56 protein-coding genes, 3 pseudogenes and 1 riboswitch are annotated in these 55149 nt (G+C 69.7%); of the genes and pseudogenes, 18 read left to right on the forward strand and 41 right to left on the reverse strand.

The annotated features are described in order from the left end of the window. Positions 1–171: 171 nt before the first annotated feature. Positions 172–1488, forward strand: a complete 1317-nt coding sequence (locus tag P7A99_RS22225) for a bifunctional folylpolyglutamate synthase/dihydrofolate synthase (protein ID WP_277795916.1) — start codon at positions 172–174, stop codon at positions 1486–1488. A gap of 353 nt (positions 1489–1841) precedes the next feature. Here P7A99_RS22225 and P7A99_RS22230 read toward each other — a convergent pair whose 3' ends face one another. Beyond that, entirely contained in the window at positions 1842–2864 is a 1023-nt protein-coding gene (locus tag P7A99_RS22230; RefSeq protein ID WP_277795917.1) for a WD40 repeat domain-containing protein, read from the reverse strand. Positions 2865–3086: 222 nt separating this feature from the next. On the opposite strand from P7A99_RS22230, the gene P7A99_RS22235 reads away from it, so the two are divergent. Together P7A99_RS22235 and P7A99_RS22240 are read left to right on the forward strand one after the other, a co-directional pair. Further along, positions 3087–3536: a biopolymer transporter ExbD gene (locus P7A99_RS22235; protein ID WP_058349874.1), complete on the forward strand. Its 450-nt coding sequence runs from the start codon at positions 3087–3089 to the stop codon at positions 3534–3536. A gap of 90 nt (positions 3537–3626) precedes the next feature. Further along, a complete protein-coding gene (locus tag P7A99_RS22240) occupies positions 3627–4259 on the forward strand; it encodes a LysE family translocator (RefSeq protein WP_277795918.1) in 633 nt (210 codons plus the stop codon). A 217-nt stretch (positions 4260–4476) separates the two neighbouring features. Here the strand turns inward: P7A99_RS22240 and P7A99_RS22245 are convergent, their stop codons facing one another. The 13 genes from P7A99_RS22245 to coxB all read right to left on the reverse strand — a co-directional run bounded on the left by P7A99_RS22245 (position 4477) and on the right by coxB (position 17720). Continuing rightward, positions 4477–5589, reverse strand: a complete 1113-nt coding sequence (locus P7A99_RS22245) for a hypothetical protein (RefSeq protein WP_277795919.1) — start codon at positions 5587–5589, stop codon at positions 4477–4479. Between the two features lie 107 nt (positions 5590–5696). After that, complete coding sequence (locus tag P7A99_RS22250; protein WP_277795920.1) at positions 5697–7364, reverse strand: putative bifunctional diguanylate cyclase/phosphodiesterase; 1668 nt, start codon at positions 7362–7364, stop codon at positions 5697–5699. 46 nt (positions 7365–7410) lie between these two features. Then, the gene (locus P7A99_RS22255; protein ID WP_277795921.1) at positions 7411–7989 is read right to left on the reverse strand and encodes a GNAT family N-acetyltransferase; all 579 of its coding nucleotides are present in this window, start codon (positions 7987–7989) and stop codon (positions 7411–7413) included. Positions 7990–8026: 37 nt separating this feature from the next. Then, the gene (locus P7A99_RS22260) at positions 8027–9301 is read right to left on the reverse strand and encodes a M16 family metallopeptidase (protein WP_277795922.1); all 1275 of its coding nucleotides are present in this window, start codon (positions 9299–9301) and stop codon (positions 8027–8029) included. A gap of 169 nt (positions 9302–9470) precedes the next feature. Next, entirely contained in the window at positions 9471–10868 is a 1398-nt protein-coding gene (gene thrC, locus P7A99_RS22265; RefSeq protein ID WP_277795923.1) for a threonine synthase, read from the reverse strand. Continuing rightward, the gene (locus P7A99_RS22270) at positions 10868–11554 is read right to left on the reverse strand and encodes an SURF1 family protein (protein WP_277795924.1); all 687 of its coding nucleotides are present in this window, start codon (positions 11552–11554) and stop codon (positions 10868–10870) included. The genes thrC and P7A99_RS22270 overlap by 1 nt, the downstream gene beginning before the upstream one ends. Next, positions 11547–11909 (reverse strand): DUF983 domain-containing protein, encoded by a 363-nt coding sequence (locus P7A99_RS22275; protein ID WP_277795925.1) that lies wholly within the window; start codon positions 11907–11909, stop codon positions 11547–11549. Before P7A99_RS22275 ends, P7A99_RS22270 begins: the two co-directional genes overlap by 8 nt. 254 nt (positions 11910–12163) lie before the next feature. Next, complete coding sequence (locus tag P7A99_RS22280; RefSeq protein WP_109101983.1) at positions 12164–13039, reverse strand: cytochrome c oxidase subunit 3; 876 nt, start codon at positions 13037–13039, stop codon at positions 12164–12166. Between the two features lie 76 nt (positions 13040–13115). Then, entirely contained in the window at positions 13116–13661 is a 546-nt protein-coding gene (locus P7A99_RS22285) for a cytochrome c oxidase assembly protein (RefSeq protein WP_431307701.1), read from the reverse strand. Positions 13662–13755: 94 nt separating this feature from the next. Beyond that, positions 13756–13923: a hypothetical protein gene (locus P7A99_RS22290; protein ID WP_277795927.1), complete on the reverse strand. Its 168-nt coding sequence runs from the start codon at positions 13921–13923 to the stop codon at positions 13756–13758. Next, a complete protein-coding gene (gene cyoE, locus P7A99_RS22295; RefSeq protein ID WP_277795928.1) occupies positions 13920–14966 on the reverse strand; it encodes a heme o synthase in 1047 nt (348 codons plus the stop codon). Before cyoE ends, P7A99_RS22290 begins: the two co-directional genes overlap by 4 nt. Before the next feature lie 109 nt (positions 14967–15075). Further along, positions 15076–16740, reverse strand: coding sequence for a cytochrome c oxidase subunit I (gene ctaD / locus P7A99_RS22300; protein ID WP_277795929.1), 1665 nt, complete (start codon positions 16738–16740; stop codon positions 15076–15078). Between the two features lie 23 nt (positions 16741–16763). Then, positions 16764–17720, reverse strand: coding sequence for a cytochrome c oxidase subunit II (gene coxB / locus P7A99_RS22305; protein WP_277795930.1), 957 nt, complete (start codon positions 17718–17720; stop codon positions 16764–16766). A gap of 371 nt (positions 17721–18091) precedes the next feature. Here coxB and P7A99_RS22310 point away from each other — a divergent pair, with 371 nt between their 5' ends. The 5 genes from P7A99_RS22310 to P7A99_RS22330 all read left to right on the forward strand — a co-directional run bounded on the left by P7A99_RS22310 (position 18092) and on the right by P7A99_RS22330 (position 23605). Beyond that, a complete protein-coding gene (locus tag P7A99_RS22310) occupies positions 18092–18418 on the forward strand; it encodes a PadR family transcriptional regulator (RefSeq protein ID WP_277795931.1) in 327 nt (108 codons plus the stop codon). Next, positions 18415–18981, forward strand: a complete 567-nt coding sequence (locus P7A99_RS22315) for a DUF1700 domain-containing protein (protein ID WP_277795932.1) — start codon at positions 18415–18417, stop codon at positions 18979–18981. The genes P7A99_RS22310 and P7A99_RS22315 overlap by 4 nt, the downstream gene beginning before the upstream one ends. Before the next feature lie 9 nt (positions 18982–18990). Then, on the forward strand, positions 18991–19791 hold the full coding sequence (locus tag P7A99_RS22320) for a GIN domain-containing protein (protein WP_277795933.1): 801 nt from the start codon (positions 18991–18993) through the stop codon (positions 19789–19791). Between the two features lie 56 nt (positions 19792–19847). Continuing rightward, complete coding sequence (gene tldD / locus P7A99_RS22325) at positions 19848–21278, forward strand: metalloprotease TldD (RefSeq protein WP_277795934.1); 1431 nt, start codon at positions 19848–19850, stop codon at positions 21276–21278. Positions 21279–21580: 302 nt separating this feature from the next. Further along, positions 21581–23605, forward strand: a complete 2025-nt coding sequence (locus P7A99_RS22330) for a TonB-dependent receptor plug domain-containing protein (RefSeq protein WP_277795935.1) — start codon at positions 21581–21583, stop codon at positions 23603–23605. Between the two features lie 122 nt (positions 23606–23727). On the opposite strand, the gene P7A99_RS22335 is transcribed toward P7A99_RS22330, so the two are convergent. The 4 genes from P7A99_RS22335 to P7A99_RS22350 form a co-directional block, all read right to left on the reverse strand. Further along, entirely contained in the window at positions 23728–26304 is a 2577-nt protein-coding gene (locus P7A99_RS22335) for an HWE histidine kinase domain-containing protein (protein ID WP_277795936.1), read from the reverse strand. A 95-nt stretch (positions 26305–26399) separates the two neighbouring features. Beyond that, positions 26400–27131 carry a DUF4908 domain-containing protein gene (locus P7A99_RS22340; protein WP_277795937.1) on the reverse strand — a complete coding sequence of 244 codons (732 nt, stop codon included), beginning with the start codon at positions 27129–27131 and terminating at the stop codon, positions 26400–26402. Between the two features lie 334 nt (positions 27132–27465). After that, positions 27466–28188: a beta-ketoacyl-ACP reductase gene (locus P7A99_RS22345; RefSeq protein ID WP_277795938.1), complete on the reverse strand. Its 723-nt coding sequence runs from the start codon at positions 28186–28188 to the stop codon at positions 27466–27468. 96 nt (positions 28189–28284) lie between these two features. Beyond that, entirely contained in the window at positions 28285–29460 is a 1176-nt protein-coding gene (locus tag P7A99_RS22350) for an acetyl-CoA C-acetyltransferase (protein WP_277795939.1), read from the reverse strand. 219 nt (positions 29461–29679) lie between these two features. Here P7A99_RS22350 and phaR point away from each other — a divergent pair, with 219 nt between their 5' ends. Both phaR and P7A99_RS22360 read left to right on the forward strand, forming a co-directional pair. Next, positions 29680–30378: a polyhydroxyalkanoate synthesis repressor PhaR gene (phaR, locus tag P7A99_RS22355; protein WP_277795940.1), complete on the forward strand. Its 699-nt coding sequence runs from the start codon at positions 29680–29682 to the stop codon at positions 30376–30378. Between the two features lie 59 nt (positions 30379–30437). Beyond that, a complete protein-coding gene (locus P7A99_RS22360) occupies positions 30438–30773 on the forward strand; it encodes a hypothetical protein (protein ID WP_277795941.1) in 336 nt (111 codons plus the stop codon). Here the strand turns inward: P7A99_RS22360 and P7A99_RS22365 are convergent. From P7A99_RS22365 to P7A99_RS22390, 5 genes are all read right to left on the reverse strand, one after another. Next, positions 30754–31083: a DNA-binding protein gene (locus P7A99_RS22365; protein WP_277795942.1), complete on the reverse strand. Its 330-nt coding sequence runs from the start codon at positions 31081–31083 to the stop codon at positions 30754–30756. The two genes, P7A99_RS22360 and P7A99_RS22365, sit on opposite strands and share 20 nt — an antisense overlap. A gap of 620 nt (positions 31084–31703) precedes the next feature. After that, positions 31704–32972 (reverse strand): acetyl-CoA C-acyltransferase, encoded by a 1269-nt coding sequence (locus P7A99_RS22370; RefSeq protein ID WP_277795943.1) that lies wholly within the window; start codon positions 32970–32972, stop codon positions 31704–31706. 77 nt (positions 32973–33049) lie between these two features. Continuing rightward, the gene (locus P7A99_RS22375) at positions 33050–33706 is read right to left on the reverse strand and encodes a sulfite oxidase-like oxidoreductase (protein WP_277795944.1); all 657 of its coding nucleotides are present in this window, start codon (positions 33704–33706) and stop codon (positions 33050–33052) included. A gap of 79 nt (positions 33707–33785) precedes the next feature. After that, positions 33786–34211: a hypothetical protein gene (locus P7A99_RS22380; RefSeq protein WP_101711304.1), complete on the reverse strand. Its 426-nt coding sequence runs from the start codon at positions 34209–34211 to the stop codon at positions 33786–33788. Between the two features lie 246 nt (positions 34212–34457). Further along, on the reverse strand, positions 34458–35198 hold the full coding sequence (locus tag P7A99_RS22390; RefSeq protein WP_277795945.1) for a glycosyltransferase family 2 protein: 741 nt from the start codon (positions 35196–35198) through the stop codon (positions 34458–34460). A 55-nt stretch (positions 35199–35253) separates the two neighbouring features. Here P7A99_RS22390 and P7A99_RS22395 point away from each other — a divergent pair, with 55 nt between their 5' ends. Beyond that, complete coding sequence (locus tag P7A99_RS22395; RefSeq protein WP_277795946.1) at positions 35254–37014, forward strand: ArnT family glycosyltransferase; 1761 nt, start codon at positions 35254–35256, stop codon at positions 37012–37014. Continuing rightward, a complete protein-coding gene (locus tag P7A99_RS22400; protein WP_277795947.1) occupies positions 37011–37916 on the forward strand; it encodes a hydroxymethylglutaryl-CoA lyase in 906 nt (301 codons plus the stop codon). Before P7A99_RS22395 ends, P7A99_RS22400 begins: the two co-directional genes overlap by 4 nt. Positions 37917–38083: 167 nt before the next feature. Here P7A99_RS22400 and P7A99_RS22405 read toward each other — a convergent pair whose 3' ends face one another. Next, positions 38084–38788, reverse strand: coding sequence for a glycosyltransferase family protein (locus P7A99_RS22405; protein ID WP_277795948.1), 705 nt, complete (start codon positions 38786–38788; stop codon positions 38084–38086). A 69-nt stretch (positions 38789–38857) separates the two neighbouring features. Beyond that, the gene (locus tag P7A99_RS22410; RefSeq protein ID WP_277795949.1) at positions 38858–39733 is read right to left on the reverse strand and encodes a bifunctional regulator KidO; all 876 of its coding nucleotides are present in this window, start codon (positions 39731–39733) and stop codon (positions 38858–38860) included. A 100-nt stretch (positions 39734–39833) separates the two neighbouring features. Here P7A99_RS22410 and P7A99_RS22415 point away from each other — a divergent pair, with 100 nt between their 5' ends. Then, positions 39834–40829 carry an XdhC family protein gene (locus P7A99_RS22415; RefSeq protein ID WP_277795950.1) on the forward strand — a complete coding sequence of 332 codons (996 nt, stop codon included), beginning with the start codon at positions 39834–39836 and terminating at the stop codon, positions 40827–40829. A 167-nt stretch (positions 40830–40996) separates the two neighbouring features. Here P7A99_RS22415 and moaC read toward each other — a convergent pair whose 3' ends face one another. Both moaC and moaB read right to left on the reverse strand, forming a co-directional pair. Continuing rightward, entirely contained in the window at positions 40997–41464 is a 468-nt protein-coding gene (gene moaC / locus P7A99_RS22420) for a cyclic pyranopterin monophosphate synthase MoaC (protein WP_277795951.1), read from the reverse strand. Beyond that, positions 41461–42009, reverse strand: a complete 549-nt coding sequence (gene moaB, locus P7A99_RS22425) for a molybdenum cofactor biosynthesis protein B (RefSeq protein WP_277795967.1) — start codon at positions 42007–42009, stop codon at positions 41461–41463. Before moaB ends, moaC begins: the two co-directional genes overlap by 4 nt. Before the next feature lie 3 nt (positions 42010–42012). Here moaB and P7A99_RS25280 point away from each other — a divergent pair. Next, positions 42013–42121 (forward strand): annotated as a pseudogene (locus tag P7A99_RS25280) (hypothetical protein); the annotation flags it as partial. Positions 42122–42135: 14 nt separating this feature from the next. On the opposite strand, the gene P7A99_RS22430 reads toward P7A99_RS25280, so the two are convergent. The 3 genes from P7A99_RS22430 to moaA are packed head-to-tail and all read right to left on the reverse strand — an operon-like array spanning position 42136 to position 43835. Further along, positions 42136–42576 carry a molybdenum cofactor biosynthesis protein MoaE gene (locus P7A99_RS22430; RefSeq protein ID WP_277795952.1) on the reverse strand — a complete coding sequence of 147 codons (441 nt, stop codon included), beginning with the start codon at positions 42574–42576 and terminating at the stop codon, positions 42136–42138. Beyond that, complete coding sequence (locus P7A99_RS22435) at positions 42573–42812, reverse strand: MoaD/ThiS family protein (RefSeq protein WP_277795953.1); 240 nt, start codon at positions 42810–42812, stop codon at positions 42573–42575. Before P7A99_RS22435 ends, P7A99_RS22430 begins: the two co-directional genes overlap by 4 nt. 3 nt (positions 42813–42815) lie before the next feature. Further along, positions 42816–43835: a GTP 3',8-cyclase MoaA gene (moaA, locus tag P7A99_RS22440; RefSeq protein WP_277795954.1), complete on the reverse strand. Its 1020-nt coding sequence runs from the start codon at positions 43833–43835 to the stop codon at positions 42816–42818. A gap of 37 nt (positions 43836–43872) precedes the next feature. Between moaA and P7A99_RS22445 the strand changes: the two genes are divergently transcribed. Then, positions 43873–44451 carry a nucleotidyltransferase family protein gene (locus tag P7A99_RS22445; RefSeq protein ID WP_277795955.1) on the forward strand — a complete coding sequence of 193 codons (579 nt, stop codon included), beginning with the start codon at positions 43873–43875 and terminating at the stop codon, positions 44449–44451. Here the strand turns inward: P7A99_RS22445 and P7A99_RS22450 are convergent. The 8 genes and pseudogenes from P7A99_RS22450 to P7A99_RS22485 all read right to left on the reverse strand — a co-directional run bounded on the left by P7A99_RS22450 (position 44448) and on the right by P7A99_RS22485 (position 49192). Beyond that, positions 44448–44870 carry a hypothetical protein gene (locus P7A99_RS22450; RefSeq protein WP_277795956.1) on the reverse strand — a complete coding sequence of 141 codons (423 nt, stop codon included), beginning with the start codon at positions 44868–44870 and terminating at the stop codon, positions 44448–44450. The two genes, P7A99_RS22445 and P7A99_RS22450, sit on opposite strands and share 4 nt — an antisense overlap. Positions 44871–44953: 83 nt before the next feature. Continuing rightward, complete coding sequence (locus tag P7A99_RS22455) at positions 44954–45169, reverse strand: hypothetical protein (protein WP_101711290.1); 216 nt, start codon at positions 45167–45169, stop codon at positions 44954–44956. Between the two features lie 41 nt (positions 45170–45210). Continuing rightward, positions 45211–45564, reverse strand: coding sequence for a hypothetical protein (locus P7A99_RS22460; RefSeq protein ID WP_277795957.1), 354 nt, complete (start codon positions 45562–45564; stop codon positions 45211–45213). 75 nt (positions 45565–45639) lie between these two features. Beyond that, positions 45640–45768 carry a hypothetical protein gene (locus P7A99_RS22465; RefSeq protein WP_277795958.1) on the reverse strand — a complete coding sequence of 43 codons (129 nt, stop codon included), beginning with the start codon at positions 45766–45768 and terminating at the stop codon, positions 45640–45642. A 14-nt stretch (positions 45769–45782) separates the two neighbouring features. Beyond that, entirely contained in the window at positions 45783–46058 is a 276-nt protein-coding gene (locus tag P7A99_RS22470; protein ID WP_101716124.1) for a hypothetical protein, read from the reverse strand. 196 nt (positions 46059–46254) lie between these two features. Beyond that, a pseudogene (locus tag P7A99_RS25285) lies at positions 46255–46383 on the reverse strand (LuxR C-terminal-related transcriptional regulator); the annotation flags it as partial. A gap of 74 nt (positions 46384–46457) precedes the next feature. Then, positions 46458–48626 (reverse strand): xanthine dehydrogenase family protein molybdopterin-binding subunit, encoded by a 2169-nt coding sequence (locus tag P7A99_RS22480; protein WP_277795960.1) that lies wholly within the window; start codon positions 48624–48626, stop codon positions 46458–46460. Beyond that, on the reverse strand, positions 48623–49192 hold the full coding sequence (locus tag P7A99_RS22485) for a (2Fe-2S)-binding protein (RefSeq protein WP_277795961.1): 570 nt from the start codon (positions 49190–49192) through the stop codon (positions 48623–48625). Before P7A99_RS22485 ends, P7A99_RS22480 begins: the two co-directional genes overlap by 4 nt. 190 nt (positions 49193–49382) lie before the next feature. Here P7A99_RS22485 and P7A99_RS22490 point away from each other — a divergent pair, with 190 nt between their 5' ends. Next, on the forward strand, positions 49383–50279 hold the full coding sequence (locus P7A99_RS22490) for an NAD(P)-dependent oxidoreductase (RefSeq protein WP_277795962.1): 897 nt from the start codon (positions 49383–49385) through the stop codon (positions 50277–50279). Here P7A99_RS22490 and P7A99_RS22495 read toward each other — a convergent pair. Continuing rightward, a pseudogene (locus P7A99_RS22495) lies at positions 50280–50448 on the reverse strand (hypothetical protein); the annotation flags it as partial. Between the two features lie 40 nt (positions 50449–50488). Continuing rightward, positions 50489–50569, forward strand: a riboswitch (ZMP/ZTP riboswitch). A gap of 28 nt (positions 50570–50597) precedes the next feature. On the opposite strand from P7A99_RS22495, the gene purH reads away from it, so the two are divergent. Both purH and P7A99_RS22505 read left to right on the forward strand, forming a co-directional pair. After that, on the forward strand, positions 50598–52190 hold the full coding sequence (gene purH, locus P7A99_RS22500; protein WP_277795963.1) for a bifunctional phosphoribosylaminoimidazolecarboxamide formyltransferase/IMP cyclohydrolase: 1593 nt from the start codon (positions 50598–50600) through the stop codon (positions 52188–52190). Positions 52191–52279: 89 nt separating this feature from the next. After that, the gene (locus tag P7A99_RS22505) at positions 52280–53053 is read left to right on the forward strand and encodes a dienelactone hydrolase family protein (RefSeq protein WP_277795964.1); all 774 of its coding nucleotides are present in this window, start codon (positions 52280–52282) and stop codon (positions 53051–53053) included. A gap of 6 nt (positions 53054–53059) precedes the next feature. Here P7A99_RS22505 and P7A99_RS22510 read toward each other — a convergent pair whose 3' ends face one another. Further along, positions 53060–53770, reverse strand: coding sequence for a CPBP family intramembrane glutamic endopeptidase, BDIM_20840 family (locus tag P7A99_RS22510; protein WP_277795965.1), 711 nt, complete (start codon positions 53768–53770; stop codon positions 53060–53062). Between the two features lie 58 nt (positions 53771–53828). Next, complete coding sequence (locus tag P7A99_RS22515) at positions 53829–54905, reverse strand: AraC family transcriptional regulator (RefSeq protein WP_277795966.1); 1077 nt, start codon at positions 54903–54905, stop codon at positions 53829–53831. Positions 54906–55149 lie beyond the last annotated feature (244 nt).

The following is a 55149-nucleotide window of genomic DNA, read 5'->3' on the forward strand; positions in this document are numbered from 1 at the left end:
TGTGTTATGTGTCGCCCCCCCCCCTGCGCTCCCCCTGTCGCGCCCCCCGTGCCCCCCCCCCCCCCCCCCCCCCCCCCCCACGCCGCACTCCGTCCCTCGCCCCCTCCGTCACGGCGCTGATAGCGCCGCGCCACCTCCCCCGCTCGCGGGGGAGGCGCTTTCGGGGCTCCCATGACCGACCACCTCCGCGCCCACGACGCCGCGCTCGAGCGCCTGCGGGCGCTGCATCCGCTGAAGATCGACCTGTCGCTGGGCCGCATGCGCCGGCTGTGCGCCGCCCTGGGCGACCCGCAGGACCGCCTGCCGCCCGTGATCCACGTGGCCGGCACCAACGGCAAGGGCTCGACGGTGGCCTATCTGCGCCACATGGCCGAGGCCGCGGGGCTCAAGGTCCACGTCTTCACCTCGCCCCACCTTGTGCGCTTCGTCGAGCGCATCCGCCTGGCCGGAACCCTGATCACCGAGGACCACCTGGCCGACGTGCTGGAGCGGGTCGAGGCGGCCAATAACGGCCAGGCCATCACCTTTTTCGAGATCACCACGGCCGCGGCCTTCGTCGCCTTCGCCGAGGTCCCCGCCGACCTGTGCATCGTCGAGGTGGGCTTAGGGGGCGTGCTCGACGCCACCAACGTCATCTCCAGCCCCGCCGTCAGCGTCATCGCGCCGATCGACCTGGATCACCGCGAGTTCCTGGGCGACACCATCGAGAAGATCGCCGTCGAGAAGGCGGGCATCATCAAGCCGGACGCCCCCGCCGTCAGCGCCCGCCAGCAGGACACGGTCGACGAGGTGCTCGACACCGCCGCCGCCATGGCCGGGGTGGAGCTCACGCTCATGGGCCGCGAGTTCGACGCCTGGGAAGAGCGCGGCCGCCTGCTGGTGCAGATGCAGGACCGCCTGCTCGACCTGCCCGCCCCCGCCCTGCCCGGCGAGCACCAGTTCGCCAATGCGGGCCTGGCCGTCGCCGCCCTGCTGGCGCTGGACGACCCGCGCATCGACGAAGAGGCCATGGGCCGGGGGATCGCCGGCACGGTCTGGCCGGCCCGCTTCCAGCGACTGACGGCCGGCCCCTACGCGCAGACCGCCCAGGCCGCCGGCGCCGACCTCTGGCTCGACGGCGGCCACAATCCGCACGCCGGCCGCGCCGTGGCCCGCGCCGTGGCCGATCTGGCGGCCCGCGACGGCCGCCCGGTGGCGCTGATCTCGGGGCTCCTGGCCAACAAGGACGCCGCCGGCTTCTTCGAGGCCTTCCGGGGCGTGGCGACCAAGGTCTTCACCGTCACCTTCGAAGGTCACGCCGCCGCCAGCGCCGCCGAAACCGCCGCCGCCGCCGAACTGGCCGGCCTGCGCGCCGCCGCCTGCGACAGCCTCGACGACGCCCTTAGCCGGGCGCTCGCGCTCGACCCTGTACCGCACGTGCTGATCTGCGGCTCTCTGTACCTGGCGGGCGAAGTTCTGGGGGCGAGCGAGGAGACCTGGCCGGTCTGACCTGACCCTCTCTCTTTGAGAGAGGGAGGGGCCCATGGCGAAGCCATGGGAGGGTGAGAGGTTAAAAGCTTTCCGAATGGGCGCAGGCTTAACCAACCCCGCCTCCCTAGGCCTTGTGCCTAGGGCCCAGGCTTCAGCCGCTCAGACTGTGTGGGGGTGGGCGCCTGCACCGGCGGCGTCCCGTTCGAAAAGCCGAGCCTGGCCCAACCATGGGTCCTCGCCACAAGGGCGAGGAAGGCGGAAGCTTTCATGGCTGAAAGCAATCGCCCTTCACCGGCCAAAGGTGAAACCTCTCACCCTCCCACCGCTTCGCGGCGGGCCCCTCCCTCTCTCTCAGAGAGAGGGATCTAGGATCAGAAATTCCGCACCGAAATGTCCGGCACGGCCAGCACGCCGGCTTCGCCGGTTTCGTCGCCCCAGGCCAGGCGCGTGCCGTCGGCGTTGACCGACAGGCTGCTGATCGGGGCGCCCTTCTCGGCCTTCAGGGTCTCGATGCGGCCCGAGCGCAGGTGGCAGGCCCAGATGCGGCCGTTGTCCTGGCCGGCGATGGCCACCGGCAGGGCGTCGACGCCGGCGACCTGCACGACCAGCGAGTCGCGCGAGAAGCCGATCTCGGCGGCTTCCTTGCCCATCGGTCCGTTGGCCCCGGCGAACGGCCAGACGACCGCGCCGTTGGCGCCGGCGGTGACCATGAGGTTGCCCTTGTCGAGGAAGGCCATGCTCTTGATCTTGGCCGGATAGCCGCCCATCCGCATGTCCTTGCCGTCCGACAGGCGCCAGCCGTGCAGCTGGTTTTCCTGCATGGCCGAGACCAGGAACTTGCCGTCGGGGCTGTAGGCCAGGGCGACGTGGCTGCCGGCCCACTTCATCACCGTCGGCTTCTGGTCGGCGATGCGGCCCCACCACAGCGACACGCCGCCGTAGCCGGCCGCGGCCAGGCGCTTGCCCTTCGGGTCGAAGGCCACGCCCGACACCGTCTTCTCGTGCGCATAGACGCGGCGGAACGCGGGGTCGGCCGAGTCCAGCACATGGACCTCCTTGCCGGCCGTGAAGGCGATCAGGCCCGAGGCCGGGCTTGCGGCCACGTGCTCAATCCACTTGCCCTTGACCTCGGCCAGCAGGGTGGCGACCAGCTCGTCGCCCTCCAGGCGGCTCCAGACCACGCGGCCGTCGTCGCCGCCGGTCACCAGGCCGCGGCCCGAGGGGTGGACGCAGGCGGCCAGCGCCGCGCCGCCCATCGCCCCGCCATGGGCCTCGACGGTGACGAAGCCGCCCTCGGCTTCGAATCGGACAGTGCCGTCGCCCAGGGCGAATCCGGCGCGTCCAGCGCGATCGAACAGGGCGGCGGTGACGTAGGCGTCGAACGAAAAGATCATGCGCGGGGGCTTAGCGCGGCCAGTTTGCCAGCGCTAGTCGCGTCTTGCGCGACGGCCTGACCCGGAATCCGCCTCCTGAACGCCGTTAGGCCAAAAAGACTCACAAAAGGGGTTGCCATCGCGGCGTCTCGTCGGGCTTTACTTCCGCGCTCGTCTGCGCCAGACGTGGCATCTAACAATTTCTGGACCGCCTGGGGGCGGTCCCCGGGAGACAGTCAGGCTATGGCGGCTAAACTTGCTGGCGGCGGCGGCGGTCGCTACTCGCTGAACCAGAATTCCGAAATCAACGTCACGCCCTTCGTCGACATTCTGCTCGTTCTGCTGATCATCTTCATGGTCGCCGTGCCGATGGCCGTGACCTCGATCAAGATCGACCTGCCGCCGGCCGTCCCGCCGCCGCCGAACGCGCCGAAGCCGAAGGAACCGGTGTTCATCTCGATCCAGAAGTCGGGCGCTCTGTTCATCGCGGACAAGCAAACCAGCCTCGACAACCTGCCGATCGACCTGGACGCTTCGTTCACCTCGAAGGGCCAAGCCGGTCCGAAGGACGATCAGCGCGTCATGATCCGCGCCGACGCCGACGTGCTGTACTCGGACTTCATGGGCGTCCTGAACCAGCTGCAGACCGCTGGCTGGTACAAGGTCGGCCTGATCAACGAAGACATCCACTAGGGATCGTTTTCGGATCATCCGAAAAGTATCGAGGGGCCGGCGGCGAAAGCTTCCGGCCCCTTTTTCGTGCCCGCTTCCACGGAGCTCCCGATGCCCGACGCCAAGACCTGGATCGCCTTCTGCCTCGTCTGCCTGGGGATGGCCCTGACGCCGGGCCCCAACATGCTCTACCTGGTCAGCCGATCGATCTGCCAGGGCAAGTGGGCCGGCATCGTCTCCTTGGCCGGCACGGCGGCGGGCTTTGTCGTCTACCTGGTCTGCGCGGCGCTGGGCATCACCGCCCTCTTGATGGCCGCGCCGATCACCTACGACATCCTGCGCTTCGGCGGCGCCCTCTATCTCGGCTGGCTGGCCTGGCAGGCGATCAAGCCCGGCGGCCGCTCGCCCTTCCAGGTGCGCGAGCTGCCCAAGGACCCGCCGGCCAAGCTGATGGCCATGGGCTTCCTGACCAACCTGCTCAATCCCAAGGCGGCGATGCTCTATCTGTCACTGTTGCCGCAGTTCATCGATCCCGGGCACGGGAACGTCCTGTCCCAGTCGCTGCTGCTGGGCGGCAGCCAGATCGCCATCAGCCTGTCGGTCAACGCCACGATCTGCTTCGCCGCAGGGACCATCGCCGGCTTCCTGGCTGCGCGCCCCAGCTTCGCGCTGGTGCAGCGCTGGCTGATGGCCAGCGTGCTCGGGGGCCTGGCTGTCCGCATGGCCACCGAAGCCCGCCGCTAGGCCTTCACAGGACTGCTCAGGATCGCTCAGCAGGCCATGGAAGGGGTCGTGGCTAATCCCGCCCCTCCGACGGCGTTATAACGCCGTCCTGAGCAAGGAGAGGCTTCTCGCCGGCGCGCCCGACGAGGTCGGCGGCTTCATCACCGGCGGCGACGTCCTGATGGACGGCGGGGTCACCGCCGCCTGGTGGTACGGCGACCTGGCGAACCGATAGCCATCAGAAGCGCGCCGGATAGGCCCGCGTGGTCGGGCTGTTGTTGTAGCGGGCGGCCGGGCAGTCGACGGCGTAGGCGTCGGCCGTCTCGATCATGTGGGCGCCGCGATAGCCGTAGGGGTTCAGCGCGCGGCACGACACCGCCCGCTTGTAGACCACCGAGCCGTCGCGGCTGAGCTCGCGCATGAACTGGTCGAAGGCCAGGTCGACAAGGCCGCGGGTGGCTGCGAAACGCCTCGCCGTGCCGCTGAATTCGCCCGAGATGACGTCGCCGGCCGCCACGGCCCGCGTGGCCGGCGCCGGCCCCGCCGCACCGCTGACGCCCAGGATCGCCCCGCCGGCCAGCATGGCCTCCAGGTCGGTGAACCGCCCGCTGGCCCTGCCGATGTTCACGGCCGTGGTGAAGGCCGAAGCCGCACCCGGGTCGAAGCGGCCCGGACCGTCGATCGCAGCCGCCTGCACGCCGCCGATCAGGCCGGCATAGGGCGCCGCCGCGATCGACACCGTCAGCTCCTCGTTGACGTAATAGCCCAGCAGCATGCCGCCCAGCACGCCGCCGACCGGCGCGATGGCCGAGTCCCGCGCCACGCCGATCGGGCCGGCGATCCCCGCCCGGACCATCTCGGGCGTGATGCCCACCCATTGGGTGCGATAGCTGGTCTCGACGGTCTTCTCGACCACCAGTTGGTTGGTGCGCCAGCGCACCAGGCGGAAGGTGATGCTGGCCGAGGCCAGCTTGTCGCTGCCCAGCCAGACGTCTGGCCCGCGCAATTCGTCGAACTGAACGTAGAGCATGTATTCGGCGTCCAGCCGGGGGGCCAGCATGTCGGCGCGGTCCAGATGCAGGGACAGCTGGTCGAAGACCTGCTTGCGCGTCGGCCGAGTGGTCATCACCGCGCCGCCGTCGAACCAGCGGAACTCCGGCGCGCCCTGGATCTCCTGGACGGCGATGTTGCGGTAGAACGGCCGCGCGGGCGAGGCCTTGGCCACCGCCACCGGCGGCATGGCCGGCTGGCGCAGCGCCCGCATGTCCTCGGAGCTGGCGCAGCCCGCCAGCACCAGCGCCGCGCCGCAGAGGGCCAGCGCCGACTTCATGAGCTTGGACGACGTCGCCATGAGAGGTTCCCCGATAAGTCGAGCGACCATCGCGGAATAGTCTTAATGGTTGATTTCCACTATGGCGGAACAGCGTCAGGGCGAGTGAAAATCCGCCGGCTGTGGCTTCAGCCGCGCGCCTTCACCGGCGCGGCGCCGTCGACATAGGCCTCGTTGAGATAGACCTCGGCCTCCTGCGGCGACAGGGCCGGCGCATAGCCGAAGCCCTGGCCGTAGTCGCAGCCGAGCTTCTGCAGCGCGCTGGCCATCTCGGCGTTCTCCACGCCCTCGGCCACGACCTCCAGGTCGAGGTCCTGGCCAAGCTTGACCACCGAGCGCACGATCTTGGCCGAGCCGGCGTTGCCGCCCATGGTCCGCACGAAGTAGCGGTCGATCTTCAGCGTGTCGAAGGGCAGGCGCGTCAGGTAGGACAGCGACGAGAAGCCGGTGCCGAAGTCGTCGAGCGCCAGGCCCGCGCCCGCTTCGCGCAGGGCCTTCAGGATCACCGCGGCCCGCTCGGGATCGCGCATGATGTCGCTTTCGGTGACTTCCAGCTTCAGCGCGCCGCGCGGCAGGCCGTTCTCGGCCAGCACCTGGGCCACGTCGTGCACCAGGCCCGGACGGTCGATCTCGCCGGTCGACAGGTTGACGCTGACGGTCAGGGCGCCGACAGCCGGGTGGCTGCTGCGCCAGGCGGCCAGCTGCTTGCCGGCGCTGCGCATCATGTGCTCGCCGAGCTCCGCCATCAGGCCCATCTCTTCGATCAGCGGCAGGAATTCGTCGGGCGGCAGCAGGCCGCGGCGCGGGTGGATCCAGCGCGCCAGGGCCTCGAAGCCCGACAGGGCGCCGGTCGACAGGCGCACGACCGGCTGGAAATAGGGAACGATCTCGCCACGGCCGATGGCGCCGCGCAGGTCGGCTTCCAGGGCCAGGCGCGACAGGCCGTCGGTCTCCATCGAGCGGCCGTAGGCGGCGGCCGAGCCGCGCCCGTTGGCGGCGGCGGCCTCGACGGCCAGCTCCGCCCGGCGGACCAGCTCGGCGGCCTCCGGCGCGTCCTCGCCGCCCTCGGCCGAGACGGCGCCGATGGTCAGGGTCGGGTGGATGTCGAAGCCGGCGATCCGCAAGGGCTGCTCGAGCGCCGAGCGCAGCAGCTCGGCGGGCTCGTAGCCCTTCGGCTCGCACAGCACGGCGAACTCGTCCTCGCCGATGCGGCCCAGGATCGAGCCCTCGGGGAAGGCGGCGGCCAGGCGCGAGCCCAGGGCGGCTAGGACGAGGTCGGCGCGCTCGTGGCCCAGGGCCTCGTTCAGGCGGCGCAGGCGGTCGAGATCGGCCACGACCAGCTCGTGCACGCCGTCATGGGTCAGGCGCTCGCGGGCGCGGGCGATGAAGCTGCGACGGTCCAGCAGACCCGTCAGCTCGTCCTTGCCCGAAGCGGCGAATTTCACTTCCGGGGCGATCACGCCGGCGGCGCGCAGGCCCTCTTCCAGCCACACGCCTCGCCAGATGCAGACGCCGCCGCTGCGCATGCGCAGGCGCACGACGATCTCGGCACCGGCTTCACGCACCCGCAGCAGCTCTTCGGCCTGGGCGCGGTCTTGCGGCAGCGCAAGGGCGCGGAAGGCGGCGGAGGAGCATTCGGGGGCGAGCGGAGACAGGCCCAGGGCCCGGGCCGCGCCGTTGATGCGCAGGCGGTCGGCCTCGGGCTCCCAGTGCCACAGCGCGACCTCGGCGGCGCCCAGCGCTTCCAGCGTGGTCGTCGCGTCCCAGATGCGTCGCTCGGCAACCTTGAATGACATGCCCGTTCCCGCGCCGAAAAAGCCGGCGTCACAGCCCGGGCGGTCGCTATGACTGAGCGATCAACCCGAACAGACGATGATCTCGCCACTCGCCGTTAATTTTGAGATAAGCGCGGGCGTATCCTTCCTCGGAAAACCCGCAGCGCGACAACAGGTCCGCCGAACGCGCGTTGTGCGGCATGCACGCGGCCTCGAGCCGATGGAGCCCCAGGGGTCCGAATGCGAAGTCGATCACCGCCTTCACCGCCTCGGTGGTGTAGCCCTGGCCGGCGAACGACTCGCCCGCCCAGTAGCCCAGCACGCCGGTCTGCGAGACGCCCCGGCGGATGTTGAAGAGACGCACGCCTCCGACGATGGCGTCGTCGTCCTTGCGGAATACGAAGAACGGAAAGGCCTCGCCCAGTTCCAGTTCGCGGGCGTAAGCGGCCAGGCGCTGGCGGAAGGCCGCCCGGGTCAGGTCGTCGGCCGGCCAGCTGGGCTCCCACGGCGTCAGATAGCCCCGCGAGGCCGCCCGTAGCTCGGACCACGGCTTGTGGTCGGCAAGGCGCGGCAGGCGCAGATAGACCCGCTCGGCGTCGATGCGCGGACCATGGTCGATGCGGAACAGGCGGAGGATGGCGGACAAGAAACGGCTCTTAGCGATACCCGCGCACCATCGCGGCTTATCGGCCGTCGAACAACGTCCGTCGGAAGATTTCCCCGGCCGACAGCGCGGTCTTGGCGCCCAACACGGCGGTGGCCGCCCGCGCCGGGTCCAGCATGCGCTTTCCGAGGCGCGTGATGTCGTCGGCGCTGACCGCGTCGACCCCCGCGGCCAGCTCGGCGGGCGGGAACAGCTTGCCGAAGGTCAGGGCCTGGCCGGCGTTCTGTTCGGCGCGGGCCAGCGGCTGCTCGCGGGCCATGAACATGTGCGCCTTCAGCTGGGCCTTGCAGCGGGCCAGTTCGGCGGGCTCGATGCGCGCGGCCAGGGCCAGCAGCTGCTCGGCGCAGACCTTGGCGGTCTCGGCCGCGTCCTTGGCCGCGCAGCCGACATAGATCCCCAGGGCCCCGATGTCGGCATAGGTGTCGGCATAGGCGTCGATATTGTAGGCCAGACCGCGCTTTTCGCGGGCCTCCTGGAACAGCCGCGACGACATGCCCCCGCCCAGGGCCTCGGCGAAAACGCGCAGGGCGAAGTAGTCATCGTCGCGCGAGCCGAACGCCGGCAGCATCAGAACGAGATGGGCCTGCTCCAGCTTGCGGGCCTCGGCGAAGCTCGTCCCGACGAAGGCCGCGGGTTCGGGCGCAGCGACGCCCGGCGTCGCCGGCAGGTCGCCGAACGCCTTTTCCGCCAGCGCGAGGATCTCGGCCTCCTCGACCGCGCCGGTGGCGCTGATCACCAGCCGGTCGGCGGCATAGAGCGCTGCGCGCCACTGCGCCAGGGCCTCGGGGGTGGCGGCCTCGACGCTCTCGACCGTGCCCAGGATCGGCCGGCCGACCGGATGGTCGCCCCAGGCGCCCTTCTGCAGCAGGTCGAAGACGTAGTCGTCGGGCGCGTCGGCGGCCTCGGCGATCTCCTGGGCGACCACCTGCTTCTCGCGCGCCAGATCGCCGGCGTCCAGCGTGGGCCGGCGCACCAGGTCGGCGATCACCGCCATGGCCAGCGGGGCGCCACCCTTGAGCGCCCGCACCTGGAAGCTGGTGCGCTCATAGCCGGTGGCGGCGTTGATCGAGCCGCCCTCGGTCTCGATCACCTCGACGATGTCGCGCGCGCTGCGGCCGCCCGCGCCCTTGAACACCATGTGCTCGAGCAGGTGCGACCAGCCCGACCGCGCCGGATCCTCATAGCCCGCGCCGCGCCCGGCGACGACGGTGAGGGCCAGGGTCTCGAGCCCCGGCATCGGATCGCAGACGACGCGGACGCCATTGGGGAGGGTATGGAGGGTCGGAAGGCTCATTTCCCTCCGTGTAGCCGCCTAAGCGTCCGAAAGCGACCCTCCCCCTGAAGGGGGAGGTGTCGGCAAAGCCGACGGAGGGGGATGTGAGCTCACATCACCCCCGACATCCGCAGGGACTTCCCCCACCGGCCCTACGGGCCACCTCCCCCTTCAGGGGGAGGGCCTTTTCCTACTTCCCCGCGAACGCCCGCACGTGGGCCTTCACGGCGGCCGCATCGGCCGGCAGGCGGTCGAAGCGTTCGGGCTTGGCCGACAGGTCGGGCGCGCCGCGCGGCACGCCCTGGACGACGCCGGTGGCGGCCAGCACGGCCTCGGGGAACTTGGCCGGGTGGGCGGTCGACAGCACCACGACCGGGATCGTGGGGTCCTCCAGGCGCAGACCATGGGCGGCGGCCAGGCCGACGGCGGTGTGCGGGTCGACCACCTCGCCGGTCTCGTTCAGCGTCGACAGCATGGTCTTGGCGGTGTCGGCCTCGCTGACCGAGGCGCCGGCGAACAGCTCGCGCATCATCGCATGGGCGCTGGGCGGGATGTCGAGCGAACCGGTGGTGTTGAAGCCCCGGAAGGCGCGGCCGGTCTCGACGCCGTCGCGGCGCACGGCCTCAAAATAGAGACGCTCGAAGTTGGAGGCGACCTGGATGTCCATGGCCGGGCTCTGGGTGGCGGCCACCGCGCCGCGCGCATAGCGGCCGTCCTCGAAGGCGCGGGCCAGGATGTCGTTGCTGTTGGTGGCGGCCACGACCTTGGCGATCGGCAGGCCCATCTGCCTGGCGACGAAGGCGGCGTAGGCGTCGCCGAAATTGCCGGTCGGCACGACGAAGGCCACTTCGCGGGCCGGCGCGCCCAGGCTGACGGCGGCGGTGAAGTAATAGACGCTCTGGGCCGCGATCCGCGCCCAGTTGATCGAGTTGACGCCCGACAGGTCGACCGCGTGGCGGAACTGGTCGTCCTGGAAGGCCTGCTTGACGATGGCCTGGCAGTCGTCGAACGAGCCCTGCACCGAAACGCACGACACATTGGCGTCCTGCGCCGTCGTCATGAACCGGCGCTGGACCTCGCTGATCCGGCCTTCGGGGAAGAGCGCGACGATGCGGGCGTTGCTGCGGCCGCGGAAGGCCTCGACGGCGGCGCCGCCGGTGTCGCCCGAGGTGGCGCAGATGATGGTCATGGTCCGCGACTGGCGCGACAGCACGTAGTCGTAGAGCCGGCCCAGGAGCTGCATCGCAACGTCCTTGAAGGCCAGGGTCGGGCCGTGGAACAACTCCAGCAGGTAGCGGTTGGCGGCCAGCTGCTTCAGCGGCGTCACCGCCGCGTGGGTGAAGCTGGCATAGGCCTCGTCGCACATCTGGGCCAGATCGTCGGCCGGGATGTCGTCGCCGACGAACTTGCCGAGCACGGCGGCGGCCACCTGGGCGTAGGTCTTGCCGGCGAAGGCGGCGATCTCTTGAGGCGTGAAGGCCGGCCAGGCCTCAGGCACGTACAGGCCGCCGTCGGGGGCGAGGCCCGCGAGCACCGCGTCCAGGAAACCGATCGAAGGGGACTCGCCCCGGGTCGAGACGTAGCGCATCAGGATCTCATCTTCCGCCAGAGCATGGCGGCATAGATAAACAGCAGGGTCACGGCAAGACCAAACCACGTAAGCGCGTATTCCAGGTGCCGATTGGAAATTTCTGCCGGCAGCGGCGCGGGGGTCACGCCGGAAACGGCGGGCGTGGCGGTCTCGACCATCAGGATGTGCGAGGCGGGCCTGTCGGCGGCGAAGGCGGCCAGGGCCTTCTCGCGGTCGCCGCCCAGGGCCTTGGGAGCCATCAGCACGCCCACGGCCCGGGCCGGGGCGGCGAAGGATCGGGGGCTGGGCTCGATCTGACCGGTCAGGGCGTCGACGACGCCGAGGTCCAGCAGCACCACGCCGTGCGCCTGTCCAGACAGGCGGCAGGCGGCCATGGCCCGCCAGACCATGTCGCCGTCGCGTACGCCATAAACGAGCGGCAGGGCGACGGTCGGCCCCGACGCACAGTCGGCGGCCACGCGAACAAAGTCGACGTCCTCGCCCCTGTCGGCGCGGGCCAGCACCGTGGCCAGCGGCCGGGCCGGCGCGGTCTTCAGCGTCTCGATCCGCGCCAGCAGGTCCTCTTTCCAGGCCAGGCGCTGCATCTGCCAGGCCCCGAGGCCGCAGAGGATGGAAAAGGCGATCAGGGTCGCGATCGTCAGGACGATCGGAAAGCGGGCCTTCTTCCGAGCGATCTCAGACATCGCCGCGCCCCGCTTCCGACGCCTTGTTGGCGATCTGGGCGGCGACCATCAGGCCCTTGGCCGGGCGCATCAAAACGAGGCACGCGATGAGGGTCAGCGGCAGCCAGACCAGCAGCAGCAGCCATACCGGCCAGCCCCAGGCGAACATCGAGAACAGCGCCCCGAACGCACACAGCGCGCCGGCGATCAGGATGACGAAGGTCGCCGCCCCGTCGCCGCTCTCGAGCCTGGAGAGATCATAGCCGCAGGCCTCGCAGCGCTGGGCCACCTTGAGGAAGCCCTCGAACAGGAAGCCCTCGCCGCAGACGGGACAGCGCCCGGCGGCGCCGGCGGCGTAGGGGTTGGTCTTGGGCATGGGTGCTGCACCGTCCGACATTTGCGCCGCCCCTTCCCTACCGCCTTCCTCGCCCTTGTGGCGAGGATCCATGCGTCGGCCGGCAAGGCGGAGATCGGCTTGCACGGTCTGAGCGATGGAACGATGGGCCCTGGGCACGAGGCCCAGGGAAGCGGCTATGAGGCGGAGCGAGATGAGATCTCGACCCAGCTCCGCTGAAACGAGAAAGGCCCGGAGCGCGGTCGGCGCTCCGGGCCTTTCGGAACTCCGTGACCCTAGTGCGCCGAGGCGCCGAAGATCACGTAGATGAAGGCGAACAGGAACAGCCAGACCACGTCGACGAAGTGCCAGTACCAGGCGGCCGCTTCGAAGCCGAAGTGCTGCTTGGGCGTGAAGGCGCCGTTCATCAGGCGGATCAGGCAGACGATCAGGAACAGCGTACCCACGAAGACGTGGAAGCCGTGGAAGCCGGTGGCCAGGAAGAAGGTCGAACCGTAGAGGCCCGAATTGGCGGCCGCTTCGCTGTAGAACAGGTTCTCGTGGTTGATGTGGGCGTATTCGTAGACCTGGATGCAGGTGAACAGCGCGCCCAGCAGGATGGTCAGGATCAGGCCCCACTTGGCGCCCTTGCGATCGCCCTGCTGCAGGGCGTGGTGCGACCAGGTGATGGTGGTGCCCGACAGAAGCAGGGTGAGCGTGTTGACCAGCGGCAGGTGCCAGGGCGAGACGGTCTCGACGCCGGCCGGCGGCCAGGCGGCCCAGGCGGTGCGGACTTCCTCGATGCTGGAGAGCGTGCGGTGGCCGTGGAACAGGGCCATCTCGAAGAAGATCCAGAACCACGCGACGAAGAACATCACTTCCGAAGCGATGAACAGCACCATGCCGTAGCGGAGGCCGATCGAGACGACGGGGGTGTGGTCGCCGGCGTTGGCTTCCTTGATGACGTCGCGCCACCAGCCGAACATCGTGTAGAGCACGCCGGCCAGGCCGGCGGCGAACAGCCACCACTGGCCCTTCTCGATGCCGAACACGCCGCCCTTGATCCAGGCGATCAGGCCGATGGCCATGACGGTGGACGCCATCGAGCCGACGAACGGCCACGGGCTGGGCGGCAGGATGTGGTAGTCGTGTTTGACGGCGCCGTGGGCCATGTGTTGCGAACCCTCTGATTATTTGAAGTACGCGTCGCGTAGGTCCCCCAAGGCCCGCGCACTCCCTTGTGGATTGCTATAGTCCCTTGGACGGTGTTCCGCCAAGTGGTTGAACGATGCGCGGCGTCGCGTCGGCCTGCTTGCCGCCATCGTCGCCCTCCACCGCCGGGAAGAAGGTGTAGGAAAGGGTGATCTCGGACTTGCCCTTGGTCTCCGGATCCTCGGCGAAGCGGGGATCGACGAAATAGACGACCGGGAACTCGACCGTCTGGCCGGGCTCGATGGTCTGGTTCGAGAAGCAGAAGCACTCGATCTTCTGGAAATAGGCGCCGGCCTGCTCGGGCACGACATTGTAGATCGCCCGGCCGGTCTGGGGCTTGTCGCTGTTGTTGGTGACCTTGAAGAAGGCCAGGCCCGAGGCGCCCAGCTTGATGTCCTGGCTGACCTGCTCGGTGGTGAAGGTCCAGGGCAGGCCGCGGATGTTGGCGTCGAAGCGGACGGCGACGCTCTTGTCCAGAACCTTGGTCGGGGCGGCCTCTGCGCGGCGCACCGTGCCGTCGAAGCCGGTGACCTGGCAGAACAGCTTGTAGAGCGGCACCGAGGCGTAGGCCGCACCGACCATGCCGGCGAAGGCGGCCACGCAGATCAGCGCGACGCGCTTGTTGCGACGGGCGTGCGGATCGGACGCCTTGCCGGCCTTGGCCGCCGGCTTGCCCTCAGAACCGGTGTCCGACATTGGCGCCGAGCCTCACCAGGGTGACCACGAAGACCAGGGCGACGAAGGCCACCAGGCCCAGCGCCAGGGCTAGGTTGCGGCCGTTGCGGGCCTTGAGCGCCTGGTCGGCGTCGGGCTTTGCGGAAACGGTCTTCTTCGGATCGGTCAAAGCGGAAGCTCCAGGGCCCGGATGCCGATCATGGCCTCGGCCAGGAGCGCGGCGAAAAGGGCGAACAGGTACAGGATCGAGAAGGCGAACAGGTTGCGGGCGTCCTTGGCCCCGCCCACCGGCGGCGGGCGCTTGCCCGGCTCGGCCTCGGGGACCGGCTCGGGCGCGGGGGCCTGCACCTCGTAGAGGGCGCGGTCGGCGGTGCGCGGGTCGGCCGCGTCGCCGGCGTCGCTGCGGAACACCCGCCAGGCCAGGACCAGGAACACCGCGCCGCCCAGGGCCGAGACGGCCAGGTACAGCGGACCGCCCAGGCCCGTGACGGCCGGGGCCAGGCAGACCGGAATGAACACCAGGCTGTAGAGCAGGATCTGCTTGCGGGTCTCCTTGGCGCCCTTGACCACCGGCAGCATCGGCACGCCGGCCTTGGCGTAGTCGGTGCTGATGTAGAGCGACAGGGCCCAGAAGTGCGGCGGGGTCCACAGGAAGATGATCAGCACCATCAGCCAGGCGTTCAGCGGCGCCGAGCCGCTGGCCGCCGCCCAGCCGATGGCCGGCGGCAGCGCCCCGGCAAGGCCGCCGATGACGATGTTCTGGGCCGTCCAGCGCTTGAGCCACATGGTGTAGACCACCGCGTAGAACACGATGGTGAAGGCCAGCAGGCCCGCGGCCAGCCAGTTGATGGCCATGCCCAGCAGCATGACGGACAGCAGGGAGAGAACGACGCCCAGGGTCGCGGCTTCCGAGCCCTCGACCAGGCCGGCCGGCACCGGACGGCCGCGCGTGCGGCGCATCTTGGCGTCGATGTCGGCGTCGTACCACATGTTCAGGGCGCCCGAGGCCCCTGCCCCCACGGCGATGCACAGCACCGCCACCGCGCCCAGCAACGGATGGATGGGGGTGCGGGCGGCCACCAGGCCGGTCAGGCCCGTGAACACCACCAGCGACATCACGCGCGGCTTGAGGAGCTGGAAGTAGTCCTGCCAGCGCGCCGCGCGGACCGTGTCGGCGGGCGTGTCGGGCGAAAGGACGGCGGGCTTGGCCATGGGACTTGGAACTTACGTCTTCGAAGAGGGGTCTTGATGGTCGAAGGGCGCGGGCCGGACTGTCCGCCCGATCCGCGCCCCCGCGCTTATACAGCTATCTTACCAGAGATCAGTGGTGATCGTCGGCCTTGATGACCGGCGGCTCGCTGAACTGGTGGAACGGCGGCGGCGAGGACAGGGTCCATTCCAGCGTGGTGGCGCCTTCGCCCCACGGGTTGGCCTCGGCCTTGCGGCGACGGATGGCCGCCTCGATCAGCACCAGCATGAAGACGCCGACGCCGACGACGGTGATCATGTAGCCCACCGACGAGACGTAGTTCCACTTCGCGAAGGCGTCCGGATAGTCGACATAGCGACGCGGCATGCCGTCCAGGCCCAGGAAGTGCTGCGGGAAGAACACCAGGTTCACGCCCACGAACATGATCCAGAAGTGGGTCGCGCCGAGGAACTCGTTGTACTTCACGCCCCACATCTTCTCGAACCAGTAGTAGAAGCCCGCGAAGATGGCGAAGACGGCGCCCAGCGACAGCACGTAGTGGAAGTGGGCCACCACGTAGTAGGTGTCGTGCAGGCTGTAGTCGATGCCGGCGTTCGACAGGACGACGCCGGTGACGCCGCCCACGGTGAACAGGAAGATGAAGCCGATCGCCCACAGCATGGGCGTCTTGAAGCTGATCGAACCGCCCCACATCGTGGCGATCCAGCTGAAGATCTTCACGCCGGTCGGGACGGCGATGATCATCGTCGCGGCCACGAAATAGGCGCGCAGGTTGATGCTCATGCCGACCGTGTACATGTGGTGGGCCCACACGATGAAGCCGACGAAGCCGATGGCGACCATGGCGTAGGCCATGGCCAGGTAGCCGAAGACGGGCTTCTTGGAGAAGGTCGAGACGATGTGGCTGATGATGCCGAACCCGGGCAGGATCAGGATGTACACTTCCGGGTGACCGAAGAACCAGAACAGGTGCTGGAACATCACCGGGTCGCCGCCGGCGGCGGGTTCGAAGAAATGGGTGCCGAAGTTGCGGTCGGTCAGCAGCATGGTGATGGCGCCGGCCAGCACGGGCAGCGACAGCAGCAGCAGGAAGGCGGTGATCAGCACCGACCAGGCGAACAGCGGCATGCGGTGCAGGGTCATGCCCGGCGCGCGCATGTTGAAGATCGTGGTGATGAAGTTGATCGCGCCCAGGATCGACGAGGCGCCGGCCAGGTGGAGCGACAGGATCGCCAGGTCCATGGCCGGGCCGGTGTGGCCCGAGGTCGACAGCGGCGGATAGATCGTCCAGCCGCCGCCGAAGCCGTGGCCCGGACCGCCGTCGACGAACATCGAGGTGCACAGCAGGATCCAGGCGGCGACCAGCAGCCAGAACGAGATGTTGTTCATCCGCGGGAAGGCCATGTCCGGCGCGCCGATCATGATCGGCACGAACCAGTTGCCGAAGCCGCCGATCATGGCGGGCATGACCATGAAGAAGATCATGATCAGGGCGTGGGCGGTGACCACGGCGTTGTAGCCGTGCTTGCCCTTGAACACGCCCCACTCGGCCAGCAGGCCGGTCTCGGAGAAGATCTGGATGCCGGGGTGCATCAGCTCCCAGCGGATCAGGCCCGACAGGGCGCCGCCGACGATCCCAGCCATGATGGCGAACAGGATGTAGAGGGTGCCGATGTCCTTGTGGTTCGTCGAGAAGAACCAGCGGGCGAAGAAGGGCGGCTTTTCGTCGGCGCCGTGGCCGTCGTCGTGGTGATCAATGTCAGCGGCGTGAGCCATCGGACTGATATCCTAAAGCGTTCTTAGGCCGCCGGCGCGGCGGCGGGGGCCGCGGCCGGAGCGGAAGCGGGAGCGGCCGGAGCAGCGGCGGCGGGCGTCGTGGCGGCGGGCGCGGCGGCCGGAGCGGCTTCGGCGGTCGCCGGGGCGGCGGGCGCCTCGGCGGGAGCCTTGGCCTTCACCCAAGCGTCGAACTCGGCCTGCGTGACGACCTTGATCTCGATCGGCATGAAGGCGTGGTCGATGCCGCAGAGCTCCGAGCACTGGCCGTAATAGGTGCCCACCTTCTCGGCCTTGAACCAGGTTTCGTTCAGGCGGCCCGGAATGGCGTCGGTCTTCAGGCCGAAGGCCGGCAGGGCGAAGGCGTGGATCACGTCGGCGGCGGTGACCTGCACGCGCACCACCTGGTTGACCGGCACCACCATCGCGTTGTCGGCGGCCAGGCGATAGAGGCTGTGCGGCAGGCCCTTGGCCGCCACTTCTTCCTCGCTCAGCACCTTGGAGACGATCTCCGGCACCTTCTGGTCCGGATACTCGTAGCCCCAGTACCACTGATAGCCCGTGGCCTTCACGGTCATGTAGGGCTTGGGCATGTCGTTGTACTTGAACAACAGCCGGAACGAGAAGATGGCGATGATCATCAGGATCAGCACCGGCACGATCGTCCAGATGATCTCGATCGTGGTGTTGTGGCTGAACTTGGCCGGAACCGGGTTCGCCTTCTTGTTGTAGCGGATCGCGATCCAGACCAGCAGGCCCAGCACCAGCAAGGTGATGAGCGTGATGATCGGCAGCAGAACCCAGTCGTGGAACCAGATGGCGTCGTGCTTGAGCACCGACGCGGCCGGCTGGAGGGCGATGCCCCCCGGCGTCGGCTGGCCCAATAGATCGTCGGCGAAGGCATGCCCCGCGAGCGTCGTCATGACGGCGGCGGCTGCAAAGCCCAACCCTTTCCGTCCCATCCCCTGAACTTGTGCCTTCATTTCCCTCTCGGCCCGTTACGGCGGCGACCGGCTGTTACTCAGCCGTGTCCCCGCGCCGACATGCACAATACGACCGGTTACGCGGACTTATGCAATCGACTTGAAACGGTCGAAAGCACTCCCCCCACGGCGCCGGCCGGTCGCAGGCGTGCTTACGCGCTTCAATCCCTGTTGCCAAGCACCCGAAACCACACGTAGCGCAGGGGAATCGCGCCAGTTGAGAAGCGTTCTCAATAACTTTGCCGATTTCATCCACACGACCACGAGGCGAATCACATCGATCCTCGAACATTGATAACTTGTAATAACAGCTACCTTGCATCGCACGCTACCTGGCCGTACAAGGTTCTCACGAACAGGAAACGAGAGCCGTGCCTGAAGCCATCGAAACCCAACTGAAGAAAGGCGTGCTGGCGCTGTGCGTGCTGGCCCTGCTGTCCAAGGCCGACAGCTACGCCTACGAGATCGCCAGCCAGCTGGCCAAGGACATCGACATGGGAGAGGGGACTATCTACCCGCTGATGCGGCGATTGCAGTCCGACGGCCTGGTCGAGACCTATCTGGTCGAGTCGTCCAGCGGCCCGCCCCGCAAATACTACCGCCTCACCGCCGCCGGCCGCGACAGCTTCGCCGCCCAGAAGAGCGAATGGGAAGCCTTCGCCAAGGCCGTGAACGACATCCTGGGAGCCGCCGCATGACCCGCGCCGAATTCGTCACACGCCTCAAGCGCGGCCTGGCCGGCCTGCCGGTCACCACGATCGCCGACGCCGTGGCCGACTACGAGGCCCATTTCGACGACGCCATCGCCGCCGGTCGCTCCGAGGCGGAAACCGCCGCCGCCCTGGGCGACCCCGACCGCCTGGCCCGCGAACTGCGCGCCGAAGCGGGCCTCAAGCGCTGGGAAGAGACCAAGAACCCCTCGGCCGCGGCCGGCGCCGTCTTCGCGGTGCTGGGCCTGGGCGCGATCGACATCCTGATCCTGCTGCCCATCCTGATGGGGGTGATTGGGGCGCTGTTCGGCTTCTTCATGGCCGGGATCGGCATGTTCATCGCCGGCGGCTTCGTGTTCTCGGCCGGACCGTTCATGGATCCGCCGGGCGGCGCGGCCGTCGCCATCCTCGGCGGCATCGGCCTGATGGCCGCCGCCACCGCCCTGAGCGCGGTGACGGGCCTCGTCACCATCGCCCTGGTCAACGGACTGGTCTGGTACGGCCGCCTCCACTACCGGCTGCTGAAGCCGGCCATCGAACCGCAAGCTTGAGGTCGCGCCATGATCCGCAACCTGACCATCATCGCCGTCGCCAGCTTCGTCCTGGCCGTGGCCTGCCTGGGAACCGCCTTCGCCATCGGCGGCCGTGAAATGGTCGCTCGGGGCGGCTGGACCATCCCCGCCAACCTCCACCTCAGCATCGAGGACGAGGACGGCAGCGTCACCATCCGTCCGGGCGGCGAGGTCACCGTCAAGGACCACGGCGTCGACGTCAGCCGCGAGATCGCCTGGACCGGCGGCGAGGCCCTGCGCATCGACCTGCCCGCCCGGGTGATCTTCACCCAGGGCGACAAGGCCGGCGTCACCGTCGAGGGGCCCGAGCGCCTGGCCCGCCGCGTCGTCCTGACCGGCGACCGCCTCCACTTCGAAGGCGACGATGAGGGCTCCGGCGTCCAAGTCGGCGGCCACTTCCGCGTCCGGATGAACGGCGACGACCTGGTGATCCGCGTTACCGCCCCGTCGGTGCGCAAGTTCACCCTCAACGGCTCGGGCGACCTCGACATCCAGTCCTACGACCAGCCGGACCTGACGCTGGCCCTCAACGGCAGCGGCGAGGCCTACGCCTCGGGCAAGACGGGCAAGCTCGATCTCAAGATCGCCGGCTCGGGCGAGGCCGAACTGACCTCGCTGACCATCACCGACGCCAAGGTCGCGATCGCCGGCAGCGGCGAGGCCAATCTGGGCCCCACGGGCGAGGCCGACGTCGACATCGCCGGCAGCGGCGAGGTGACTCTGACCGAGAAGCCCGCCAGCCTGTCCAAGTCGGTGGCCGGCTCGGGCGAGGTCAACGAGAGCTGGTGAGCGATCCGGGGGCGGAGGGAGATGACGCGGAGCCTGCAAGCGCCTACCTTACAGGAATGACCGCTCCCCTCTCCGCCCCCTCCCTGCTGGACGCCGCCGGCGTCGACCCGCAACGCGCCCGCGCCATCCTCGGCGAGGCCCTGGCCGGAGCCGACGACGGCGAGCTGTTTCTCGAGCGGTCCGAGAGCGAGGCCTTCGTCTTCGACGACGGCCGGCTGAAGACCGCCTCCTACGATTCCGGCGAGGGTTTCGGCCTGCGCGTGGTGGCCGGCGAGACGGCCGGCTACGCCCACGCCTCGGAGATCTCCGAGGCCGCCATCGGCCGGGCCGCCGGCTCGGCCAGCCTGGCCAAGCGCGGCTATGCCGGGATTTCGGCCGAGGGCCCGCGCTCGACCAACGAAAAGCTCTATGGCGAGGACGACCCGGTCTCCTCGCCCGCCTTCTCCGACAAGGTGTCCCTGCTTCAGGAAATCGACGCCTTCGCCCGCCAGCGCGACCCGCGCGTGGTGCAGGTGCTGGCCAGCCTGGCCGGCGAGCGCCGCGTCGTCGAGATCCTGCGCGCCGACGGCAAGCTGATCCGCGACGTGCGCCCGCTGGTGCGCCTCAACGTCCAGGTCACCGTCGAGAAGGACGGCAAGCGCGAGGCCGGCTCGTCCGGCGCCGGCGGCCGCGCCGGCTTCTCGGCCTGGATCAGCCCCGACAAGTGGCAGGGCCAGGTCGACGAGGCCCTGCGCATGGCGCTCGTGAATCTCGACGCCGTCGCCTGCCCGGCCGGCGAGATGGACGTGGTGCTGGGCCCGGGCTGGAACGGCGTGCTGCTGCACGAGGCCGTCGGCCACGGCCTGGAAGGCGACTTCAACCGCAAGGGCATCAGCGCCTTCTCGGGGCGGATCGGCGAGCGGGTGGCCGCCAAGGGCGTCACCGTCTTCGACGACGGCTCGATCCCCGGCCGCCGCGGCTCGCTGACCATCGACGACGAGGGCACGCCGACCGAGCGCACCATCCTGATCGAGGACGGCATCCTGGTCGGCTACATGCACGACCGCATGTCGGCCCGGCTGATGGGCATGGCCGCCACCGGCAACGGCCGCCGCCAGTCCTACGCCCACATGCCGATGCCGCGCATGACCAACACCGGCATGCTGGCCGGCAATGACGATCCGGCCGAGATGATCGCCTTGATGAAGAAGGGCCTCTACTGCGCCAATTTCGGCGGCGGCCAGGTCGACATCACCAATGGCAAGTTCGTCTTCCAATGCACCGAGGCCTATCTGGTCGAGGACGGCAAAATCACCGCCCCGGTCAAGGGCGCCACCCTGATCGGCGACGGCCCCAGCGCCCTGACCCGCGTGACCATGATCGGCAACGATTTCGACTTCGATCCCGGCATCGGCGTCTGCGGCAAGGCCGGCCAGGGCGTGCCCGTGGGCGTGGGCCAGCCGTCCTTGAAGATCACCGGCCTGACGGTGGGCGGCACGAATATCTGATCGTGATCCCTCTCCCCTTGCGGGAGAGGGTGGCCTCCCGGAGGGAGGTCGGGTGAGGGGTCGAAAACCCTTTCCACCTCGACTTGCGGCGCGACCGGGCGCGGCTGTCAGGATCTGAGAGACCCCTCATCCGTCGGCTTCGCCGACACCTTCTCCCGCAAGGGGAGAAGGGGAAAACTGGACGCTTGCGTCCATTGATGTCCATTATTTAATCCACATTTCAAGCTTGTAACTTCCCCTCCCGCGCGCCTAAGGCCCAGTTTGCCGCTACGGAACTGGCGGGGGCCAGGGGACGGAAAGACATGCAGTTCGGATCGCTTTTCGCGGCCCTGGCGGCCGCAACGCCCGAGGCCGCGGCCCAGGCTCCCGTCGTCGCCGCGGCGACGGAAGGCGTCACCCGCTATCCCGCCGCCTTCTTCGCCGAGCGCCAGCCGCTGTCGGCCTACGACATGGTCGTGCGCGTGCCCGGCTTCACCTTCGACGGCGGCGACAGCGTGCGCGGCTTCGGCGGCGCGGCCGGCAACGTGCTGATCGGCGGCCAGCGCCCGGCCACCAAGAGCGAGTCCCTTGAGGACGCCCTGCGCCGCATCCAGGCCGGCCAGGTCGACCGCGTCGAGATCATCGTCGGCGGCGCGCCGGGCGTCGACATGCAGGGCAAGAATGTCGTGGCCAACGTCGTGCTGCGCGCCGACGCCAAGGGCTCGACCCTGCTGGCCGTGGCCAGCTCGTTCCAGCAGGACGGCCGCACCACCCCGGCCATGCGCTTCGAGGGCTCGCGCCAGTACGGCGTCAACGCCTTCGACTGGTCGCTGCTGGGCTTCCGCTATGTCGACGACGGCGCCGGCGAGGGCCCCAGGGTGGTGCGCCGGGCCGACGGCAGCGTCACCCCTTCGTGGCTCGACGAGACCGGCGGCGGTCACGGCCTGACCGCCAAGGCCAACCTCAAGCGCCCGCTGCTGGGCGGCCGGCTGTCGGTCAACACCGTCTACGAGCAGGAAACCTACGGCTGGAGCCTGGACGACATTCCCCCGGGCGGCGGCGATCACCTGAAGGTCGTCGACGCCGACGACCGCGAGGAAGGCGAGATCGGCCTGGGCTGGGAAAAGGCCCTGACCGCCAGGTCACGCGTCGAGCTGACCGGCCTGGTGCGTCGCAAGCACGTCGACTACGCCAGCATCTTCACCGAGGCCGGCGAGGCGGGACGCTTCACCTCGGCCCGCGACAGCGGCGAGACCATCGGCCGGGGCGTGCTGCGCCACACGCTGAACCCCGTCCTGTCGTTCGAGGGCGGCGGCGAGATCGCGGTGAACTTCCTCGAGAGCCAGGTCGGCTACGTCGTCAACGGCGCGCCCCAGGTGCTGCCGGCCGCCAATGTGCGGGTCGAGGAAAAGCGCGGCGAGGCCTTCGGCGTCGCCACCTGGCGGGCCCGCCCCGACCTGACGCTGGAAGGCGCCCTGCGGCTGGAGCGCTCGACCATTTCGCAGACCGGCGACACCAATCTGGAAAAGTCGTTCACCTTCCCCAAGCCGCGCCTGTCGGCGACCTGGTCGCCCAGCGCCCACGACCAGTTCCGCGGCCGCATCGAGCGCGAGGTCGGCCAGCTGGACTTCACCGACTTCGTCTCGTCGACCACTTTCTCGACCGGCCGCGACACCGCCGGCGGGGCCGAGCTGTCGCCCGAGCACGCCTGGGTGTTCGAGGCCGCCTGGGAGCGCAAGTTCGGCAAGGACGGCGCCCTGGTGCTGACCGCCCGCCACAAGGAGATCAGCGACGTCGCCGACCGCATCCTGGTGGTCGACCAGGCCGGCAATGCCTACGACGCCCCCGGCAATATCGGCGACGCCACCAGCGACGAACTGGAGGTGTCGATGAACCTGCCGCTGGAGCGCTTCGTGCCCGGCGGCCTGCTGCGCGGCAAGGGAACCTGGACCCGGTCGGAGGTCGTCGATCCGATCACCCGCCGCAAGCGCCGGATCAGCGACCAGGAGCCCTTCGAGGGCGAGCTGCGGTTCTCGCAGGACCTGCCCAAGCGCAAGCTGCAATGGGGCGTGGAGCTGTTCTCGGGCGAGACCGAGACGGCCTACGCCTTCAACGAGGTCAGCCGTTTCGAGATCGAGCCGTGGCTTTTGGCCTATGCCGAGGTCAAGCCGCGCCAGGGGCTGTCGCTGCGGGTCGAGGCCCAGAACCTCACCGGCCGCGGCCTCAACCGCCAGCGCGAGGTGTTCGAGGGCCGCGAGCGCGCCTCGGGCGACTTCGCCTATCTCGACGATCGCCGCGTCGACTTCGACCCGTTCATCTATTTCCGCCTGCGCCAGACCTGGGGCTGAGCCGGACCGTCACAACCAGGCCGCCGCCCGCCCCCATCGGTCCCCAACCCAGCGGGCAGAAGCGGCCAACTCGCAAGGACCCCGGTTCGCCTTTGCCGGGGTCCTTTTTCTTTGGGCCGGGATCAGCCCTCGCCCGGCCCCACACCCAGGGCGTCCATGGCCCGGGCCAGGTTTTCCAGCGTGTAGGGCTTTTGCACCACCAGCCGGCCGCGATGGTTCTGCGGCAGGTTGGCCTGCTCGCCATAGCCGGTGGCGAACAGGAACGGCGTCTTCAGCTCGGCCAGGCGGTCGGCGATGGGATAGCTGTTGCGGTCGCCCAGGTTGATGTCCAGCACCGCCACGGTCGGGCGATGGGCCTCGATGCTGTCGAGCGCCCCCTGCACCGTCGCCGCCGTCGTCACGCCGCGCGCGCCCAGGCGGTTGGCGATGTCCTCGGCGTCCAGGGCGATGATCAGGCTGTCTTCCACCAGCAGCACGTCCTGGCCTTCGAGGATCCTCGACGGCGGGGGATGGGCGTGGCCCGGCGCGGGTCGCGGATACTTGATCGGCTGTGGACCGCCGCCCGGGCGCGGTTCGGAAAGGTGCCGCGCCGGAATGCCGAACACCGCGTGGAAGCCGCGCGGATCGTAGTCGATCTTCACCGACCCGCCGAGGTCGTAAGGCACCGACCGTTCGATGATCGTCGTGCCGAACCCCTTGCGGGTGGGCGGCTTCACCGGTGGACCGCCGGCCTCGCGCCACTCCACGGCCAGATCGCCGCCCGCCTTGCGGTGCCAGCCGATGGTCACCCGGCCGCCCTCGGCCGACAGCGCGCCGTACTTGTTGGAGTTGGTGACCAGCTCGTGGAACACCAGCGCCAGGGTCGAGTAGGCCTGAGGGTTCAGCGACACCGGCTCGCCCTGCACGGCGATGCGGTCGCGCTCGTCGACGAAGGCGGCGGCCTCGGCGTCGATCAGGGCCTGCAGGGGCGCGGGCCCCCAGTGGTCGTCGGTGATCTGGTTGTGGGCGCGGGCCAGGGCGTGGATGCGCCCGTCGACCACCTTGACGAACTCGGCGATGTCGCCGCCGGCCGGCAGCGACTGGCGGATCAGCCCGCGGATCAAACCCAGGATGTTGCGCACCCGGTGGTTCAGCTCGGCGATCAGCAGCTCCTGGCGAGCGCTGGCCTGCTGGCGCTCGGCCGAGGCCTCGTCGGCCAGGCGCAGCACCACCTCGATCAGCGTGGCGCGCAGGGTCTCGGCGACGCGGACCTCCGAGCCGCTGAAGGGCTGGGAATGGCCTTCGACCAGCTCCTTCCACTCGGCGAAGCTGGCGCGCGGCGTCAGACGCGGACCGTTGGGTCCGTACTCCACCGGCTTGTGCGGATCCCCCGCCCAGCGCACCGAGTGGATCAGCTCCTTGCGGAACAGCACCACGTAGTCGCGCGGCGAGCGCGAGATCGGGATCGCCAGAAGGCCGGCCGCATTCGAGGCGAAACCGTGGGCGTCGTCGACCAGCGAACCGATGCAGTCGGTGGCGAACACCTTGCCCGCCGCCGTGCCGTTCAGCGCCCGGACGATACGGCGGAAGTCGGCCAGCGGCGGGACCGTGCCCGAGAAGGCGTGGTTGCCGCTCAGCCATACGCCCACGCCGTCGGCGGGGATAGCGTTGGTCAGGATGTCGCCCAGCCAGTCGGGGTCCTTCAGCAGGGTCTCGTCCGAGGCCACCGCGCCCAGCAGCTGGTCGGAGATGTCGCGCGCCCGGCGCTCGTACTCGACCGTCTCCTTGCGCTCGCGGCTCTCCAGCCGCATCGAGAACATCTGGGCGAACAGCTCGCTGACCGAGCGACGCTCGAAGGTGGGGCAACGGGGCGAATAGTGGTGGCAGGCGAACAGCCCCCACAGCTTGCCCTCGACGATGATCGAGATCGACAGGGACGCCTGCACGCCCATGTTCTTCAGATACTCGATGTGGATCGGCGAGACCGAGCGCAGCACCGACAGCGACAGGTCCAGCGGCTGGCCGTTCTGGTCGCGCTGCGGGACGATCGGCACCGGGGCGGCGTTGACGTCGGTGATCACCCGCAGAAGGTTGCGGCGATAGAGCTCGCGGGCCTGGACCGGAATGTCCGAGGCCGGATAGCGCAGGCCCATGAACGAGCCGATGCCCGATCGCACCGCCTCGGCCACCACCTCGCCCGAACCGTCGGCGGCGAAGCGGTAGACCATCACCCGGTCGAATTCGATCAGGGCCCGCACCTGGCGGGATCCCTCGCGATAGAAGGCCGCGAAGTCGGACGCACCGTCCAGGCGGGCGATCATCGAGCGCACCATGCCCGTGGCGTCGCCGTGCTCGCCCGAGGCCGGCTCGGCCTCGATGACGATCTGGCCGCCGGAGAAATGCAGGGCGACGTCGAACCTGGGCCGGCCTTCCATCAGTTCCAGGTCGAAGATGCGCTCCACCGCGTCGACACCCCGCAGCAGGGCCGAGCGGTTGCGCAGGTCGTGCACCGCCTTGGGCGCGAACAGTTCGAACAAAGGCTTGCCGAACAGGTCGGCGGGCTCCAGGCCCAGGAACCGGCCGACATTGGCCGAGGCGCGCGCCACCAGCCAGTCGGCGGTCAGGGCGATCAGGAAGCCGATCGGCTGGATCGCCCCCAGGATGTGGATCGGTTCGCGATCGCAATTGGTGAGATCGACGGGGGCGTTGTCGGTCGTCAAGGCAGGCTCCGAAAACGGGAAAAGCGCCTCGAGGAGCTTGGCCGTATGCGTCAAGCTGCTTGAACGTGGACGAACGAGCGAGGTTCCGACCGCCCCTACTTGTCCACCACCTTGATGATGCGGTCCGACGAAGGCCGGCCGGCCAGGCCCTTGCCGGGGGCGTAGGTGACGATCAGGGCGTCGTCCTTGATCGCCGCCCCGGGCTTGCGGCCCTCGGCCAGCAGCACGCGGGCGATGCGGCCCAGCAGGCTGCGGTCGCCGTTGCGGGCCATGCGCTCGAAGGCCTCGGCGGTGACGTTGGCGCTTTCGGCGACCAGCACCGAGGTCTCGGGCCGCGCGTCCTGCACGGTCTCGAAGCTCACCGTGTGGCGAGCCGCGCGGCTGGCCCGATCGGCCGCCTGGGCCATGCGCAGGAAGAGCGCGCTGGGCTTGATGAAGGCCGGCGGCTGGAGGGTCTGGCCCCGGCCCATCAGGGCGGCGGCGGCGCCGGCCGGGCGGTCGGGCGTGAACAGGGTCATGCCGCCCAGCTTGGTGGCGCGCAGAACCGGCTCGCCCAGCTCGTTCTTGTAGATCACGTCGCCGCGCGGACCGGCGTGGGGCGACAGCACCCACACCTCGCTGCTGTTCTCGAACTTCAGGAGGGTGGTCGAACTGGCCCGGTCCAGCACGAAGGCGCCGCCCCCGTCGGAGACGTAGCGGGCCACCGGCGGCGGCGGCGCCTTGCGGGCCTCGGCGGTGGCGCGATCGCCGAACAGGGCGTCGCGAAGGCTGTGCTTGGACTGCGCCAGGGCGGGCGTGGCGATGGTCAGGCCTGCCAGGGCGAGCATCAGCGTTGCCGCGCAGCCTCCCGGCCCCATCCTTTCCACCGTCGGTCGTATCATGCGAACGGTGATGGTCCCCGACTGGGGCGAATCTTGGACGTGGAGGCGCCGCTTCCTGGCAAGCGCTGCCGTGCGACTTTTCTGCAACGCTTCCCTTCGGCGCGCGGCCCCCGCCACCCGCTCCCCTCAGAGCCCGCCCGTCCGGTTGCCCGAAACGGACGAGCAGCTCGTCCCAAACAGGAAGATCGCGGCCATCGCCGCGAACTCCCGGTCGGCGCGATTGACGCCAACCGGGACTGTCAGGTCAAGACACAAGACCCTGGCGAGGGTCTGTGCGGTCCTAGGCCAGGTACTGGCCGCCGTTCAGCGACAGGGTGGCGCCGGTGACGAAACCGGCCCGCTCGCCGGCCAGGAACGAGACCATGTCGGCGATCTCCTCGCCCTTGCCCAGGCGGCCGACGGGGATGCCGCCGATGATGCCGGCCAGCACCGTTTCCGGCACCGCCGCCACCATCTCGGTGTCGATGTAGCCGGGGCAGATCACGTTGACGGTGACGCCCTTCTTGGCGTTCTCCAGGGCCAGGGCCTTGGTGAAACCGATCAGGCCGGCCTTGGCGGCCGAGTAGTTGGTCTGGCCGACCTGGCCCTTCTGGCCGTTGATCGAGCTGATGTTGATGATCCGGCCCCAGCCGCGCTCGCGCATGCCCTCGATCACCGGACGGGTCATGTTGAAGGCCGAGTCCATGTTGACCCGGATCACTTCCGACCACTGCTCGTAGCTCATCTTGTGCAGGAAGCCGTCGCGCGTGATGCCCGCGTTATTGACCAGCACATCGACCGGCCCGAGCTCGGCGGTGACCTTGGCCACCGCGGCCTGGCAGTCCTCGAAGGAGCCGACATTGCCCTTCACCACCATCACGCCAAGCTCCTTGGCGCAGGCCTCGGCGGCCGCCTCGTTGCCGGAATAACCGGCCGCCACCTTGAGACCGTCGGCCACCAGCCGCTCGCAGATCGCCCGGCCGATGCCCCGGGTGCCGCCGGTCACGAACGCAACTCTAGCCATACAGTAGTCTCCCGCTTCCGCTACGTCATGGTTGCACGTGGTCGCGTCCGGAGCGCAAGCCCCGGACGCAGTTTGTCACGAAGACTTCTTCTGGGCTCAGACGGCCTCGACGCAGAGGGCCACGCCCATGCCGCCGCCGACGCACAGCGTCGCCAGGCCCTTCTGGCCGCCCGAGCGCTTCAGCTCGTGCACCAGGGTGGTCAGGATCCGCGCGCCCGAGGCGCCGATCGGGTGGCCGATGGCGATGGCGCCGCCATTGACGTTGACCTTGGCCGGGTCGAGACCGAGCTCGCGCACCACCGAGATCGACTGGGCGGCGAAGGCCTCGTTGCTCTCGATCAGGTCGAGGTCGGCGACGGTCCAGCCGGCCTTTTCCAGCGCCTTCTTGGTGGCCGGGATCGGGCCGGTGCCCATGATCTCGGGCTCGACGCCGGCATTGGCCCACGAGACGATCCTGGCCAGCGGCTTGAGGCCGCGCTTGTCGGCTTCCTCGGCGCTCATCAGCACCAGGGCCGCGGCGCCGTCATTGAGGCCCGAGGCGTTGGCGGCGGTCACCGAGCCGTCCTTGGCGAAGGCCGGCTTCAGGCCCGAGATGCTTTCCAGCGTCACGCCGTGACGGATGTACTCGTCCTGGTCGACGACGGTGTCGCCCTTGCGGCCCTTGATGGTCACCCCGACGATCTCATCGGCGAACTTGCCGGCCTTCTGGGCGGCCTCGGCCTTGTTCTGGCTGGCGACGGCGAACTTGTCCTGGTCCTCGCGGGTGATCTGCCAGCGGTTGGCGATGTTCTCGGCCGTCTGGCCCATGTGGTAGCCGTGGAAGGCGTCCCACAGGCCGTCCTTGATCATGGTGTCGACGAAGCCCAGGTCGCCCATCTTCTGGCCGGTGCGCAGGGCCTGGGCGTGCGGAGCCTGGCTCATGCTTTCCTGGCCGCCGACCACCACGATGCTGGCGTCGCCCGACAGGATCTGCTGGGCGCCCAGGGCCACCGCGCGCAGGCCCGAGCCGCACAGCTGGTTGAGGCTCCAGGCCGGGCTCTCGACCGGGATGCCGGCCTTGACCGAGGCTTGGCGAGCCGGCCCCTGGCCGGCGCCGGCCTGCAGAACCTGGCCCAGGATCACTTCGTCGACGTCGGCCGGCGTGATCCCGGCCCGCTCGACGGCGGCGGCGATCGCGGTCTTGCCCAGTTCCGCGGCCGGCAGGCTCGAAAGCGCGCCGAGGAAGGACCCGACCGGCGTACGAGCGGCGGAGACGATGACGATATCGGTCATTGGCTTTGATTTCCCGTGACTGTTCCGTGACGCCTTCGCAGTTGCGGCGCCACACTTTTGCAGTGCAACAGCACCATGCCCAAACGAACGGCGTTCGTCACGAATACATTTTCATGTCATCATCTGGCGTCCAAGTCCTCGCGGGACTGGCGCCCTGGCTTTGCATTAGCGATAGTGCGATGCGAAAAGGCGGGCGACACCGCTGTCCCAGGGAACGAAATGTCCGAGAACCCCGAAAAAGGCGAAGCCGCCCCTGGCGCTGAGAAAGTGTCCGCCGACAAGGTTTCCGCCGAGAAGGCTTCGGGTCAGCGCGTCGTCATCAAGAAGTACGCCAACCGCCGGCTCTACAACACCGCGTCCAGTTCCTACGTCACCCTCGAGCACCTGTCGGACATGGTGAAGGAAGGCGTCGACTTCGTGGTCTATGACGCCAAGACCAACGACGACATCACCCGCTCGGTCCTCACCCAGATCATCTTCGAAGAGGAAAACCGCGGCGGCGGCCAGAACCTGCTGCCCATCCAGTTCCTGCGCCAGCTGATCGGCTTCTACGGCAACTCGATGCAGGCCTTCCTGCCCAGCTACCTGGAAATGTCGCTGGAAAGCTTCGCCAAGCAGCAGGAGCGCATGCGCCAGCAGTTCACCGGCGCCCCGGGTCTGGCCGGCAAGGCCGCCGCGCCCGGCATGGCCATCTACGAGGAACAGATCCGCCAGAACATGGCGCTGTTCGACCGGGCCATGAAGATGTTCTCGCCCTTCGCCTACAGCCGCCCCGAAGACGCCGCCGCCGAGGCGCCCGCCGCCCCGCCGCCGCCCGCGCCGGCTCCGGCCGCGCCCAGCGAGGACGGCCTGGCCGACCTCAAGCGCCAGCTCGAGGCCATGCAGGAACAGATCGCCAAGCTGGCGACCAAGTCCTAATTTCCATCAACCATGACGGCGCATTCGTTCTTAACGGAGGCGCCGCTAGCGTGCCGACCATGACCGGTCCTATCGACCCCATCCGACGCGCGGCGAACGCGCGCCGGGCGCTGGCCGCGCCCAAGGACTCCGACCGCCACGAGGCGGACGGCGAAGAGGTCGTGTTCGTCCGCGACGAGGAAGAGGCCCCGGCCGATCCGCCGCCGCAGCCGCGCCCGCGCGGCCCGTTCGCGGCCTTCGCCGCCCAGGTCATGGGCCAGCCGGGCCAGAAGCGCGGCCTGCGCGGTGGGCAGGAAGTGCTCGACGCGGCGCGTTCGACCTATCTCGGCACGGAATATTCCGGCACGGCCGACCGCCGTCCCAAGGCGGGCCTGATCAAGAAGACCGAGATCTAGCGGCCAGCAGGCCGGCGAGTTGGGCCTCCAGCGCCGCCACCCTGGCTTCCAGATCCGCGATCCGCCGCGCGGCCGGATCCACCGGCGCCGCATGCGCGCCCACCCCGGCCCGCTGGGCGGCTTCTTCCCGGGAAACCCCGACCATCTCGGCAAAAACCGCCAGTTCGGCGGGTGCGATCTCGCGCTGGTCCTTGAAGACCAGCTCCAGATCGGCCGCGCTGAGACCCGCCGCCGCGGCCAGGGCCAGGCGGTCCAGGCCCCGCTGCGCCAGCCGCGCGTCGTACCAGTCGTGATCGAAGAACAGCGCCATCCGGGATTTCTAGCGCCCTGCGCCGACTTGGCGCCAGTCTTGCTAGGTCGAGACCCGAGTCTTTTCGGAAAGCTTCACGACCTATGCTGTCCATCCTGATCCGAGCCTTCGACGTGGCCGTCGTCACCCTGATCTTCTCGGTCCTGACCTGACACCGTTTTCCTGACAACGCTTCCCTGCGACAAAAGCGCCGAGCGACATCCATTCGCTTGATCGTAGGGACTGCCGGGTCCAATTTAACCGTGTCGCGTCCACCCCCCACAACGCGACATGCGTACCGCCGGCCCGAGGTTGCCCCTAGTCCTCGGGCCGGTTCTACGTTCAGCCCCCAAAACATCGTTGGATTTCGCGGCCGCTCTTCGAGAAGAGGCGCCTGCGCGAAGACTATCCCTAATTCTTCGCCTCCCTCGCCCCTGTGGCGAGGGCCCATGCCGGCGACCGCTCAGACCTGGATCCATCTCGAAAGGTCTGAGCAGGCTGAACCATGGATCCTGGGCACAAGGCCCAGGAAGGCGAATGAGATAAGCCCGCCCTGGGGCGGATCGACATCCTCGCTTCTCACCGGGTTTCCCCGCGAAGGACGGATTAGAGGGACAGCCGTCGGTGAATGTCGCTCCGACCTACGCCGCTTCCAGCAGCATCATCGTGCCCTGGCCGCCATCGGCGCAGATGCTGACGATGGCCTTCTCGCCCTTGCCGCGCGCCGCCAGTTCCTTGGTCGCCTGGCTGAGGATCCGCGCGCCGGTGGCGCCGAACGGGTGGCCCAGGGCGAGACTTCCGCCGGTGGGGTTCATCCGCTCGCGCGGGAAGGCGCCCAGGTCGGCCGTGACCCCGGCCCGCTCGGCCAGGAACTTTTTGCTCTCCCAGGCGGCGATGTGCGACAGCACCTGGGCCGCGAAGGCCTCGTGGATCTCCCACAGACCGATGTCGCCGAGCGTCAGGCCGTTGCGCGCCAGCATGCGCGGCACGCCGTAGGCCGGGGCCATCAGGAGGCCCTCGTTCCTCAGGTCGATGGCGGTGACCTCGTAGTCGAGGATCTTCACGCGCGGCGTCCGCTCGGGCAGGCGAGCCAGGCCCCCCTCCGACGCCACCCAGACGCTGGCCGCGCCGTCGGTCAGGGGCGAGGAGTTGCCGGCCGTCAGCGTGCCCTGGCCGCTGGCCTTGTCGAAGGCCGGCTTCAGCTTGGCCAGCTTCTCCAGCGTGCTGTCCTTGCGCGGAATGGTGTCGCGGCGGGCCTCGCCGACCGGGATGACGAGATCGTCGAAGAAGCCATTCTCCCAGGCGCGCACGGCGTTCTGGTGGCTGGCGAAGGCGATGGCGTCCTGGTCGGCGCGCGCGAGGCCCCATTCCTTGGCGGTGATCTCGGTGTGCTCGCCCATGGAGAGGCCCGTGGTGCGGTTGGCCACCTTGGGGATGAACAGCTTGGCGTCGGCCGCCTTGAAGGCGGAGAGCACCGCCAGCCGGCCCTTCAGGTCGCGGGCCTGCTGAAAGCGGCGGATCCAGTCAGACAGCCGCACCGACAGGCCGATCTGCACCCGGCTCATGGCCTCGACGCCGCCGACCAAGGCCAGGTCCCGGCCGCGCCCGTCGATCATGCCGGCGGCTTCGAGCACGCCGGTCATGCTGGTCGAGCAGGCCATGACGGTGGAGAAGGCCGGGATGGTCGGGTCGGCCCCGGCGTCCAGCAGCACCTCGCGGGCGATGTTGCTCCAGGTGAGGTTGGGGATCACCGTGCCCCAGACCGCGAAGTCGGGCCGCGCGCCCTTGTCCAGCATGGCCTTCACCACGGGAACGGAAAGCGCGATGGCGTCATGGGCGGCCAGGGCCCCGTCGACCTTGGCGAAGGGCGAGCGCAGGCCGGCGGCGAGCCAGAGATTGGAAGCGGTCATGAACGGCGTCCGTAAGAGGGTCTGTTACCGATAGATAGGCGGCCGGATGCGCGGATGCTTGTCGAAATCGGCCGCCCTCAGCCGTAGCGTTCTTCGCCCCACGGATCGCCGCGGTTGTGATAGCCGCGCTCCTCCCAGAAACCGGGCTGGTCGGCGGCCACGAACTCGATCCGCTTCAGCCACTTGGCGCTTTTCCAGAAATAGAGGTGCGGCACGACCAGCCGCACGGGCCCTCCGTGCTCGGCCGCGATCGGCGCGCCTTCCCAGCCGTGGGCCAGCAGCGCGCCCTCGTGGGCGAAGTCGTCGATGGCGAGATTGGTGGTGTAGCCGTCGTAGGAATGCAGCACCACGAACCGCGCCTCGTCCCTGGGGGCCACGGCCAGCACCACGTCGCGGGTCAGCACCCCGTCCCAGTGGTTGTCATAGCGCGACCAGGTGGTGACGCAGTGGATGTCGGACACCGGCGCGCTCTGCGGCTGGGCCAGCAGGGCTGAAAAGCTCCAGGTCGCGGGCCGTGACACCAGGCCGTCGATGCGCAGCCGCCAGTCCTCGCGGGAGACGTCGGGCTTGAGGCCCAGATCCAGCACCGGCCAGTCGCGGGTCAGGTGCTGTCCGGGCGGCAGGCGCTCGCTCTCCGGACGGCTCATCTCGCCGGTCAGGAACTTGCCCGAGCGCGCCCAGGCTTCCTTGCTGCGGGTCAGCTTGCTGTCTTGCGGCGGCTGGTCGTCGTCCATCGGGACCTCCTGGCAAGGAGGCTAACGCGCGACGGCTCCAAGGCGCTTGTAGAAACGCCGCATCGCGAGATCCTCGCCCCTAGCGCATCTCGCCGAAGTCGACGTCGCGGCGGGCCGCCACGATGGTGACGATGAAGCCGGCCAGCACGTCCAGCAGCACCATCAGGGTGATCAGGAAGAACACCGAGGTGGCGAAGGCCGGCAGCAGCAACAGCTCCACCAGGCAGACGATGAACAGCACCATCGACAGCGAGTGGTTGACGATCGCCACCTTGCGGCTGGTCGTCGACTTCAGCAGCTCGACGAACAGCACGATCAGCGAGGCGCCCAGCAGCAGGTCGCCCCAGCTGACGATCCAGTCGACCCGCGAAGCCATGTGGATGCGAAACAGCTGCTCGCCGAACCGATAGCTGGCCGCGTCCGACGAAAACCCGCCGCCGACCGTCAGGGCCAGCAGGTTGTAGATCAGCACCGGCAGGGCCAGCAGCGGAAAGGCGGCGAACATTGCGGTGAATTCCCCCGAAGTCGGCTTTCAGGGTTAACCGGTTTTGCCAGGCGGGTGAAGCGGGGGCCGCCCCGAACTTCCCCTCTTCCATAGGGAGAGGGAGGGGCCCGCCGCGAAGCGGTGGGAGGGTGAGGGGTTTCACCGTTGCCGGTAAACCCACGCCCTGTCAGATCCCAAAGACCGAGCCCCGTCCGGCGAGACTGTAACCTCTCACCCTCCCTCTCTCAAAGAGAGAGGGATCAAATGCTAGGCCTCGTCGACGCCCTGCGGGTTGCGGGCGCGCGACTGCAGCCACATCACGCCGAACAGGTCGCTGACCGAAGCCTTCAGGCGGCCGAAGTTGGTATATTTCGACACGCCCGTTTCGCGGTGACGGTGGTTCACCGGCTGGAAGGCGATCTCGTAGCCCTCGCGCAGCATCAGCGCGGGGATGTAGCGGTGGATGTGATCGAAGTAGGGCAGCCGCAGGAAGGCCTCGCGGCGGAAGGCCTTCAGGCCGCAGCCGGTGTCGTTGGCGGTGTCCTTCAGGAGGCGCTTGCGCACGCCGTTGCCGAACTTGGAGGCGAAGCGCTTGGCGTTGCTGTCCTGGCGCTTGACCCGCTCGCCGCCGACCAAAGCCAGCTCGGCGGGCGCGGCCTGCAGCGCCTTGGCCAGGCGCGGGGCGTCGGCGGGGTCGTTCTGGCCGTCGCCGTCCATGGTCACCACGATCGGCGCGCGGGCGGCCAGGATGCCGCTGCGGATCGAGCGGCTCTGGCCCGAGTTCTTGCGATGGCCCAGCACGCGCAGTTGCGGGATCTCGGCCTTGAGGGCGGTCAGCAGGGCCTTGGTGTCGTCGCGGCTGGCGTCGTCCACGAAGATCATCTCGTAGGACTCGCCGGCGAAGGCGGCGGCGATCTCGCGCGCCAGGGCCGGCGCGGCCCCGCCTTCGTCGAACACGGGCACGACGACGGAGAAATCGGGGATCGCGGCGAAATTATCGGATGTCATGGCCGCTTTTACCGCAAATCTCGCGCCATGAAAGGATCGTGCTATTCCAGCACGCATGAGCGCGAACACCAGCCCCGCCCCTACCCTGGAATCCCGTCTCGACGCCTGGTCACGCGGCTGGCGCGCGCCCGTGTTCGCCGCCCTGGTGGCGCTGATCGCCGGCCTGCCCGGCCTGTTCGCCATGCCGCCGCTCGACCGCGACGAGTCCCGCTTCGCCCAGGCCACGGCCCAGATGCTGGAGACGGGCGACTATGTGAACATCAAGCTGCAGGACCAGCCGCGCAACAAGAAGCCCGTCGGTATCCACTGGCTGCAGGCAGTGGCGGTCGAGGCCGTCTCGGCGCCGGAAGACCGGGGCATCTGGGCCTACCGCATCCCGTCGCTGCTGGGCGCCATGCTGGCCGCCGCCGCCTGCGCCTGGGGGGCCGCGGCCTTCTTCGGCCCGCGCGAAAGCCTGCTGTCGGGCGCGATCCTGGGCGCCACCTTCCTGCTGTCGACCGAGGCCTTCATCGCCAAGACCGACGCGGCGTTGTGCGGCTTTACGACCTTGGCCATGGCCGGCCTGGCGCGGATCTACGCGGCGGGCCTGGCGGGCGAGAAGGCCGGCAAGGGGCCAAAGCTGGCCTTCTGGATCGGCATGGCCATGGCCGCCCTGATCAAGGGCCCGGTCGGCCTGCTGGTCGCGATCCTCGCCATCCTCGCCCTGTGGGCCTGGGACCGGAAGATCGGCTGGCTCAAGCAGCTGGGCTGGAGCTGGGGCCTGATCTTGTTCGCCGCCATCGTCCTGCCCTGGGCGACCATGATCACCATCGCCACCGACGGCGCCTTCTGGGGCGCGGCGGTGGGCGGGGACCTGGCCCCCAAGCTGGCCGGCGGCCACGAGAGCCACAGCGGCCCGTTCGGCTACTACGCCCTGCTCTCGCCGCTGCTGCTGTTCCCGGTGACCCTGCTGCTGCCGGCCGCCCTCGTCCTGGCCTGGACCGGCCGCAAGGAGCCGGGCGTGCGCTTCGCCCTCTGCTGGCTGATCCCGACCTGGCTGATGTTCGAGATCCTGCCGACCAAGCTGGCCCACTACACCCTGCCCTCGTTCGGGGCCCTGGCCATGCTGATGGCCGCCGCCCTGCGCGCGCCCCTGGGCCTTGTGCCGCGCATCATCGGCACGGCCCTGCTGGCCCTGGCCGGCGTCGCCTTCGCCGCCGTCTGCATCGTCGCCTGGAAGACCTACGCCGCGCCCTCGGCCCTGCCGCTGGCCATCCTTTCGGCCCTGCTGTTCGTGGCGGCCGCCGTCGCCGGCGGCTGGCTGATCCTGCGCAAGCAGGCCGCCAAGGCCCTGGTCACCGCCGGAGTGCTGGGCATCCTGGCGCACGGGACCATGGCCGGCCTGCTGGCGCCGCGCCTCGACTCGCTGTGGCTGTCCAAGCGCCTGGCCCGTGCGCTGGAGGCCACGGACCTAGCCCCCCGCGCCGGCGCGCCCGGCCCGGTGGCGGTGACCGGCTATTCCGAGCCCAGCATGGTCTTCCAGCTGGGCACCACCACCCAGCTCACCGACGCGGAAGGCGCCGCCGACGCGGTGGACGAAGGCCGCCCAGCCGTGGTCGAGGGCCGTGAGGACGAGAAGTTCCGCGCCGCCCTGGCCGCCCTGGGTCACGCCCCGCGCCAGGCCGGCGAGATCAAGGGCCTGAACTATTCCGACGGCGACGACGAGGTGCTGCGCATCTATCGCGGCGAGCCCCGCCGCCACGAGGCCGTCGAAGCCCCCGACGCTGTAGACGGCGCCGAGGCCACCGCTCCCGTCGCCGAGGAGGCCCCGCGATGAGCCGCTTCATCGAGATCGTCGAGGTCGGCCCGCGCGACGGCCTGCAGAACGAAAAGTCGATCCTGACCATCGAGGAAAAGCTCGACCTGATCCGCCGCCTGGAAGCCGCCGGCGCCCGCCGCACCGAGGTCGTGTCGTTCGTGAACCCCAACCGCGTGCCGCAGATGGCCGGGGCGGAAGAGATCATGGACGCCCTGGGCGGCCCCGATCCCAAACGCTCGCGCATCGGCCTGGTGCTCAACATGCGCGGCTGGGAGCGCTGCGTGTCGACCGGCTGCGACGAGGCCAATGTGGTGGTCTGCGCCTCGGACGGCTTCGGCGTGAAGAACCAGGGCGCGACGGTCAACCAGCAGCTCGACACACTGGCCGCCATCGTCGAGCGCCAGGCCATCGACGGCGGCCCGCCGATCACCGCCACCATCTCGGTGGCCTTCGGCTGTCCGTTCGACGGCGAGATCAGCGAGGACCAGGTCGTGGCCATCGCCCGCGAGGCGGCCGCCATGAACGTGCCCGAGATCGCCATCGCCGACACCATCGGCGTCGCCGACCCGTGGACCGTCCGCAAGCGCATCGAAGCCGTCCGCGCCGCCGCGCCGGACGCCCGCCTGCGCATGCACTTCCACGACACCCGCAACACGGGCCTGGCCAACGCCTTCGCCAGCGTCGAGGCCGGGGTCGACGTGCTCGACGCCTCGGTCGGCGGCCTGGGCGGCTGCCCCTTCGCCCCGGCGGCCACCGGCAACATCGGCACCGAGGATCTGGTCTACATGCTGGAGCGGGCCGGTTTCGAGACCGGCTACGACCTGGACGCCCTGATCACCATCGGCCGCGATATCAGCCAGCGCCTGGGCAAGGCCCCGGCGTCGTCGCTGGCGCGCGCGGGCGGGTTTCCGGCCAAATAGCCCTCTCCCCTTGCGGGAGAGGGTGGCCCCACGGAGTGGGGTCGGGTGAGGGGTCGCGCGAACAGAAACGCCGCGACAGCCGATCAGCCGCCGCGGCGTTGGATTTCTGAGAGACCCCTCATCCGTCGGCTATCGCCGACACCTTCTCCCGCAAGGGGAGAAGGAAACTACGCCGCGAACCGGCCGAGATCCTGCTTGCTCTCCACCAGGTCCAGCACGTCCCCCATGCGGAAGCCGGGATCGACGGGGTGCAGGGCGTCGTAGATCGAGCGGGCGAAGGCCAGGTCGGCCGGGGTCTTCACGCGCCAGTCGAGGCTGGACCAGTCGCGCACGGCCCGCAGGTGGGCGTGACGGAAGCGGCCGGGCTGGGTGCGGATGGCGGCGGTGGGCGAGATGCGGGCCAGCGGGTCGCGCTCCTCGGCGGCGGCGGTGCGCAGGGCCTGGGCCGAGATCACCTCGACCTCCAGGCCGGCCGGATAGGTGCGGTAGACGCGGTTGGAGGCGTAGTCGGCGCTGGTAGCCAGCGCCAGCTTGACGGTCTGGTCAATCAGGCCCGGGTCGACGAACGGCGCATCGCCCTTCAGGCGTACGATGTGGCTGACCGGGCCGGCGGCCTCGGCGCAGCGGGCGATGCGGTCGAGGATGTCGGCGCCGGCGCCGCGATGGACGGTGACGCCGCGCGACACCAGGAACCCGGCCAGCGCGTCGTCGGCCGGCTGGTCGCTGGTGGCCACGATGATCTTGTTGAGGGTCGAGGCCTGCCGGATCCGCTCCAGCTGGCGCAGGATCATCGGCTGTCCCTGGAGGGTGGCCATCGCCTTGCCGGGCAGACGACTGGAGCCCATGCGGGCCTGCAGGACAGCGAGGATCATGGCGTTGCCTCCCTTCGAGGCGTTCAGCAGGTTCTTTTCTGAACCTTGAGCTTCGAGTCGGGTCCGCCGCTAGGCGACCCAACGTCGCGGGTCGAGCGCCACCGGATCGTCGATGGCCATCTCGTCCCAGTCCAGGTCCGGCGGCGGGCTCGAGGCGGCGGCGACGACGGCCGACAGTTCGGCGGCCGAAGTCACCCCGACGATCACGGCCGAGGCTTCGGGGCGCGACAGGGCGAAGCCGAGCGCGGCCTGCAACGGATCCGAGCGGCCTTCGGCGATCATGCGGCGCACGCGCGACAGGCGGCCCGAGGCCCCCTTCAGCTGGGCCGGCACGCGGTCTGGCGGCAGGAAGAGGAGGCCGTTGAGGAAGATCGAGCGCAGCTGCACCTCGACGCCCATGCCGGCGATGCGTTGCAGCGAGCCGTCGGCCAGCAGGCGCTGGTCGAGCAGGCTGGCGGGCGCCTGGATGATGTCGGGCTTGAAGCGGCGGGCCACGCCGACCGGATCGTCGGTGGCGTGGGCGGAAATGCCGATGTTGCGGAACAGGCCCTGCTCGCGCAGGCGGTGCAGGCGGTCCCACATGGCCGGGCCATGGGCGCCGAACAGTTCCGACGGCGATTGAACGACGATGGTGTCGGCGCGCTCCAGGCCCATGCGGCGCAGCGAGGCGCGGGCCTCGGCCTCGACGAAGTCGGGGCCACGGTCGGCGCGCGCGGCGGCCAGGGTCACCCGGCACGAGACCGGACGCGGGATCAGGTCGCCGAGCACGGATTCCGAGCGGCCGTACACGCCCGAGACGTCCAGCACCGACAGGCGGGCCCGGGCGGCGATGTTGAGGATGTCACGCGCCTCGATCTCGGGGGAGCGCGAACGCGGCGACGCGTTCATGCCGTCCAGTCCGAACTGGGCGGCGGCAAGACCGAGCTTGGAGACGGTGAGCGACATGAACTTCCGCGTCGGATGAAGCACCAATGTCGGAGAGCCTACGCGCCAAGGTTTGAAGAAGGCGTTTCTGGAACCTTGCCGAGGGGTTAAGATCGGCCCGATGGACCTTACCGATCCCGCCGCCATTTCCGGCCCCGAATGGCCCATGCACGGCCTGGCCGACGACATGCGCCCCGCCCTCGAACAAGCCCTCGCGCAAGGCCCCGCGGCGCTGGCCACCATCATCGCCCTGGAGGGCGGCGGCCCGCGCCCGGTCGGCACGCAGATGGTTTTCGCGCAAGGCTTTGTCGCGGGCTTTCTTTCCGGCGGCTGCATCGAGGGCGACGTCGAACTGCACGCCCGCGAGGTGCTGGAGACGGGCCTGCCCAAGCGCCTCGTCTATGGCGAAGGCAGCCCCTGGCCGGACATCCGCCTGCTGTGCGGCGCCCGTATCGAGATCCTGGTCGAACGCCTTAACGCCGACGACGGCGCGTTGCGCGACCTTTTGACTCACGCCCGAAAAAGACGCCCGGCCCTGTGGTTCACCGACGGGACGAAGCGAGTCTGCGCGCCGGTCGGGGCGACGCCGGTTCCGTGGCCCGGCGTGTTCGTGCGCCGCTTCGATCCGGTCCCGCGCCTGGTGGTGATGGGCGGCGATCCGACCGCCCTGGCCCTGGCCAGTCTCGGCGTCCAGGCCGGTTTCGAGACCACGCTGGCGCGTCCCAAGGGCCCGATGGGCGCCCCGCCCCTGCCGGGCGTGCGCTACAGCCGCGAGGCGCCCGGCGCCGCCCTGGCCGCCGCCGGCCTGGACGCCTGGACCGCCGTGGCCGTGTGCAGCCACGACATGGCGCTGGACCACGAGGCCCTGCTGGCCGCCCTGCCCTCGCCTGCGCCCTATGTCGGCCTGCTGGGCGCACGGCGGCGGCTGTCGGAACGGCTCGCGGCGCTGAGGGCCGACGGCCTTACGGAAAGGGATCTGGCCAAGCTGCGCGCGCCCATCGGTCTGGATCTGGGCGGCAAGGCTCCGTTCGAGGTGGCCGTGGCCGTGATCGGCGAGATCATCGCCACGCGCAACGGCCAGCCGGCGCTGGAGCGGCGGGCGGAAGTCGCGCTCTAGGCGAACCCGCTTATCGCCCCCTCTTTGCTTTCCTGGGCCTTGTGCCCAGGGACCCATGGTTCAGCCTGCTCAAACCTATCAAGCTTGATCCAGGTCTGAGCGGGCCCTCGCCACAAGGGCGAGGGAAACAAGAAAAGAAACGGTCGTGGAGGGGCGCGGCAGCGCCCTTAAGCCGTCCACTCCCCCGACTTGCCGCCGGTCTTCTCCAGCAGCCGCACGGCCTCGATGACCATGCCTTTCTCGGCGGCTTTCAGCATGTCGTAGATGGTCAGGCAGGCCACCGAGACGGCGGTCAGGGCCTCCATCTCGACGCCGGTCGGACCCGTGGTCTTGACGCGAGCGGTAACGGAAAGCCCGCCGTCGCCCGGCTCGACCTCGACCACCACCTTCGACAGCGCCAGCGGGTGGCACAGCGGGATGAGGTCCGAGGTCTTCTTGGCCGCCATCACCCCGGCCAGCTCGGCCACGGCGCGCACGTCGCCCTTGCGGCCGGTTCCCGAGACGGCCAGGGCCAGGGTCTCAGGCGCCATGCGCACGAAGCCCGTCGCCACCGCCTCGCGGGCCGTGGCGGGCTTGTCGGAAACGTCGACCATGCGGGCGCGGCCCTGGTCGTCGATGTGGGTCAGCCTGCTCATTTCTCGAGGAGCCTCGGCATCAGCTCGACCATGTTGCAAGGCTTGTGGCGGCTGTCGAGCTGGGCGGCGATCACCTTGTCCCAGCCGTCCTTCACCGCGCCGTTCGAGCCCGGCAGGCAGAACACGAACACCCCGTCGATGATCCCGGCCGTGGCCCGCGACTGCAGGGTCGACAGGCCCACCGTGGCGTAGGAGACGAGGTGGAACACCACCGCGAAACCGTCGATCACCTTGTCGAACAGCGGCTGCAGCGCCTCTACCGTGACGTCGCGCCCCGTGAGGCCGGTGCCGCCGGTGCTGACCACCGCGTCGACTTGGCCGCTGTCGATCCAGCCGCGCACCGTGGCGCGGATCTTCTCGATGTCGTCGCGCACCACCGCCCGGCCGGCGAACTCATGGCCGGCGGCCTTGACGCGCTCGATCAGGATCTGGCCGGAGGTGTCGGTGGCCTCGTCGCGGGTGTCGGAGACGGTCAGGATCGCCACGCGCACCGGCTTGAACGGAAGCTCCGGCTTGATCCCGCCGCCCGGGGTGAGGCCTGACATGCGATCTCTCTCCTTGCCTTCGAGCGCCTGCGCGACGCCCTCGCCCTTCGACAGGCTCAGGGTGAGGGCGACTGCCACGGTTCCTCATCCTGAGCTTGTCGAAGGACGAGGAACCGCTTCCACGGCCTAATCCCAACGTTCGGCGTCGGTCCTATCCTGAGCCGTCGGCTCGATCCAGCGCGCGCCGTCCGGACCGTGCTCCTTCTTCCAGAACGGCGCCCGGCTCTTGAGCCAGTCCATCAGGAAGTCGCACGCCTCCAAGGCGGCGCGGCGGTGCTTGGACGCCGTCGCCACGAACACCACCGCCTCGCCCGGCGCGATCTTTCCCACGCGGTGGACGATGCGCCAGTCCTGCAAGCCAAAGCGTTCGGCCGCTTCGATCGCGAAGGCCTCGATCGCGCCTTCGGTGAAGCCGGGATAGGCCTCCAGCTCCAGGATCGACGCGGCCCCGCCCTCGGCGCGGGCCAGGCCGACGAAGCTGGCCACCGCCCCGGTCTCGTCGCGGCCGGCGCAGAAGGTCGTCAGCAGAGCGCCGGGTTCGAACGGCGCCTCGGTCAGGGTGATCATCCGCCGCTCATCGGCGGCAGGAAGGCGACCTCGGTGGCGGCCGCCAGCACGGCCTCGCCACGCACCAGGGCCTTGTCGACGGCCACCTGCACGCCGGGGCCGGCAAGCGCCTCGGCCAGCTCGGCGTCGTCATTGGCGATGGAGGCGCGCAGGGCGGCCAGGCTCGCGGCCTCGACCTCGCGCTCGCGCCAGCCGGCCTGGTCGGCCAGGCGCCCGAACAGCAGCACGCGGGCCATCGCCTAGCCTCCGGTCGTCGACATGTGGCGGGCCACCGCCGGACGCGGCGCGTCGACCTGGAAGTCGTGGCCCTTGGGCTTGGAGCCGATCGCCGCATGGATCGCCGCCACCAGCTCGCCGTCGGTCGCCCCCCCGCGCAACACGGCCCGCAGGTCGCTGGCGTCGTCGCGGCCAAGGCAGGTGTGCAGGGTGCCGGTGCAGGTCAGCCGCACGCGGTTGCAGGCCTCGCAGAAATTGTGGCTGAGCGGCGTGATGAAGCCCAGCCGGCCGCCGGTCTCCTCGACCTTGGCGTAGCGGGCCGGGCCGCCGGTGGCGTAGGCGAGATCCGTCAGCGTCCAGTAGGACGACAGCTCGCGCCGCACATCGCGCAGCGACAGGAACTGGTCGGTGCGGTCCTCGTCGATCTCGCCCAGCGGCATGGTCTCGATCAGGGTCATGTCGCAGCCGCGGGCATGGGCCCACTGGATCAGGTGGGGAAGCTCGGCGGCGTTGTCGCGCTTGAGCGCCACGGCGTTGATCTTGACCTGGATGCCGGCCGCCAGGGCCGCGTCGATCCCGCCGATCACCTTGGCGACGTCGCCGCCCCGCGTCAGCCGCCGGAAAAGCTCGGGCTTCAGGGTGTCGAGCGAGACATTGATCCGCTTCACACCCAGGGCCGCCAGCCGATCGGCGTGCTGGGCCAGCTGGGTGCCGTTGGTGGTCAGGGTCAGCTCGTCCAGCGCGCCGGTCTTCAGGTGGCGCGAGAGGTTCTCGACCAGCTCCATGATCCCCTTGCGCACCAGAGGCTCGCCGCCGGTCAGCCGCAGCTTGCGCACGCCCAAGCCGACGAAGGTCGAGGCCAGGCGATCCAGCTCCTCGAGCGTCAGCACTTCCGCCTTCGGCAGGAAGGTCATGTGCTCGGCCATGCAGTAGACGCAGCGCAGGTCGCAGCGGTCGGTGACCGAAACGCGCAGATAGCTCACTGCCCGGCCGAAGCCGTCGATCAGTCGGGGGCTGTCGTCATGGGACGTCATATCCGTCATAGGATAGGCCTCCGAGGGCTCCACGGAAAGGGATCGCATGCGACTGGAGGCCATTGTCCTGGCGGCTGGCGCGGGAACGCGCTTCGGTGGCGGCAAGCTGCTCGCCGGCTATCGCGGCCGGCCGCTGCTGGACCACGCCCTGGACGCGGCCCTGGCGGCCCCGGCCGAACGGGTGATCGTGATGATCCGCCCCGGCGATGCGGCCGTCGCGGCGCTGGTCGCCGCCCGTCCCGATTCGCGCCTGCGCCACCTGCTCGCCCCCGACGCCGCCGAAGGCCTGGGCGCCTCGCTGCGCGCCGGGGTCGCCGCGCTCGATCCGGCGACGGAGGGCGTCTTCGTGTTCCTGGGCGACATGCCGGGCGTGCCGCACGACCTGGCGGGCGAACTGGCCGCGCGGCTGGTCGAGGGCGTCAGGATCGTCGCCCCGATCCATGCCGGCCGGCGCGGTCATCCGGTGCTGTTTTCCGACGCCTGCTTCCCCGACCTCCTCGCCCTGTCGGGCGATCGCGGCGCCCAGGGGCTGATGGCGGCGGCGGGCGACGCCCAGGTCATGGTCCCGACCGAGGCGCCCGGCGTATTGTTCGACGTCGACCGGCGCGAGGATCTGGCGGACTAGGCGCCCTCGTTCCCGACCCTGCGCTGCTCGCGCCAATGCCGCCAGACGGCCACGGCCAGCACTAGCAGGATGCCGTGGCTCCAGACCGCCAGGCTAACGGTATAGGTGTTGATGGTCACGCGATGGTCGATGAAGGTCGCCAGATGCGAGGCCACCGCCAGCATCTGGAAGGCCGAGATCACCACCGTCCACAGCCGGCGCGACGACAGCGACACCCAGATGAACAGCGCCGCGACGACGCCGTCGACCAGCATCAGGCCGCTGTCGGTGAAACGCGGACTGGCGCGGAAGACCAGCAGCGAGGCGGCCCAGCCCACCAGCACGATCACGCCCACCCGCCGGGCCGGCTTGTCGCCGAACCGGATGGCGGCGGCGCAGACGGCGATCGCCACGCCCAGGGAAATCAAGGCTTGTGTCAATGAAGGACCCCCGTCTCGCGGGGGTCAAATCGCCGAAAGCCGGGTTCGGATCAAGCCCGATCCGAACCCGCTCTCACTTCAGTTCAGTGATGGGTCAGACGACCCTCGCCGAGGATGCGGCGCACCTCGTCGATCACGACCAGGGCGCCTTCGGCGTCGTTGGCCTCTTCCATGGCGATCAACCGATGCATCAGCGCGGTCAGCACCCGTTTCTGGACGGGGCAGAGGTCGCGCAGGCAGCGGCCGAATTCGGCGGCTTCATCGATCGCCGGCTGAAGCGCGGCGAGAACGGCGGTCATGGATTGGCTCCAGGATTTTAAGAAAGTGGCGCCGCGCGGCCTTAGGCGGCGCGGCCCCCGTCGACGGCGTGCAGGCCGAAGGTGCGCGGCTGATCGCCGCCCTCGACCTTGCCCATATCGCCGATGGCCAGGGCGCCGCAGCCGATCTGGGCGCGGACCTCGGCGAGGTCGCCATGCGCCTTCACGATCGTGCGGCGAGCCGACAGGATGTGGGTCAGGGTGTCGCCGAGGGTCTCGATGGCCTCCTGGCCGATGACGGCCGAAAGCTGCGCGTCGAGCCGCAGGGAGGGCAGCAGCCCCACCAGTTCGGCGGTTTCGCGCAGGGCCGCATCAATGGCGGCTTCGGCGCGCTTCAGTTTTTCAGCCCCAGCACGGGCCGCGTCGCTGCGTTTCATGCAAGACTCTCCCACTCGCGCGGGAGCCCCCCGCACGTTCAAGCCGATGGATTGTTAGGAACTTGGCTTTGCCGGTCAGTGCGCCGGCTGAGCGCTCCAGCCCTCGCGGAACCGCTGGAGGGCGAAGAGGAATTCATGGGCGCCCATGGTCACCACGCTGAGCAGCACGCCGGCCGCCAGGGCTGAAACCAGGATCAGGCCCACCCATTGCGCGGGAGTCAGGTCATGGCGCCAACCTCCCCGCGTTCGGACCGGATCGGGCTGTCGTCCGACAGGAACGCCGTCGCCGCGAGAACCCGCAGCAGCAGCTTCGAAGGAGGATCGCCAGCCGCCTGCGCCTTGCGCAGCGCCGAGACCGTCTCCGGCACCAGGCGCTCCCGCTCGGGGGTGCCCGCCATCAGGGTCAGGCCCTCTTCCAGCGACTTCCAGCTCGCGATGAAGAACGCCGAACCGGGAGCGCCCGAGGGCCTCGTCTTGGGTGAGTTGTCGTTCATGGCCATGGCCGCTCCCGCTGTTGAAGTCAGGAGAGACCGGCTGGAGCTCGACGGCTAGGTCTGGCGATTGCCTACGGTAGTCATTACCGGGGTCCCAATTACCGGGGGCCTGCTCCCAGGCCACGAAGGCCAGGGCGGCGTCGCGGCGCGGCATGCCGGCCAGGCGGCGCCGGGCGCTGAGCACATGCATCTCGACAGTCTTGGGCGACAGGCTGAGCAGGCGCGCGATTTCCTTCGAGCGCTGATGCTGGGCGATCAGGCGCAGGATCTCGCGCTCACGGGGCGTGAGTTTCTCGAAACCAAGGCTGTCGGCAGGCTCGACCATGGCGCTAAGATGGTCCCAGCACAGCCTCCCGTCCAGCGGTCTGGCGTCAATTCCGGTCGCGCCAAGGTTAACGTTCAGACAGATTGAACGAACGGCAACCTTGTCGTCGCCTGGCCGGACAGCGCCAGCAGGGCGTTGGCCACGGCCGGACCGATCACCGGCGTGCCCGGTTCGCCCACCCCGCTGGGCGGCGCGGCGGACGGGACGATGTGGGTCTCCACGCTCGGCGCCTCGCCGATCCGCAGCACGCGATAGGTGTCGAAATTGCTCTGGTCGACCGCGCCCTCGGTCAGGGTGATCTCGCCGTACAGCACCGCCGACAGGCCATAGCAGGTCCCGCCCTCCACCTGGGCGGCGATCTGGTCGGGCGACACGGCCGTGCCGCAGTCGATGGCGCTCACCACCCGGCCGACCCGGGGCGCGCCGTCCACCAGCTTGACCTCGGCGACCTGGGCGACGACCGAGCCGAAGCTCTCGTGCACCGCCACGCCGCGCGTCCAGCCGGCGCCCGCCGTCGGCCCGGCCTTCTCGACGGCCAGGTTCAGCGCCGCCAGATGACGGGTCGCACCGGCCTTGGCGTAGAGCGCTCGGCGATACTCGATCGGATCCTTGCCGGCCTTGCGGGCCAGTTGGTCGATGGTGTGCTCCATGACGAAGGCGGTGTGGGTGGCCCCCACCGAGCGCCACCACAGCACCGGCACGCCGACCTCCGGAAAGGCGACCTGGGCGTCGACGATCGGCGTGGCCTTCAGGTAGGGCGAATCCGACGCCCCCTCGACGGCGGTCTGGTCGACGCCCTTGGAGGGCATCGGCGAGTCCTTCATGATCGACTGGCTGACGATGCGGTGGCGCCAGGTCGCGGGCATGCCGTCCTTGTCCAGCGTCACCCGCACGGCGTGGGCGACCAGCGGCCGGTAGTAGCCGGCGCGCATGTCGTCCTCGCGGGTCCAGACCAGCTTCACCGGCTTGCCGCCCCCTACCTTCTTGGCCACGTGGACGCACTCGGCCACGTAGTCGGAGGTGAAGGTCGCCCGCCGCCCGAACGAACCGCCGGCGAACAGGGTCTCGACCTCGACCGAGCCCGGCAGGGCGCCGACGATCTTGGCCGCGTTCAGCTGATCCAGCGTCTGGCCCTGCGAGCCGTGGACCAGCCTGACCGAATTGCCGTCGACGATCGCCACGCAGTTCATCGGCTCCATCGTGGCGTGGGCCAGATAGGGGAACTCGTAGACCGCCTCGAAGGCGTCCGAGCCGCCCGCCGCCTGGGCGGTGTCGCCCTTGGCCCCGAACGACTCCCACTTCTGCGCGGCCGGCCCCTTGCCGGTCGCCAGGGCCCGGAAGGCCGCGGCGATCTGCGCCGAGGCCCGCTTTTCGGCCTTGCCCTCGTCCCAGCGCACGGTGAGCGCCTCGCGGCCCAGCCGCGCGGCCCAGGTGGACTTGGCCACCACCGCGACGCCGGTCGGGATCTCGAACACGTCGACCACGCCGGCGACCTTCCTGGCCGCGTCGGCGTCGAAGCTTTCGACCTTGGCCCCGAAGCGCGGCGCATGGGCGACCATGGCCGTCAGCATGTCGGGCAGGTGGACGTCCTGGGTGTAGCGAGCGCTGCCGTCGCTCTTGGCCTGCGCGTCCTTGCGGCGCACGCGATCGGTGCCGACCAGGGTGAAGGTCTTGGGATCCTTCAGCGCCGGATTGGCCGGCGGGGTCACCTTGGAGGCGTCGGCCATCAGGTCGGCGAAGGCGGCGGTCCTGCCCGAGCCGTGGGTCAGCAGGCCGTCCTTGACCACGACCTCGCCGGCCGGGACGTTCCAGCGGTTGGCGGCGGCCTCGACGAACATCGCCCGCGCCCCGGCGCCGGCCTTGCGCAGCTGCTCCCAGCTGTTGGAGATCGCCGAGCTGCCGCCGGTCAGCTGCGCGCCCAGGGCGCCGTTGCCGTAGAGCTTGGCGTTGGCCGGCGACTGCTCGACCCGCACCTTGGTCCAGTCGGCGTCCAGCTCTTCGGCGACGATCGCCGCCAGGCCCGCATGGCTGCCCTGGCCGAACTCGACGTGCTTGGAGATCACGGTGACGAAGCCGTCGGGCTCGAAGCGGATGAACGGCCCGAACGCGCCGACCTCGACCTTGGAGCCGGCGCTCATCAGGTCGGCCGGCGAGCAGCCCACCGCCAGCGCCCCGCCGACGACCACCGCCCCGACCACCACCTCGCGGCGGCTGAAGCCCTCGGATTTGGCGGGCGCGTTCATCGCACCTCTCCGCGCTGCACCCGCGAGGTGGCGCCGGAGGCGGCCGAGATCGCCTCGTCGACATCGGCCTCGACCTCGGCTTGCTTCGCCGCCGGCGGCGCGGCGACCACCGGGGCCGCCGTGCTGGTCGCGGCGTCCTTGATCGCCGCCCGGATCCGCTGATAGGCGCCGCAGCGACAGATGTTGCCGCCCATGGCCGCGTCGATGTCCTCGTCGCTGGGCGACTTGGTGGCCGCCAGCAGGGCCGCGGCCGACATGATCTGGCCCGACTGGCAGTAGCCGCACTGGGGCACGTCCAGCTTCACCCAGGCCTGCTGCAGCGGGTGGGCGCCGCCCAGCCCCTCGATGGTGGTGATCTTCGCGCCGGAAAGGGCGGCGATCGGGGTGACGCAGGAGCGCACCGGGTCGCCGTTCACATGCACCGTGCAGGCCCCGCACTGGGCCAGGCCGCAGCCGAACTTCGTGCCCGTCAGGCCCAGCTCGTCGCGCAGCACCCACAGCAGCGGCGTGTCCGGTTCGGCCTGCACCGACACCGTCTTGCCGTTGACGTCCAAGCTCGCCGCCATGCGTCGTCTCCTGCCCCGAAAGCGGAGCTAACACCGTTATCTCGATGCGCCGCCAGCGAAATTTCATGCCGCCAGGATCGCGCAAGACTCAGTTCCTTGAACGCCTGTTGCGCGAAAGGGCTCACGTTCGCGGCCGACGCGCCCTAGCTTTAGGGCAAGACCCGCGCGACCACCGCCAGAGGACCCCGCCTTGGACTCCTTCCCCGCCTACTTCCCCCTCGCCGGCCGCAAGGTGGTGATCGCCGGAACCGGCGAAGGCGCCGAGGCCAAGGCCCGGCTGTTCGACGGCTCGCCCGCCACCCTGGTGCGCCTCGACGGCCATGCCGCCTTCCTGCCCGGCTCCTATTCGGGGGCGGTGCTGGCCTTCGTTTCGAGTTCAGATGAGGTGTTCGCCCAAGCGGCCGCCCGCGCCGCGCGCGCCGCGGGCGTGCTGGTCAACGTCGTCGACAAGCCCGACATGTGCGACTTCAACACCCCCGCCGTCATCGACCGCGGCGAGGTGGTGGCCGCCGTCGGCACCGGCGGCGCAGCGCCCGTGCTGGCCACCATGCTGCGCTCCGATATCGAGGCCCAGGTGCCCGAGGGCGCTGGCCGCGTGGCCGCCCTGATGCGCCACTTCCAGAGCGAGGTGCGCGGCGCCCTGCCCACCCTGCACGAACGCCGCGCCTTCCTGCGCGAGGCGCTGTCGGGCGAGGCCGCCCAGGCGGCCATGACCGGCGACATGGAAAAGGCCGGCGCCCTGTTCCGCGAGGCCCTGGCCAAGAGCGTGAAGAAGGAAGGCAAGGTCCGCTTCGTGGCCGGCAAGGGCCCCGCCGACCTGCTGACCCTGCGCGCCGTGCGGGCGCTGTCGGCCGCCGACGTGCTGGTCATCGACGAGGCCGCCGATCCCGAGGTGGTCACCATGGCCCGCCGCGACGCCCACCGCCTTGCGCCCGCCGAGGCCACGCCCGAGCATCTGATCGAGCTGGCCAGGAGCGGCCGCCAGGTCGTGCGGCTGGTGGCGGCGCCGGTCGAGGCGGCAGACATCCAGGCGCTCGCGGCGGCGGGCGTGGCGGTCGAGGTGCTGCTGGCGGCGCCGGCTTCCTGATCCCTCTCCCCTTGCGGGAGAGGGTGGCCCGCGCAGCGGGTCGGGTGAGGGGTCGAAGACCCTCGCCGCCGCGACAATCGTTCGGCCTGAAACGGCGGTTGAACCTTCTGAGAGACCCCTCATCCGGCGGCTTCGCCGCCACCTTCTCCCGCAAGGGGAGAAGGATCATCAGGCCGCATTGACTCCCCGACGCCCCTCCGTATGTTCCGCGCCGTTCGAGTGACTGGCGTTGAAGGTGGGTGACCACCGGGGAGCTCGAGACGCATATGCCGCGCGCCTGGGCTCCATTTCTGATCGCAACCAGACCCGGAGTCCCCCGTGCCCGCCGCCCCCGACTATCCGTCCGCCCCCGATCTCGTCGCGCCCAAGCGCGCCCTGCTGTCGGTCTCCGACAAGACCGGCCTCGTCGAAGCGGCCAAGGTCCTGCACGAGGCGGGCGTCGAGCTGGTCTCGACCGGCGGCACCAAGGCGGCCATCGCCGCGGCCGGCCTGCCGGTGAAGGACGTGTCGGACCTGACCGGCTTCCCCGAGATGATGGACGGCCGGGTCAAGACCCTGCACCCCATCGTCCACGGCGGGCTGCTGGGCGTTCGCGATGCTCCCGAACACACCAAGTCCATGGCCGAGCACGGCATCGGCGGCATCGATATCCTGTATGTGAACCTCTATCCGTTCGAGGCCACCGTCGCGAAGGGCGGCGCCTACGAAGAGTGCGTCGAGAACATCGACATCGGCGGCCCGGCCATGATCCGCTCGGCGGCCAAGAACCACGGCTACGTCTCGGTCTGCACCGATCCCTCCGACCTTGGCGAAGTGCTGGAAGCCCTGAAGGCGGCCGGCGGCACGTCGCTGGCTTTGCGCAAGACCCTGGCGGCCCGCGCCTACGCCCGCACGGCGGCCTATGACGCGGCGATCTCGGCCTGGTTCGCCGGCCAGCTCGGCCAGGACTTCCCGGCCCGCAAGTCGATCGCCGGCGAGCTGCGCCAGACCATGCGCTACGGCGAGAACCCGCACCAGAAGGCGGCCTTCTACACCTTCCCCAATCCCCGCGTCGGCGTGGCCACGGCCAGGCAGCTGCAGGGCAAGGAACTCAGCTACAACAACATCAACGACACCGACGCGGCCTTCGAGCTGATCGCGGAGTTCGACCCGGCCCAGGGCCCGGCCGTCGCCATCATTAAGCACGCCAACCCCTGCGGCGTGGCGCTGGGCGCCACCCAGCGCGAGGCCTATGAGCGGGCGCTGGCCTGCGACCCCACCTCGGCCTTCGGCGGCATCGTCGCCACCAACACCCGCCTGACCCGCGAGGCCGCCGAGGCCATGGTCGAGATCTTCACCGAGGTGGTGATCGCGCCGGAAGCCGACGACGACGCCGTCGCCGTGTTCGCCGCCAAGAAGAACCTGCGCCTGCTGGTCACCGGCGGCCTGCCCGACCCGCTGTCGACGGGCGACACCTTCAAGAGCGTGGCCGGCGGCTTCCTCGTGCAGTCGCGCGACGATGCCCGCATCAAGGCTTCGGACCTGAAGATCGTCACCAAGCGCCAGCCGACGGACGAAGAGATCCGCGACATGCTGTTCGCCTTCCAGATCGGCAAGCACGTCAAGTCCAACGCCATCGTCTACGCCCGCGCCGGCCAGACCCTGGGCGTCGGCGCCGGCCAGATGAACCGCAAGGACAGCGCCCGCATCGCCGCCCTTCGGGCCGCTGACTTCGGCCTGGACCTGGCCGGCTGCGCCTGCGCCTCGGAAGCCTTCTTCCCGTTCGCCGACGGCCTGATCCAGGCGGCCGAAGCCGGCGCCACGGCGATCATCCAGCCGGGCGGCTCGATGCGCGACGCCGAGGTCATCGAGGCGGCCGACAAGCTTGGCCTCACTATGGCCTTCACCGGTGTGCGAGTGTTCCGCCACTAAGGATTGCGGACGCTTTCGGCGCTCCCCAAATCCGATTAGTTCCGCCCGCTCCCCTTGGGGGCGGGCGGAAAGCTGAAGGACGGACGCGCATGGACAGCACAGCCTGGGGAGCCAAGGTCGTCGCGCGCTCGCGGGTGTTCAAGCCCGCCGGGCTGGGCCCCTTCCCTGTCGCGCTGATCCTGCACGGCTGCGGCGGCAAGACCCCTTTCCTCGAGACCTATGCCGAGGTCGCGGTAAAGGCCGGCTACGCGGCCATCGTGCTCGACTCGTTCAAGCCGCGCGGCATGAGCACTCTGGACGGCAAGCTGTTCGTCTGCACCCTGATGACCCTGCACGGCGCCAAGCGCGCGGCCGACATCTTCGGGACTCTGGCCTGGCTGAAGACGCAGAGCTGGGCGCGCGCCGACCAGGTGTTCCTGGCCGGCTGGAGCCACGGCGCCTGGTCGATCATGGACGCCTACGCCGCCGGAACCTCGGCCCCCAGCGCCACCGGCCTGGCCGACGCCGACGCGATCGCCCTGCGCAAGCAGGTCAAGGGCGCCCTGCTGGTCTATCCGTATGCGGCCTATCCCTCGATGACCAGCCGACGCGGCTGGGGCCCGGGCGCCCCACCGGTGTGGTCGGTGCTGGGCCAGAAGGACGGGGTCGTCGGCTGGCGCTTCCCCAAGAAGGCGCTCGACCGCCTGACCGCCGACGGCGTGAAGGTGGACCTGAAGCTCTATCCCGACGCCACCCACGCCTTCGACGACGACAAGGCCAACGACCCGCGGGCCATCTACCGCCCCGACCTGTTCCGCGAGGTGCAGGACTATTTCGGCGCGGCCCTGAAGGCCGTCGCGCCGGCCGTGCCGCTGTTTTCCTGACGCCGCTCACACCACCAGCATCACTGCGTTGCCGAAGTTGTGCAGCAGCACCGGCAGGAGCACGCTGCCGGTCCGCAGGCGCAGCCACACCGCGATCAGCGACGGCAGGGCGGTCAGGGCCATGGTCAGGGCGTCGAACGAGAAGCCGTCCCTGCCATAGCCGAAGGCGTGGGCCAGGCCGAACAGCGCGCACGACAGGATCGCGCCCCAGCCGAAGGTGATCCCGCCCAGCTTCCACGGCGTTCCGAAGGCGCGATCGAGCACCAGCAGCAACAGGCCGCGATAGAACAGCTCTTCCTCCAGGCCCGGCATGGTCAGTTGAAAGGCGATGGTCTCGGCCGAGGCCGGCTCGTTCGGGAAAACCAGGGCGAGCGCCAGGAACAGGCCGACATAGAGGCCCGCCACCGGCAGGGCGGTCTTCAGGCTTCCCTTGTCCTGGACCAGGGTCAGCCCGCAGCGCTTCCAGCCCAGCATGGCGACGACGGCCAGGGTGGCGGCCAGGGCCAGGATCTTGCCCTGCCAGTTCCACGCGCTTCCCGGCAGCAGCTGGGGCAGCAGGCCGTAGCCGCGCGTCAGCAGGGCGTCGTTGAGCAAAACGAGGCCCGCCGCCGCCAGCAGCCAGCGCCCGTCGACGCCGCCGCGCCTGACGAGCGCGATCACGCCCCCCGCCGCCAGCAGCATGGCGACGATCGCCAGGATGGAAATGAAGCCGTTCATGCCTGCTCCTCGAAACTCGATGGCGGCGCTTTAGGGGGCGTCGGCCGGTCCAGGCTCCTCAGAAGGCGGCCGAGCGTTCCTCAAAACCCGGCGAAACCGCCTTCGCCGCCCGCCAGACGCTGGGCGAGACCCCTTCGGTCGCCAAGAACACGCGGTTGAAGGAAGCCAGTGAGGCGAAGCCCGCGTCGTGGGCGATGGCGATCAGCTTGTCGTCGGCGCGGGCCGGATCGGCCAGCAGCCGCCGCGCCTCGTCCATCCGCTGGGCATTGAGGAAGGCCCGGAAGTGATCGTGGCCCAGCCGGTGATTGACGAAGCGGCGCACGATGCGCTCGGGCGCGCCCATCGCCCGCACGAAGCCGGCGAAGGTCAGGTCGGGATCGAGGTGGACGCGCTCGACCTCGACCAGCGTCTTGAGGCGCAGGGCCAGCCGCGCCTCGGCCGGATCCTCGGGCGCGGGAACCGCCGGGGCGGGGGCCGGCGCCGCGCCCAGCGGCCGCACCTCGACGCGCAGCACCAGGCTCGCCAGCCAGGCCGCAAAGGCCAGCAGGGCCAGGTTCTGGACGATGGAAAAGCCCAGCGGCCGCCAGTCCAGCCCCATCACCAGGTCGACGATCAGATCGGCCAGCAGCTGTCCGGCCATCAGCGCGACCACCCAGATCCGCGCCGCGCGGCGGCCTTCCACCAGGTCGCCCTCGCGGTCGCCGATCACCCGCACGGCCAGGTGGCCGACCACGCCAAGGCCCATGCAGACCAGCAGCCACGACAGGCCCCGCTCGGCCAGGGCCGGCCCGAACACGCCCCGGTCGGCGCTGGCGACAACGATCCAGGCGATCCCGCCGGCCAGCACCGCTCCACGCGGCCGGAACGCCGGATCGAACGCCGCCAGGCAGAACCACCACAGAAAGACGGCCGCATAGCCGCTCAGCAGGTGCGCGACCGCCCCCGGCGGTCCGGCCAGACGCAGGGCCGCGTCGGGCGTGTTGCCGGCCAGGAAGCCGGCCAGGCACAGCGCCAACGGCCCAAACGTCGCCGCCAGCCGCCGCCCCCTGGGGTCGCGCGCCAGCAACGCCGCCAGCCCCAGCAGCAGGGCCGCGCCGGCGATGCGCACGATGACGTCGAGTTGGCGGGGATCCATGGCCGAGGTCTAGCCGAGGAGAGGCGGGCTAGGCGAGGGGTCAAGGAACCTCCCCCCGTGGGGGAGGCGGCCGAAGGCCGGTGGGGGGACGGTTTCAGCTTTGGAGGTGGGTGGTCGGTTACGCGGTCACTCCCCCCACCGATCGCTGCGCGATCGCCTCCCCCATAGGGGGACTGTTGCGAAATCGGCTGGCTGTGATTCCTTGCTTTTGAAGCGGAGGGATTGCCGATGTCGGTGAAGGCGA

It is taken from the genome of Caulobacter endophyticus (assembly GCF_029543245.1).
GTDB classification, from domain to species: domain Bacteria; phylum Pseudomonadota; class Alphaproteobacteria; order Caulobacterales; family Caulobacteraceae; genus Caulobacter; species Caulobacter endophyticus_A.

Bases quoted from the DNA above. Each gene is read 5' to 3' on its own strand.
- P7A99_RS22240 (WP_277795918.1), top strand. From the start codon at position 3,627: ATGCCCGACGCCAAGACCTGGATCGCCTTCTGCCTCGTCTGCCTGGGG.
- moaB (WP_277795967.1), bottom strand. From the start codon at position 42,009: ATGTCAGGCCTCACCCCGGGCGGCGGGATCAAGCCGGAGCTTCCGTTC.
- P7A99_RS22435 (WP_277795953.1), bottom strand. From the start codon at position 42,812: ATGGCCCGCGTGCTGCTGTTCGGGCGCCTGGCCGACCAGGCCGGCTGG.
- P7A99_RS22225 (WP_277795916.1), top strand. From the start codon at position 172: ATGACCGACCACCTCCGCGCCCACGACGCCGCGCTCGAGCGCCTGCGG.
- P7A99_RS22415 (WP_277795950.1), top strand. From the start codon at position 39,834: ATGGACCTTACCGATCCCGCCGCCATTTCCGGCCCCGAATGGCCCATG.
- P7A99_RS22510 (WP_277795965.1), bottom strand. From the start codon at position 53,770: ATGAACGGCTTCATTTCCATCCTGGCGATCGTCGCCATGCTGCTGGCG.
- P7A99_RS22250 (WP_277795920.1), bottom strand. From the start codon at position 7,364: ATGTCATTCAAGGTTGCCGAGCGACGCATCTGGGACGCGACGACCACG.
- P7A99_RS22230 (WP_277795917.1), bottom strand. From the start codon at position 2,864: ATGATCTTTTCGTTCGACGCCTACGTCACCGCCGCCCTGTTCGATCGC.
- P7A99_RS22505 (WP_277795964.1), top strand. From the start codon at position 52,280: ATGGACAGCACAGCCTGGGGAGCCAAGGTCGTCGCGCGCTCGCGGGTG.
- moaC (WP_277795951.1), bottom strand. From the start codon at position 41,464: ATGAGCAGGCTGACCCACATCGACGACCAGGGCCGCGCCCGCATGGTC.
- moaA (WP_277795954.1), bottom strand. From the start codon at position 43,835: ATGACGGATATGACGTCCCATGACGACAGCCCCCGACTGATCGACGGC.
- phaR (WP_277795940.1), top strand. From the start codon at position 29,680: ATGTCCGAGAACCCCGAAAAAGGCGAAGCCGCCCCTGGCGCTGAGAAA.
- P7A99_RS22360 (WP_277795941.1), top strand. From the start codon at position 30,438: ATGACCGGTCCTATCGACCCCATCCGACGCGCGGCGAACGCGCGCCGG.
- P7A99_RS22285 (WP_431307701.1), bottom strand. From the start codon at position 13,661: ATGGTCGGTGCGGCCTACGCCTCGGTGCCGCTCTACAAGCTGTTCTGC.
- P7A99_RS22235 (WP_058349874.1), top strand. From the start codon at position 3,087: ATGGCGGCTAAACTTGCTGGCGGCGGCGGCGGTCGCTACTCGCTGAAC.
- P7A99_RS22280 (WP_109101983.1), bottom strand. From the start codon at position 13,039: ATGGCCCACGGCGCCGTCAAACACGACTACCACATCCTGCCGCCCAGC.
- P7A99_RS22330 (WP_277795935.1), top strand. From the start codon at position 21,581: ATGCAGTTCGGATCGCTTTTCGCGGCCCTGGCGGCCGCAACGCCCGAG.
- P7A99_RS22515 (WP_277795966.1), bottom strand. From the start codon at position 54,905: ATGGATCCCCGCCAACTCGACGTCATCGTGCGCATCGCCGGCGCGGCC.
- P7A99_RS22270 (WP_277795924.1), bottom strand. From the start codon at position 11,554: ATGTCTGAGATCGCTCGGAAGAAGGCCCGCTTTCCGATCGTCCTGACG.
- P7A99_RS22390 (WP_277795945.1), bottom strand. From the start codon at position 35,198: ATGACATCCGATAATTTCGCCGCGATCCCCGATTTCTCCGTCGTCGTG.
- cyoE (WP_277795928.1), bottom strand. From the start codon at position 14,966: ATGGCCAAGCCCGCCGTCCTTTCGCCCGACACGCCCGCCGACACGGTC.
- P7A99_RS22480 (WP_277795960.1), bottom strand. From the start codon at position 48,626: ATGAACGCGCCCGCCAAATCCGAGGGCTTCAGCCGCCGCGAGGTGGTG.
- ctaD (WP_277795929.1), bottom strand. From the start codon at position 16,740: ATGGCTCACGCCGCTGACATTGATCACCACGACGACGGCCACGGCGCC.
- P7A99_RS22350 (WP_277795939.1), bottom strand. From the start codon at position 29,460: ATGACCGATATCGTCATCGTCTCCGCCGCTCGTACGCCGGTCGGGTCC.
- P7A99_RS22340 (WP_277795937.1), bottom strand. From the start codon at position 27,131: ATGCTCGCCCTGGCAGGCCTGACCATCGCCACGCCCGCCCTGGCGCAG.
- P7A99_RS22370 (WP_277795943.1), bottom strand. From the start codon at position 32,972: ATGACCGCTTCCAATCTCTGGCTCGCCGCCGGCCTGCGCTCGCCCTTC.
- P7A99_RS22275 (WP_277795925.1), bottom strand. From the start codon at position 11,909: ATGCCCAAGACCAACCCCTACGCCGCCGGCGCCGCCGGGCGCTGTCCC.
- P7A99_RS22245 (WP_277795919.1), bottom strand. From the start codon at position 5,589: ATGGCGACGTCGTCCAAGCTCATGAAGTCGGCGCTGGCCCTCTGCGGC.
- P7A99_RS22260 (WP_277795922.1), bottom strand. From the start codon at position 9,301: ATGAGCCTTCCGACCCTCCATACCCTCCCCAATGGCGTCCGCGTCGTC.
- P7A99_RS22345 (WP_277795938.1), bottom strand. From the start codon at position 28,188: ATGGCTAGAGTTGCGTTCGTGACCGGCGGCACCCGGGGCATCGGCCGG.
- P7A99_RS22485 (WP_277795961.1), bottom strand. From the start codon at position 49,192: ATGGCGGCGAGCTTGGACGTCAACGGCAAGACGGTGTCGGTGCAGGCC.
- P7A99_RS22445 (WP_277795955.1), top strand. From the start codon at position 43,873: ATGCGACTGGAGGCCATTGTCCTGGCGGCTGGCGCGGGAACGCGCTTC.
- P7A99_RS22395 (WP_277795946.1), top strand. From the start codon at position 35,254: ATGAGCGCGAACACCAGCCCCGCCCCTACCCTGGAATCCCGTCTCGAC.
- P7A99_RS22460 (WP_277795957.1), bottom strand. From the start codon at position 45,564: ATGAAACGCAGCGACGCGGCCCGTGCTGGGGCTGAAAAACTGAAGCGC.
- P7A99_RS22470 (WP_101716124.1), bottom strand. From the start codon at position 46,058: ATGAACGACAACTCACCCAAGACGAGGCCCTCGGGCGCTCCCGGTTCG.
- P7A99_RS22320 (WP_277795933.1), top strand. From the start codon at position 18,991: ATGATCCGCAACCTGACCATCATCGCCGTCGCCAGCTTCGTCCTGGCC.
- P7A99_RS22315 (WP_277795932.1), top strand. From the start codon at position 18,415: ATGACCCGCGCCGAATTCGTCACACGCCTCAAGCGCGGCCTGGCCGGC.
- P7A99_RS22405 (WP_277795948.1), bottom strand. From the start codon at position 38,788: ATGATCCTCGCTGTCCTGCAGGCCCGCATGGGCTCCAGTCGTCTGCCC.
- P7A99_RS22375 (WP_277795944.1), bottom strand. From the start codon at position 33,706: ATGGACGACGACCAGCCGCCGCAAGACAGCAAGCTGACCCGCAGCAAG.
- coxB (WP_277795930.1), bottom strand. From the start codon at position 17,720: ATGAAGGCACAAGTTCAGGGGATGGGACGGAAAGGGTTGGGCTTTGCA.
- P7A99_RS22400 (WP_277795947.1), top strand. From the start codon at position 37,011: ATGAGCCGCTTCATCGAGATCGTCGAGGTCGGCCCGCGCGACGGCCTG.
- P7A99_RS22430 (WP_277795952.1), bottom strand. From the start codon at position 42,576: ATGATCACCCTGACCGAGGCGCCGTTCGAACCCGGCGCTCTGCTGACG.
- tldD (WP_277795934.1), top strand. From the start codon at position 19,848: ATGACCGCTCCCCTCTCCGCCCCCTCCCTGCTGGACGCCGCCGGCGTC.
- P7A99_RS22455 (WP_101711290.1), bottom strand. From the start codon at position 45,169: ATGACCGCCGTTCTCGCCGCGCTTCAGCCGGCGATCGATGAAGCCGCC.
- thrC (WP_277795923.1), bottom strand. From the start codon at position 10,868: ATGCGCTACGTCTCGACCCGGGGCGAGTCCCCTTCGATCGGTTTCCTG.
- P7A99_RS22365 (WP_277795942.1), bottom strand. From the start codon at position 31,083: ATGGCGCTGTTCTTCGATCACGACTGGTACGACGCGCGGCTGGCGCAG.
- P7A99_RS22380 (WP_101711304.1), bottom strand. From the start codon at position 34,211: ATGTTCGCCGCCTTTCCGCTGCTGGCCCTGCCGGTGCTGATCTACAAC.
- P7A99_RS22410 (WP_277795949.1), bottom strand. From the start codon at position 39,733: ATGTCGCTCACCGTCTCCAAGCTCGGTCTTGCCGCCGCCCAGTTCGGA.